This window comes from Shewanella sp. 125m-1 (assembly GCF_052977065.1).
On sequence record NZ_JBRILT010000001.1, the window covers coordinates 230,687 to 271,710 of the forward strand.

Below are 41,024 nucleotides of genomic sequence, written 5' to 3' on the forward strand. Positions count from 1 at the left end.
GGTGAAACGACCTTAGTGGATTTGAAGGCCGGCGACAACGTTAATATTGAAGTGGACTTGATAGCCCGTCATTTAGAAAGGCTTATGAGTTACGGCACCCAAGAGCAAGAGAGCAGCCCCAAGTCAGAAGTGACTATGGAATTGTTAGCTCGCTCAGGTTTTTTACGATAAAGACTGGCTTAAGGCGGATTTGACGATTAAATTTGTCTTAATCAAGTCTATATACAATCAAGAATAATCATTACATTAGATACTGGTTTAAGTTCATCGTTATTGACGCATGTAACTTAGAATACAGTGAGAAAAATAAAGGTCTGAACATGGCGTTACATAGTATAGAAGAGATCATCGAAGATATTCGTCTAGGTAAGATGGTGATCTTGATGGATGACGAAGACAGAGAAAATGAAGGCGATCTGATCATGGCTGCCGACATGGTGACGCCTGAAGCTGTGAATTTCATGGCGACATTTGGCCGTGGCCTTATCTGCCAAACATTGACTAAAGCGCGCTGTCAGCAGCTTAACTTACCTTTGATGGTCACTAACAACAATGCCCAGTTTTCGACTAACTTTACCGTTTCAATCGAAGCGGCCGAGGGCGTAACCACGGGCATTTCGGCGCAAGACCGTGCAGTAACCGTGCTTGCGGCGGTGGGTAAAGATGCAAAGCCATCGGATATCGTGCAGCCTGGCCACATCTTCCCGCTAATGGCGCAAGAAGGTGGCGTACTTATTCGTGCTGGCCACACTGAAGCGGGCTGTGATTTAGCGCGCCTAGCAGGTTTTGAAGCATCATCGGTCATTGTTGAAATTCTTAATGATGACGGCACCATGGCCCGTCGCCCTGATCTTGAAATCTTCGCGAAAAAGCATGGCTTGAAGATGGGCACGATTGCCGACCTTATCGAATACCGTAACACCAAAGAAACCAGTGTTGTTCGTGAAGCGAAATGTAAGTTGCCAACTCGTTTTGGCGAGTTTGAAATGCTGACTTACCGCGATACAATCGATAACCAGTTGCATCATGTATTAGTTAAAGGCGACGTTACCGAAAACACATTAGTACGTGTGCATCTACAAAACACCTTCAATGATTTATTGCATTCAGAGCGTGATCAGCAGCGTAGCTGGCCATTAGAGAAAGCGATGGAGCGCATTAGCAATGAGGGTGGCGTGTTGGTGTTATTGGGTAATCATGAGCACAGCAGCGATATTCTAGCCAAAGTTAAAGCTTTTGAAGCTGAAGATAACGGTAGCACACCTGTTGCTGCACAATGGCAAGGTACGTCTCGCCAAGTGGGTGTAGGCTCACAAATTCTTGCGGATGTGGGCGTAACAAAGATGCGTTTATTAAGCTCGCCAAAGCGCTATCATTCTCTTTCAGGCTTTGGTTTAGAAGTAACTGAATATATTGCAGAATAAATGCTGGCCTCAGGTTGATTGTCAGTCTGAGGCTTAAATTCACACTTTTCTTATTAATTGCATAGCGATCAGTGCGGAGTGCTGTGGTATCATACCGCCTCTTCCGTCCCTATGCTGGGTAATTAAGCTAATTTAGGTAAGATAAATGAACGTAGTTCAAGGTAATATCGAATCGAAAAACGCCAAAGTTGCGATCGTAGTTTCACGTTTTAACAGTTTTCTTGTTGATAGTTTACTCGATGGCGCGGTTGACACTCTTAAGCGTTTTGGCCAAGTTGCAGATGACAATATCACTGTAGTTAAAGTGCCTGGCGCTGTTGAACTGCCACTCGCTGCACGCCGCGTCGCGGCTAGCGGAAAATTTGACGGTATCATCGCACTAGGTGCGGTTATCCGTGGTGGTACACCTCATTTCGATTTTGTTGCAGGTGAATGTAATAAAGGTTTGGCTCAAGTAGCACTTGAGTTTGATATTCCCGTTGCATTTGGCGTTTTAACCACTGATACCATTGAACAAGCTATTGAGCGTTCGGGTACTAAAGCAGGTAACAAAGGCGGCGAAGCTGCACTTGGTCTGCTAGAAATGGTTAACGTTCTGCAAGCACTTGAAGAACAGCTGTAATTTAGGACAATTTAATGAAGCCTTCAGAGCGCCGTAAGGCCCGCCGTTTAGCCGTTCAGGCCATTTACTCATGGCAGCTAAGTGGTAACAATATTGCTGATGTTGAGCATGAGTTTCTAACAGAACAAGTTATTGATGGCGTCGATATCGCTTACTTTCGTGAGCTATTAGGTGGCGTTGCAACAAAGAAGAGTCAATTGGATGAGTTAATCACTCCATTCTTGACTCGTCCACTTGATGAAGTGGACCCAGTTGAAAAAGCGATTGTACGTCTAGCAACTTATGAACTGACATTCCGCAAGGATGTGCCTTATAAGGTAGCGATTAACGAAGCTATCGAGCTTGCAAAAGCATTCGGCGCAGAAGATGGACATAAGTTTGTTAACGGCATTCTCGATAAGCTGGTAGCACGCAATAGATAGTTAATAGAAACGGCATCCTAGGATGCCGTTTTTGTTAGATCTGACAGTGGGATAAGAACAGTCCATGCATTTTCCACCTGAGCAAAGCGCAGTAATTCCTAATCTTTGCTAGCGTGACGGCCTGATTTACACTTACCTTATTTATCCCTGAATCCTTCCTCTAATTTGTGATTGGTATTGTGAAAGAATTTCAATTAATCGAAAGTTTTTTTACTGGGCGCGCTCAGTCTCGCAAAGACGTTGTTATTGGTATTGGCGATGATTGCGCCATAGTTAAGCCAGCAGAAAATAAGTCTATTGCCATCTCGTGTGACACTTTAGTTGAAAATGTACACTTTTTCCCTGATATGCCAGCTAAAGAGCTTGGCTATAAGTCGCTTGCAGTAAACTTATCTGATTTGGCGTCAATGGGCGCAGAACCTGCTTGGATGACCTTAGCACTGACCTTACCCGAGGTTGATGAGGCTTGGCTCGCTGACTTTAGTGCGGGCTTGTTTGAGATAGCAGAATATTATGGTGTCGCACTTATCGGTGGCGACACCACACGCGGTCCACGCTCTATCACCATCACTATTAATGGTCAGGTACCTAGAGGCTGCGGGCTGACTCGTAGTGGTGCTAAAAATGGTGATTGGATTTATGTAACAGGAAATCTAGGGGACTCAGCACTAGGCTTAGAGCTTCTGCGTAATAAAGCTGAGGCAAACATCGATGACAGAGCGTATCTGATAAACCGTCATTACAGGCCTACTCCGCGGGTACTAGCTGGGCAATCACTGCGCACACTTGCCTCAAGCGCCATTGATATCTCTGATGGACTCATATCAGATATTCAACATGTGCTTAAAAGCTCACAAGTTGGCGCTATCATTAATGTCGATAATATCCCAATGTCTGCACAGCTTAAACGTAATACGTCAGCTGAGATGGCACTAAGCTATGCATTAACCGGTGGTGAAGATTATGAGCTATTATTCACCGTTCCAGAAGCTCAAAAAGGTGCGCTAGAGATATCACTCGTTGAATCGGGTGTGAAATTTACCCAGATTGGACAAGTATGTACTGGCGGGCAATTACAATTGCTTAGTGGAAATCAGCCATTTGAACCTATTAATTTGGGCTTTGAGCACTTTAACTAATGAATTTACTCTCTAAAGATCCTGTACTAGCTAAGCTTTCATTAAAAAATCCTATCCACTTTTTGGCTTTAGGATTTGGCTCTGGGCTCGCGGCAAAAGCGCCGGGTACTTTTGGCACTATCGCTGCCATTCCACTTTATTTACTCATGGCACCTTTGAGTTTGCCTTGGTATATCGGATTGACTGTTATCTGTATGCTTGCGGGTTTTTACATCTGTGATAAAGCATCAAAAGATATGGGCGTGCATGACCATGGTGCGATTGTTTGGGATGAGGTAGTCGGATTGTTGATCACCATGATTGCCGCACCAGCAGGGTGGCAGTGGTTGGCTATTGGTTTTCTCCTGTTTCGTTTATTCGATATCTTAAAGCCATGGCCCATTCGTTGGCTTGATGCTAAGGTTCATGGCGGTTTTGGTATTATGATTGACGATGTGCTTGCGGGTATTTTTTCGCTACTTTGTTTACAAGGTTTCGCTTACTACTTTGCTTGATAGCTGTTTAAAGAATAAAAAATGCAGAGCTTAGCTCTGCATTTTTGTTTTACTCGCTAAAAAAGAGATTAGCTAAGCAGGAGTTCCTTTGCGTTCGCCAGAGTATTGCTGGTGATGGTGTCGCCACCTAATAGACGTGCGAGCTCTTCAATGCGCTGAGTTTTATCGAGCGTCACCATTGAGGTCTCCGTTTTGCCGGCCTTACTGCTCTTATTAACGAACATATGTTGATGGCCATTACCTGCAACCTGAGGCAAATGAGTCACACAAAATACCTGTGTTGATCCACCAAGACTTCTAAGCATACGACCAACAACAGCAGCTGTCGGCCCTGAAATACCGACGTCGACCTCATCAAAAATCAAGGTTGGAGTTGAGACCTTCTTAGCGGTGATCACCTGAATACCTAAACCAATACGTGACAGTTCACCACCCGATGCCACTTTGGCAATTGGCTGCAGAGGCTGACCAGGGTTAGTTGAAACTAAAAACTCAATATTGTCACAACCCGTTGGCGTAACAACAGCCTCGTTAAAATTCACCGCAATAGTAAACTTGCCCTTAGGCATGTTGAGCTCATGGATAGACTGAGTCACTTGCTTATCAAGCTCTTTAGCGTAGCGGCTGCGGCTTTGACTGAGTTTTTTAGCATGCTGTAAATAGGCTGCCTGGCTTGCTCTTAGTTGCTCACGTATATCGTCAAGTTTGTCGTCATCAGAGCCTAAATCCATGAGTTCATCTAATAGACTTTGGTGATGTTTATAGAGTTCGTTACCTGATACTTGATGTTTACGCGCAAGTTGCATAGCTTTTGAGAGTCGCAGCTCTAAGTGAGCGAAGTATTCTGGATCGAGCTCTAAGCCATCTAAGTAGCGTTCAAGTTCACTGCTACTCTCCTGCACTTGGATCAGCGCATCGTTGAGCATAGCCACGACATTACCCAGTTCAGGATCGTAGCTTTCGAGATCTTGCCCTTGGCTGATACTGGTATTTAGCAGTGATTCAACACAGCCTTCATCACAGTCTTGCAGAATGTGTAGTTGGCTACGGCAAAGCTCGATAAGCGCGGTGCTGTTCGCCAGCTTCTTGTGCTCGGCTTCAATAGACTCAAATTCACCTTCATTAATGGCAAACTCGTTTAGCTCTTCAACCTGATATTGCAGCAACTGCTTTCGAGCTAAGCGTTCTTGCTGGGACATTTCTAATAGGTGTAGCTGTTTTTCGATTGTCTTACATCTATGGTAGCTGGCGGTCACACCGTCGAGCAGCATCTTATGGTTAGCATAGCTATCTAATAGAGTGAGTTGATGTTCACTTTTTAACATGGCGTGGTGGGCATGTTGACCGTGAATACCAATTAATAGTTGTCCTAGCGACTTGATTTGCACTAAGGGAACGGGGTTACCGTTTATGTAGGCGCGTGAGCGGCCGTCACTGCTAATCGTGCGGCGTAAGATGCATTCATCATCAAGTTCAAGATCGTTATCTTCAAGCCAGCGTTTAGCGGCTGGAGTATCATCTAATAAAAAGCGGGCACTTACTTCGGCCTTAGTGGCACCAGGTCTAATGCTATTCGCGTCGGCTCGATTACCTAAACAAAGGCCAAGGGCATCGATAGCAATCGATTTCCCCGCGCCAGTCTCACCAGTAATACTGGTCATACCGGCTTTAAAGTCGAGTTCCAAAAAACGCACAATAGCAAAGTTGTTGATGCTGAGTTGGCAAAGCATAGTGATGTCCTTTTCAAAACACTGTATTGATAAACAGTATATACTGTTTTTATGTACAGTAAATACCTGGTTGGTAAATCAATCGATTTGATTGCATTTATGGGACGCTGTTTCAAATGGAATGAATCTGACAAATAGCCACTTTTAAGAGTTTAGAAATAAAGTATCTATTTTTCAATGTGGTAAGATGAGCTGCATCATAGCGATAGGCCATGTATGTCTGTTTTAGGTTGTACCCCAGTTATGGCTATCTATGGCATTTTAGACGGTATAAACAGTTTTCGATTGCAGTAAGTTGAATTTATTATGTGGATAGCGGCTTGTTAGAAGGTGCTAGGTGCTTCATTTTGTATGAAGGGGAATAACAGGAGTGTTCATGCTACACAGCCGCTATGTATGAGATAACAATTGTGAGCAACTATTCGCAGTTACTATTTGAGTAAATATGCGAGCAACTAACAGTAATCTGATAAGAATGAGCTATCAGTTAGCAAATATCATTTATAAACCATGAGTTATCAATCATCACGTATCGAATATAGCGATAGTTTAAGAGTAAGCAATGACAACATATAATGATGAGTATTATATTGCTTTTCGTCCTCGTGGTGATGAGCAGGTATACATTCGGCCTGATAGAGAAACAGCGCAAAGAAAATATCATTACACAAAGCTAGTTAGCGGTGAACAACCATTGATTTTTTCTAATGGTTTTAGAGACGAAACAAATCAGAAACGGCCTTTAACGGATCTGTTTGTTGATACTTCAGGTTTATTGATAAACGATGAACTGAAGGACAAATTTAGCCAATACAAGATCGAGGGGATGCAAATTTACCCCGTTGTATTTATAGATGATACTAGCGTTTGGCATGATAGTTATTGGTATTTTGGCTTCTATAAAGAGTTGGACTGTATTGATCTTGTTAACTCCGAAATTGAAATGTTTTATTTTGACGATGACGATGACGATGACGATGACGATGACGATGACGATGACGATCTGCTTGAGGTAAAGCGCTATTCTCTGAATAAGACTGTATTAGATAGTATTGATGAAGCTAATCGTCTGATTTTTAAAGTTGCCAACTGCTCTAAGAGTTATGTTTTTTTTCATAAAAGCATCGTTGAGTTCATCTCTCATAGAGCGTTTTCTGGTGTTCAATTTATTAAAGTGTCTGACTTTAGAGAGGGCGATCAGTTTTAAATCTTATTACTACATATCGCAGAGTCATTAATAAGGTTAATGACTCTGCGCACTAACAAGAAGCCCTTGTTCAAAGTAGAGGTGCTGCACTCATTTTAAAGTGGCTTAATGGTTAGCTTTTCACTCGCAAAAAGCAGTTACACAGCTTGGTTTGTACACTTATCGAGGGCTGATTGGTAATACTCTTGGTAATTGTTTGCTACGAGTTCTTCATCAACATACAGCTGCCTGATAACATTATCGCATCGAGCGATGATCTGCTGAACTTGCCCCGCGCCATATTGCCTAGGCCAAACATAAGACAATGACTTGATAATATTCAAGCACACGGTTTTTAGCAGTGGAGCCTTTTCATTTATTGCGAGGTAGGTTTCAAGCAGAGTTAATTTGTCTGCGCCGTTATTTTTTACGAAGGTGTATTGCTCTTTTAACCAGACTCGTTTTACTGCATTTCCCGTTTTCAAACTATCGAGCATCGCGACTTTACTCGAAAAAATAATCTGACTTGTCTCATAGCCTAAGGTTTCACTAGACCATTGGATTGCTAGATCAAATTCATTTTCAACACTCATAACATTCAGTAGCCAGGCATAATGAAATGCGGCGTAAAAGTGCTGAAAAGCCCCCTTAGAGTGTAAGCCCTTTAACATACTGATGGCACTGCGATAATAGCCTAACTCAATTGAGATATGAGCTTTAATAAGTGTGACTTCATTTTTAATTGACTCGTCTTTTGAGTCCATCAATAGCCGAAGGTGATGTTTCGCTTCTTCTATTAAGGTATTTCTTTTATGAGAAGTGCGGGCTGAATAGAGAATGGTACGGATCAAACTCAGTTTGGCGTATTCATTATTTCGGTAGGTATCTTTGTTGATCTCCAGATAAAGTCTAAAGCGCTCAAGTGCCTGATCATAGTCGTTAACTGAAAGGCAAAGGTTAACGATGATCTGCTCTCTTTCAGAATTACCCGGTACAAGTTGACTGGCTAGCTCTAGATGCGATATCGCCGTGGGAATATCGTTATTCTTAAGTTTTACATAGGCAGCTTCAGTTCTTACTCGCGTATCGTTGGGTAAAGAGATAAGCAATTGGTTGATAATACAATCGGCTTCCTCGGTTTGCCCTAGGTTTGCTAACGAATTGGCTAATCCTACTTTAGCCCAGTCCAGATCTTTTTTGGCGAGTGTAGACTGGTACACTATTTTAGCCTGTTCATGACGCTCCAGCATCGTTAAGAATACGCCTCTAAAGCGTTGGATGACAAAGTAGTATTCAGGGTGAAATGGTGCCATTTCGTCGCATAGTTGTAGCCCTTGGTGGGCATCTGATTTTCGCTCAGCAGTATAGAGACCTAATAATTTTTTTCTGCGCCTAATGGCGATAGATAAGCGATTTTTTAAGGTAATGGCATTGAAAGGCTTTAATAAATACTCGTCAGGTTTCAGTTCAAGAATAGGTCTGACAGTAGCGGACGAATTATCTCCCGTGACTAGTATAAAGACGGCTTCATCGCTCAGCAGGTTTAGGTGCTTGAACTCCTCAAACAATTGTTTCCCATTCATGCCTACACCAAAGTTGAAATCACAAATAATTACATCAAACTGCTTATTTGCAGCAAGAGCGAGTGCCATTTTGGCGCTTTTTGATGTCAGCACGTCGGTTTCAGAAAAACCTAGCTTTACCAACATACTCTTGATGGTAAATAGAAATGTGGGGGCATCATCGATGATAAGTACTTTTAGTGTTTGAAACGATTGCATAGCAAATATTGTCCAGAAAGAAATGTTGACTGCAGTGCTCAGTAATAAAATCCGCGTTAAAACTCTATAGCAATATCTGATAATGTTGCTATTTTTTGCTTAGTTGCTTAGTTGCTTAGTTGCTTAGTTAGCCGCTTAACGACCTCATGAGGTCGTTAAGTAAAGTGGACTTTCATTTAGCCACGTAATTACGGTTAACATTCTAAGGCTTATTGATACTGGCTAATTAACCATTGATTGATTGTATTTACAACGGCATCAATCTCCGCGCTCAGTTGCTTAATTGCATCCGGTGCACCGTCGCAGTTAACTGATTCACAGTTAGCTGCTGCAGTGGCTAATTGAGTTAGCCCTAGTGCATTTGCTGCGCCTTTAATGCGGTGGCCTAATGCTGATAATGGAATAGCTTGCTCTGTTAGCTCGGCTTTATCTGCCAGTAATGAATCTCTGACGATGGCAGAAAGTTCGAGTTGTTCTTCAGCACTATAGTCACTTAGCCACTCCAGCTGCTCTTGGTTATCGCCATTGGTTTTCTCGGCGCAGTAACGCCCTAAAACCTCACTAAGCAAGATAAAAGAGTAAGGCTTATATAGTACCTCACTCATACCTGCCTGATTTGCTTTTTCAGCTGCAAGACGTGAGTCTTCAGCTGTGCAGCCGACGATAGCTAAGTTTTTAAATTCAGGCTTGGATCTCAACTGGCGCACCAGGTCATAACCATTAAGATTTGGCATATGACAGTCTGTTATAAGCAGTGATACATTGTTTTTATTGGATGCTAAGTAAAGTAGCGCTTCTAGCCCATCGTTGACGGTTACCACTTCTAGCCCAAGTTTGCTAAGCTGCTTTTGAAATAAAAAGCGGTTAATCGGATCATCATCAGCAACTAAAACCTTGCCTTGGTATTGTTTGCTTTTAGCCGCGATCATCTCTTTGCTTTGGTGATTAGATCGTAAGACTTGTCTTAATAACAGATCCGGATATACATTGCTTGTTTCTGCTGGGGATTCGACCGTCAACACATTTGTGGCACTTTGCTGTAAGGTGATCCCCCATAGTGTAAGCCAACTTTTAATAGCCTCGTCTTGAGCGTACGCCTCGCTGACAAGTCCTAGATCTAAAACTGAAAACTTTGCAGGTAAACTTACCAATACTTTAGTGCCTAGATTAAGCTGACTGGTTACAGATATTTGCCCGCCCATTAGTTCAACGAGGTGCTGAACAATTGACATGCCTAGTCCCGAACCTCCATATTTACGGTTAATACTGGCATCTGCTTGCACAAAAGGCTGAAATAGCTTCTGTTGTTGTTCGGGAGTCATACCACAACCACTGTCTTCAATAACTAATGAGAGTGTATTGCTAGTATTGCTAACAGAGACTTTGACAAATCCTTGTTGGGTAAATTTGATTGAATTACTGACCAGATTGTTGACTATTTGGCTAAGGCGTAACCAATCTAATTCTGCGCGGCATAGCGTGGTGGGTTGCCAATCAAGCTTAAAGTTAACCTGTTTAACCTTTATGTTTGCAGCCTGCAGTCTCAGCGTCGCCCCAAGCTCTTCAAATAAGCAGCTGTTGTAACAATCAAGTTGCAACTGGTCCGCTTCCATTTTGGAAAAGTCTAAAATATCGTTCACTAAACCTTTTAATCGTTCAGCGGAAGCCTGAGCATTTTTCATTAACTCTTTATTCTTTGATGACTTGAGTTCAGGGCTAAGCAGTTCCATTAGGCCCATCATTGCTGCTAAGGGGGTTCTTAGCTCGTGACTGATAATGGCTAAAAATGACTCTCGGGTTTTTAAGGCTTCAATAGCTTGTCGTTTAGATGCTTTTAGCTCAGTAAAATCAGTAAAAACGGTGATGTGATACGCTTGGCCATCATTATGATGCACCACTTCTCGAGACACTCGATAATACTTGCCAGCAACAAAGCATTCGTTATTCGATGTTATTAGCCCTTCATTGGTCATATTTGACCGCTGTGCAGTTTCGCTATCGAGATAGGCACAAGGCACGGCGTTAGCTTTGTAGTCGTTATATGCTTGATTAGACAATAACGGTTTACCACTGGCGTCAGAAATAATCACCATGCCTGGAAAACTGTTCAATATGCTGGTTAACCACTGCATTTCATCATTAGACTTTTTGCCATTAGCGATAGCTTCTGATAAATATACTTTTAGCTTCTTATTCCATAAAAAACCGATAAAAACAGAAGCAATAGCAATTAATAACAATAAGATAATGGTATTTATTGTTTGCGCTTTATCATAGCCATAGAGTGTATGGATCTTTTGATGATTTTGAACGGCTAAGTGAATTTCATTTTTTGTGGTGACAGCGATTGCCACATCAAGCATATTTCTTAAGGCAAGTGATGTTGAGCTGAGTTTTATACACATGAGACTTTCTAGCGGCGGTTGTTCACCTATGACTAACTCGAAGTCTTCACCGGCACCATAGTACAGATATTGCTGCGCAGTGGTTTCAGGTATGTACGCGTGGGTGATAACACCATCTTTTATATCGTTTTTTAACGCTGTAAAATCTGAATAAATCGCAGGTGTACTGTCAAGGAAATCGAATGTATCTTGTATAGATATATGATTGGTGCGATCGAGTATTGCTATTTTAGTTTGGGTGTATGGCTTTTTGGTACGGATATACGACCACTTTACCGTATAAAAAGGCTGCGTCGAACTGGTATTGGGCTGAGCAATAAAGCGCCCGGGAATGAAGTCAACAATCGCTTGTTCAAGCATTGCATCAACATTCCTGCCATCTGGGTACACATATTCAAAATTCAAACCCGTTTTGCGAGCATAAATTTTCATGATGTCATGAATGTAGCCTGAGATCTCCCCAGTTTCTTTTTGAATGTACGACAGTGGATATAGGTTTTCTTCGATCGTATAGCGAATCGTATCTCTGTTGTATTGCTGATAGATAGCTTTGATGGCTAGCTTATTGTGCAACAAACTTAAATTTTTGAAATTAAAAGGCTGTATCGCGGGACTGCTTTGGTTTTGTTGCAGATATTGATTCAATATCTGCATTAAAGTCAGGTTGTTTTTAGCGACAATAAATGATGATTCGATCGGTTTTGCATCTTCATGAAATACAATGTCCCCTAGCCAGTCATGAGTTGTGACAGTTTGATAGTAATGGTGGACGGCACCAAAATGTATCACTGCAGCATCGGCCTTACCTGTCGATAACTGGTGTATTAAGCTTTTGATTGAATCGACTTTAATCAGTGATTTGTAGCCACGTTTTGCGCTAATGTCACAAGAAAATGAGCCTTTAATACATATCCAGTTTAACTTAGAGGGGGCGGTGTCGCGATAAGTTGAGTTACTTAACCAGTTTAATTGATAGTTTTTAAATACAGGTTGAGAGAACAGCAGCTTCTTTTCTCGCTCAGTCGTTGGTGAAAACCCAAGGGATAAGTCTGCTTCTCCAGATGCAACGGCCTCAATAAGCGTATCTAAGCTACTATATTCTTTAAATTCAATCTGGATGTCCAACTTCTGACCCAGTTCAGCGATGTAATCGGCATACCGCCCTTGATAGCCTGAAGCCATGTTCCAGTGAGTGCGAAGCCCTTCGCTAGGCTTAGCAACAACCAGTACTTTTTTATTTTGCAGAAAGGCTTTCTCTTGTGGTTCAAGTTCGAAAGATTGTGCGAACGCAGAGCTTAAAAGCGTTGTGAGTAACAAGAAAAAACCAGCAAACTTTGTCATTTTTTGAGCGGTGTATGAAAAAAGGTTGCGAATAGTAATCTACAAATCACTTTTTGACCAATCAATTTTTTACGAAAATCATGTTTTATAAAACCAGCATTCATGGCGTTAAAGCGAATGTAAAATCGCTTTGGTTAAAATGCACTTACTGGTTGGTTTTGCGTATTTTTTCGTTAATTTTTTGCTGGTGCGCGTTGCTGGAAATTTAATCGGTTGGTGGTTTTTACGTTGCTTATTAACAGCAAGGTTTTAGCTTTATACGTCATTTTACTATCTAGCTAATTAATGAGCTAGATATGTTTCCAGCATGGGCAAAGTCACAAAGGTAATTAAGGTGCCAAGTAAGATCCCTTGAGCACTGGTTATGACTTGGGTTTGATACCTTTGTGCCAACAGGTAGACACTGGCGGCAGTGGGGAGCGCAGCTAGTATGACTCCCATAGCAACTAGTTGTGGTTCTACATTCAATCCACGCATGATGATATAGGTCATTAGCGGCTGGAAAAATAATTTAGCAGAGTTAATTAAGCTTATTTCTAAGGCCTGTTTAAGGCTCATAAAATGTCGAGAGGTTTGATATTGGCTCGATTTTGCTAACACCATTCCGATGGCAAATAACGCACAAGGACTGGATGTCATACCTAATTGATGAACCATTAGCGCTAAACTGTCAGGTAGCTTAAGGTTAAGGGCTGAGAGACTAATACCTATTAAGCTGCCGATGACAATCGGATTCCTCATTAATGCTGTGATGATGATCTTAGCGGGTGAGGCTTTATTGGTTTGCTTGGTGATCTCCAGTGATACCAGCGCGATAGCAAAGACAAGCACTGATAATAAACTGGCTATTGCCGCCGCAGTGAGTGCGATTTGTTCATCAGGAAATAGCATCGCCATAAGTGGAATACCAATAAAAGCCGTGTTGCCAAACGTTGCATTTAGAGCGCGCATGGTAGCGATAGCACTGCTCTTAGGGTTAACAAATAGTGATAACAGATAACTTAAACCATAGCTTGCCAGCATGGCTAAGCTAAAGCCTAGGATGAAACCCCAATGCATAATGTCATTTATGGGGGTCTGCGCTAGAGTGATCAACATGATGGCAGGGAAAGCAATATAATAGACATATTGGTTTAAGACTTGGTCAGTCTCAACGGGCAAGAGTTTTAATTTTTGTATTAAGGTGCCCATCAGCATAATACCGAAAACAGCAAGTAGTGGTGTTAGTGTTGCTGACATATTGTTCTCTAATGTATCTAATTTAAGATAAGTAAAATGGGATAAAGTTGAGCCAGAACATTACCATAATTATGCATTAGTATAATATTGACCTTAGGTCGAATCTCGGCCTGCTATTGTGTTTTAAACTTCGGGAATGATATCGATGAGTACCAATTTTGGCTTGGAGCTACAGCTAATCTACCAATTTGTCCATCTGGTGAATGCGGGCAGTTTTTCGCAGGCAGCCAAAGAGCTCGATATGCCAATTGCTACAGTGAGCCGTAAACTGACGAAGTTAGAAACAGTGTTAGATAAACAGCTGCTGATGCGTAATACCCGCAAACTGAGGTTGACTGAAGAGGGCATTGCACTATTTCAGCAATATCAATCTATTATCTCACAGTTTGACGGTATCAGTGGCTCAACGGTAGATAAGCCTGAGGGTACGCTACGCATTGCTGCCCCCGTGTCGATAATCTCGATGATTTTTATTAAGACGCTGAATGACTTTTGTGAAGCTTATCCTGATATTCAATTGCATATTGCGCAAAACAATAACGTCATCGACTTAATTGATGAAGGCGTCGATGTGGCGATTGTCGGAGGGACTCAGCCTGATTCATCTTGGATCTCTAGTTCGCTCGGTGTGCTCAATTATGGCTTATTCGCATCACCACAATATATCAATAATGCGCCCACATTAACCCATCCAAGGGAGCTTGCTGAACACGCATTAATTAAAGTGTGGCCGCTATATAACTGGTCACTTAAGCACCCCAATGGTGACGCTTTTTATTATGATGGTAAGGCCAAACTGACATTAAGTGACTTGCATGGCGCTGTAGAGGCGACGGTTGATGATGGCGGTATTCTTTATGGACCAGAATTATTTGTAAAGCAACAGCTTAAATCTGGGACACTGCAGGCATTGCTACCCGAGTGGATTGGTGAGAAGAGGCGGATCTCTATCTTGTATCATCAGAGAAGCCATCAACCATTAAAGGTTAAACTGTTTATTGAATTTATGCAGTTGAAGGCGGATAGTCTATTTTCAATGCAGAGTTGAGGTCTAAGACCTAAGACTGCAGTATTTTTGGGCTTGATAACGTAGCCTTAGCTTGAAGTCTCTGTTTTAATTCAGGGTCTGAAAGCGGCGGCTTTTAATGTGAGTTGTAGGCTTGCGATGATAAACCGCCAATAAAAAAGCGCACGGGTGTGAACCTCTGTGCGCTTAGTTTAACGGGTATGTTTAGCTTATCGACTTGCTTCGATACCAATGTTAGAAACACCAATTTCAACAATTTCTCGGCGCAGTTCTTTAATAAACTCGGCCTTCATGTTTGGGTTCTCTTCAATGATCTCTAAAAGAGAGCTTTGCATCTCTTTTTCTTCTTGCATCACTTCATGGCTAAAGATGTAATCATCTAATGCATCTTCATTATCAAACTCTTGCTCACAAGTTGCTTCGATATAGTTAGCGACCGTGGCTGATGACAACTTGCTGATATTAACAATATCTTCTTCTACTTTGCTCTGTAGCGCACTGATCAGCGAAGTTAACGCAACGGCGGCATCCATTGCTGGATAAACACCATAAACATCAAAATCGGCAGGCTCTGGGGTATTGGCTTCAAGTCGCTCAAGGTAGATGTCGATATTGAGTTTTAGCTTGCTGTCGTACATCGACTGCCAAAGCAGGTTTAGTAAGGTATCGAGTACCTTAGGGTCGCCAAATTCGCATACTTCTGAAAACAGCTGATAGTTAGGCAGCATGCGTTGGCATAGGGCAACCGCAAAAAGCTTTTTTTGAGGTAACTCTAATGCTTTTAGGCGTTTAAAAAATCCCTGTTTGTTTGTCATCTTATATATCCACTGATAGCTGGGAGATCACTTGATTAGCGGCAGATTCTACCTTAGTTAACTCATCAAGTAACTCTAGTATTTCCGGTTCTACATCGTCTATTGTCACGCCGCGCTTTAATCCAGATTCTATTTCTCGACAAAGATTCTGCGTAGTTGGCACGCCGCAATAACAACAAGCTCCATGAAGCTTATGGATGCATGCGAGCATTTTATCATTGTCTGAACTTGAAAGGGCACCTTCTATCTGCTCAATTGTCTCTGGTAATGACTTTAACAGCATCTTTAACATGTCTAACGCTAAGTCTGGCTTATTATTGGCCTGGGTCAAACAAAGGTCCCAATTTAATGTGCGTTGATCAAAGTGCGTAAACTTAGGTTTGGTTTTCCACCGAGTGATAACCCCTTTTAACGCCGCCTCATCAATAGGCTTTGGTAAGTAGCCATCCATTCCACTAGACGAGATCCGTTCTCGTTCTTCGGCAATAGCGTGAGCGGTAACAGCAATAATTGGCGTGTTACGGTTAGAAGAGCTATGTCTGATCTGTTTGGTTGCGGTGATACCATCAGTCCCCGGCATCTGAATATCCATAAAGATAAGATCGTAACTGCGTTCCTTGGCGAGCTTGACGGCTAATTCACCATTATCTGCAACTTGAACTTGGGTGACTAATTCTTTTAATAACGTATCAATCAGTTTTAGGTTTGCGGGGTTATCGTCGACGGCAAGAACGCTTAAGTTTTCACGTTTTGCTGGCGTAAGTGCTGGCCCGATAGGAAGAAGCGTTTCGTTCATTAAGCTGGAATGCTGACCAAGTAGTGAGCTTGAAAGCAGCCTTTCTCCCACAGGCATAGAAAGTTGCTTATCGATATAAGATCGCATCTGGGAGAAAACCGCTTCTTGCTCGGCACAATCAGAGACGAGCAGTAAGTAATCGATTTTAGACTTTGCAAGTTTTAGTACCTCAGCGGGTTGTCCGGTAGCTGCCACTGCGCGGCAACTCAGCAGACCAAAATCAAAAACATGATTTGATTGCGTGGTAATAAACTCTAACTGTTTAATATTTTTAGCGATAGAGACCTTTAAGCCCCAGCGCTGTAACATTCGCTCTATGGCATGTCGTGAAAGGTTGCTAGGCTCAAATAGCAGGATGCTCTTACCCTCTAATGTCGTTAACGGTAAGGTGTCATTAATTGGATATTGACTAATATTTAATGGAAGAGAAAACCAGAAGGTAGAGCCTTGTTTCACTTCTGAATAGCAGCCAATTTGCCCTCCCATGCGGTTAACTAAGCGTTTAGTAATAACCAGCCCAAGACCTGTACCACCAAAGCGGCGCGATATTGATGAATCTGCCTGACCAAAGGCCTGAAATAGTGACGACTGCTGCTGCTCATCAATACCAATCCCCGTGTCTATCACCTCACAGCGCAGATGAACTTTTTGATCTTTTATCTCTTCAAGTTGTAGCTTTAACTGCACGCTGCCCTTATCGGTAAATTTAATTGCGTTACCGACTAAGTTGGTGATCACCTGGCTAAAGCGCATGGCATCACCGGTGACATCTTCTGGGATGCGAGCGTCGACATCGATAACTAACTCAAGCTCTTTTTCGCGCGCAGTGCTCGATAACATGGTAACGGTTTCTTCTAATGTTTCGCGAAGAGAGAAAGGAATATTCTCGAGTACCATTTTACCGGCCTCGAGTTTAGAAAAATCAAGAATATCGTTAATAATGCCGAGCAGGTTGGTTGCGCTGCGCTCTATGGTACGAATATAGTCTTGCTGACTTGAGTGCAGTGGGGTTTTTAATAACTGCTTAGCAAAACCAATCACTCCGTTAAGCGGCGTTCTTAGCTCGTGAGACATGTTAGCTAAGAACTCAGATTTGATGCGGCTAGCTTCTTGAGCCCGCTTCTTTGCCATGTCTAACTCGACGTTTTGGATCTCAATTTGCTCTAGTGTTTCACGCAAATCTGAGGTTGCCTGATCGATATTTTGCTGCATCTCATCGTGGTATTCAGAGAGCGAGCCTGCCATCGCATTAATACCGCGCTTAAGCAGATCAAGCTCGCCAATCAAGTTGCCGGTTAAACGAGTATCGAGTTTGCCTTCACGGATTTTAGCAACTACACGCACCATCTCTGTAATTGGCTGAGTGACGTTTTTAACCAGACGAAAAGTAAAGAACAGATTTAGCTGCACACCGATTAATACAATAATAAAGGCTGCTACGGCAGCGCGGTGTTGCTGTAGTAGTGCATTCTCTTTATTGATCAAGATGGCAATATAGCCAATTTTTATGATGTCTTGACCAATTTGCTGGTTTTTATCGAAGCCTTGAACGGGAGCATTACTGCTCTTAAAGATGGGGGCGCGCAAAATCATGCTGTCGCCGACTTGTTCAAGCTCAGTGCGTAGCACAGAGTCTAAAGGCTTATCAAAGCGCATGACTTCGTGATTTTTATAATGATGTGAGGTGACAACTACTCGGTTATTGTCGTCAAAGATGGCAATAAACTGCACCAATGAAGCTTTATTCAATTGCGCTGAGGTGATAAGTCTTTTGGTGGTTTCGAAATCTTTACTTTCAAGCCCAACTTCAGCGGCAATGGCCAGAGGCTCGATGATATTACTTGCTTGTTCTATGAGCGTATCTTCAAGTTCATAGAATCTATTTATGGTAAAATAGCTACCCAACAAGATCCCCACTAATATTGTAGGGGCTAACGCCAATACCAGAACCCACGAACGAAGGCTGTATTTGGTCATATTGTTGGCATTATTCATTCTTTGTAAAGGTTACCATTAAATAATAGTGTGGGTAACCGATAGACTGCCAGATATTAACCTGTGTTGGCCAGTTTTTTTATCTATTTAGAGAGCAAAATGGCACAATTTTTTAAAGCAAAACCAAATAGATCTAAGCAATTATCGTCAAAGTTATCGCTGAAAGTGACTCAACTTGATCATCTTGGTGCGGGTATAGCGCATCACGATGGCAAGATTGTGTTTATTAATGGCTCGCTGCCGGGTGAGACGGTATCGGTACAGTTGACTGAGCAAAAGAAGAAGTTTGCTCGAGCTAAGTTACTTAAAATAGAGCAAGCCTCGGCCGAACGCGTTGAGGCGGCATGTCCGCACTACCAACTGTGTGGTGGTTGTGACTTACAGCACCTTGATATCGCAGCACAGCGTAAACATAAAGCCAACACCTTAGTGGATTTGGTGCATAAGTTTTCTCAGGCTCAGGCTAGCGAACTTAGCGACACCATAAGTGATAACGCTTGGCATTATCGACGTCGTGCTCGCTTAGCGACCTGGTATGACAAAAATACCAAGCACATCAGTCTTGGATTTAGAGCGAGTAGCAGTAGTGATGTTGTCGAAATTCAGTCCTGTGCGGTGTTGGCAGAGCCTTTATCCGCTTTGATCCCAGACCTTGCGTTTCTGCTTAATCAGTTAAGCGGTAAAAAAGCACTGGGTCACGTCGAACTGACTCAGGCTGATAACGGTAATTTTGTTGTGCTTCGAGTCACTAAAATATTTTCGGATAAAGATAAGGCTCGCCTTGTCGAGTTTGCTGAAAAGCATGGCGTGATTGTTTTACTGCAAGGTGATGAGGGCGAATGCGAGCATCTCAATGGGCCTGGGCTACAAGCTTACTATGGTTTTACGTCAGAGGCAGATGATGCCGATATCAAGCTGAATTTTTCGGCGGGTAACTTTATTCAAGTTAATGGCGCAGTCAACCAGGCTATGATTAAGCAAGCGGTACAATGGTTATCACCTCAAGCGGGTGAGCGAGTATTAGATCTATTTTGCGGGATCGGTAATTTTAGCCTGCCACTAGCCAAAGGCGGCGCCGAGGTGATTGGTGTGGAAGGTGTGCCAGCGATGGTTGAGCAAGCACGAGTCAATGCCAAGCAAAGTGGTTTAGATAACGTTTCCTTCTATCATGCAGATTTGAGTGCTGACCTATCAAAAGAGCCTTGGCTTGGTAAGGTCGATAAGATGCTTATCGATCCGGCACGAGCAGGCGCTTATGAAAGTATGCAGTCGCTTAAGAAGCTCAAGCCAAAAGCATTAGTGTATGTTTCGTGTAATCCAGCGAGCCTTGCCCGTGATAGTGAAGTGATTTTAAAGCAAGGTTATAAGCTTAAAAAAATTGGCTTAATCGATATGTTCCCTCAAACCCATCACTTAGAGTCGATGGCGCTGTTTGAGTTAGGGAAATAAACAAAAAGACACAAAAAGATACATTTAATGAAACGTTTTGCTTAAATATAACCCATACAAATCAAACTCTGATGTTATAGCTGTTTTTAGTCGCAATTGTCAGCTTTTGTTCATTGACAATAATCGCTGAATGCTGAAGATAGAGCGTATAAATTAAAAAGATATAGTTAAGCGGTTGTTAACCTCTATCTGCGGTATGTAAAGGAATTAAATACGATGGTATCTGTTCGTGAAGCACATTTTAGCGCCCCTGATTTTCAACTCGAAGAGTGGGTGCAACGTTATATAAGTGATGCTTCGGAAGCTCAAACTCTTTTGGCCTTAATTGAACGGGTCGAACTGCTCGTGGGACAAAAGAAAGAGGCGAGCGTTACCGTATTAAATCGCGCGCGTGAGATGATAGAAATCCTCGCGCCATTGAATATGGATATTGAAACCCTACAGGCTGCCATTTTGTTTGTGGTATTTGATGCAGGGCTTATCACTCAAGAAGATATTGAAGAGCAGTTCGGCGCTAAACTCGCGATACTGGTTTCTAGCGTTGAGACCATGAATGCCATTGGCGCGTTAAAGATAGATAATCAAACCCGTAATGGCGAGCCGCAAATCGACAATATTCGCAAGATGTTGTTAGCGATGGTGGAAGATGTGCGCGCGGTAGTGATTAAACTTGCCGAGCGTATTTGCCTATTGCGAGAAATAAAGAATGCCGACGAAGAGGTTAAGGTGCTTATCGCACGTGAAATTGCCGATATCTATGCCCCACTGGCTAACCGACTCGGTATTGGTCAGCTTAAGTGGGAACTAGAAGATATTTCATTTCGCTACCTGCATCCGCAGACATATAAAGATATTGCTAAGCAACTAGATGGCAAGCGCCTCGATAGAGAAACCTTTATCGATGACTTTGTTAGTCAGCTGCAAGCCCGTTTAGATAAAGACCATATTCGTGCAAAAGTGTATGGTAGGCCAAAGCATATTTATAGCATTTGGAAAAAGATGAAAGGCAAGCAGCTTAAGTTTGATGAGCTGTTTGACGTACGTGCGGTGCGAATCGTCACGGACCGCTTGCAAGACTGTTATGGCGCCTTAGGTGTGGTGCATACGCTTTGGCATCATATTCCACGAGAATTTGATGATTACGTCGCTAACCCGAAACCAAACGGTTATCAGTCTATTCATACGGTTGTTGTCGGGCCAGAAGATAAAACGGTTGAGATCCAAATCCGCACCGAGCAGATGCATGAAGATGCTGAGCTTGGCGTTGCGGCGCATTGGAAATATAAAGAAGGTAGCGCAAGCGGAAAGCAAAGCGGTTATGAAGAGAAGATCAACTGGCTACGTAAGATCTTGCAATGGCAAGAAGATGTGGCTGAAAGCGGTAACTTAGTTGATGAAGTGCGTAGCCAGGTATTTGAAGACCGTGTTTATGTGTTTACCCCAAGTGGCGAAGTGGTTGACTTGCCGTTAGGTTCAACGGTGCTAGATTTTGCCTATTATATTCACTCCCATGTTGGGCATAAGTGTATTGGCGCTAAAGTTGACGGCCGTATTGTACAGTTTACTTATCAAGTGGAAACGGGCCAGCGTATAGAGATTATAACCTCTAAGCACCCAAATCCTAAGCGGGATTGGCTTAACCCTAACTTGGGGTATATCAGAACCTCGCGTGCACGATCGAAAATTCTGCACTGGTTTAAACAGCAAGATAGAGATAAAAATATTGTTGCTGGTCGCGAAATGCTTGAAGCTGAGCTGGCTAAGATCCACTTACTCATCAAAGATGCTCAGTCTGCAGTTGAACGCTTCAATTTAGTGAGCATGGATGATTTACTGGCGGGTATTGGCGGCGGCGATGTGCGCCTTAATCAGGTTGTTAATCATGTTCAAAGCCGTTTACGCACTAAAGATTTAAGTGATGAAGCCGCGGTTGAAGACTTAGTTAAAAAGAGTCAAAGCAAGTCGATTAAAAAAGGCAAAGGCCAAGTCGAAGTGAATGGTGTCGGCAACCTGATGAGCCATATTGCTAAGTGTTGTCAGCCGGTACCAGGTGATGAGATCTTTGGCTTTATCACAAAAGGCCGTGGCATTTCGGTCCATAGAGCGGATTGCGATCAAGTTAAAGAACTGGTTCGCGCATCACCTGAGCGTTCAGTTGAAGTGGTGTGGGGCGAAAACTATTCAGGCGGTTATAAAATCCGCTTGAGCATTGTAGCCAATGATCGCTCTGGTTTGCTCAGAGATTTAACCTCTGTGCTGGCGGCAGAAAAGACTCACGTAATGGCGTTGAGCTCAACATCTGATGTGAAAACTCAAACAGCGACTATTGAACTGGAGCTTGAGTTATATAACTTAGATGGTTTGTCTAAAGTACTCGCGAAAATAAATCAGGTCGATGGCGTAATGCAGGCCAGAAGAGTTTAATTGCTATAACGACAAACTTAACGGCAACTCAATAGTTGCCGTTTTTTATGGTTTACTCTTAACATCAATACTGGCCAAGGTATGCAGTCTTGTGGGCAATAAACACCAGGCGATATAAGAACAGGTTAATAGGAAAGTAAAATGACAAGCTTTGTTGGTGATACTCGCCCCCTACTCAATATTATGCACAAGCTGCGTGATCCTGATTCGGGTTGCCCTTGGGATAAGGCGCAGAGTTTTCAAACTATCGTCCCTTTTACTATCGAAGAGGCTTATGAAGTCGCCGATACCATTGAGCGTATGGCGCTTGATGAGTTGCCTGACGAGTTAGGTGATCTACTCTTTCAGGTGGTATTTTACTGCCAGTTGGGAAAAGAGCAGGGGCTTTTTGATTTCAATACCGTGGTTGAGCGGATATGCGATAAATTGACTCGCCGTCACCCCCATGTGTTTGAAGGATTAGCAACAATAAGTACTGATGAGATCAAGCAAAACTGGGAACAGTTAAAAGCTTTAGAGCGCAGCGAACGTGCACTCGATTCTGTACTCGATGATATTCCACTGAGTTTGCCTGCATTATCACGCTCAATGAAAATTCAAAAGCGTGTTGCCCGAGTGGGTTTTGACTGGGCAGAGTTACCGCCGGTGGTTGCAAAAATCCATGAAGAGATCGATGAAGTGCTTTTTGAAGTTGAGCAAGAAAAAATCGATGCTCAAAAAGTGCAAGACGAAATGGGTGACTTATTGTTTGCCGTTGTGAACCTTGCCCGGCACTTAGGGGTTGAGCCTGAAAAGGCATTAAGGCAAGCAAATCATAAGTTTGAAAGACGATTTAGAGGTGTTGAAGCCTATGCGCAAGCGGACGGTCGCAGCATGAATGAACACTCATTAACGGAGCTAGATGGCTACTGGGATAAAGTAAAACTGGATGAGAGAAATAAATAACTTAGCTTTTAAGTTAATTCTAGTTTGTCGAATCACTGTTGCTTTGGTATAATATTGCCCCGTCCTAGTGCTTTCTTACAAGCACATATTTCCAACTCATTTTCTCAGGTTCAGCATGACTACAAGGTATATCTTCGTTACTGGTGGCGTGGTTTCATCACTAGGTAAAGGCATTGCAGCAGCTTCTTTGGCTGCAATATTAGAGGCTCGCGGCCTAAACGTAACCATTATGAAGCTGGATCCATACATTAACGTAGATCCAGGTACCATGAGTCCAACACAACACGGTGAAGTGTTTGTGACAGAAGACGGCGCTGAAACTGATCTAGATTTAGGTCACTATGAGCGTTTCATCCGTACCAAGATGAACCGTCGTAACAACTTTACTACGGGTCGTATTTATGAAGAAGTACTTCGTAAAGAACGTCGTGGTGACTACTTAGGTGCAACCATTCAGGTTATTCCACACATTACTAACGCTATCAAGGAAAAAGTCCTTGCTGGTGGCGAAGGTCATGATGTGGCGATTGTTGAGATTGGTGGCACGGTAGGTGATATTGAATCATTACCATTCCTAGAGTCTATCCGTCAGCTAGGCGTTGAGCTTGGCCGTGATAGAACCCTATTTATGCATTTGACGCTTGTTCCTTTCTTAGGCGCGGCGGGCGAAGTTAAGACTAAGCCAACACAGCACTCTGTAAAAGAGCTACGTTCTATCGGTATCGCTCCAGATGTGTTGGTTTGTCGTGGTGATCGCGCTATTCCTGCAAACGAGAAAGCTAAGATTTCTCTATTCTGTAACGTTGAAGAACGTGCAGTTATCTCACTAAAAGACGTAGACAGTATCTATAAGATCCCTGCACTACTAAAAGCACAAGGTCTAGACCAACTTGTGACCAAGCGTTTCGGCATCGATTGTAAAGAAGCCGATTTGTCTGAGTGGGAACAGGTTGTTTACCAAGAAGCTAACCCTGTAGGTGAAGTGACGATTGGTATGGTAGGTAAGTACATTGAACTACCTGATGCATATAAGTCAGTTAACGAAGCCTTAAAGCATGCGGGTCTATTTAATCGCGTATCAGTGAACATCAAGTATATTGATTCACAAAACGTAGAAGCTAAGGGTGATGAAGTCCTACAAGGCTTAGACGGTATCTTGGTTCCTGGCGGATTCGGTGAGCGCGGTGTTGAAGGTAAGATCATGGCGGCTCAGTACGCTCGTGAAAATAACCTTCCATATTTTGGTATCTGTTTAGGTATGCAGGTTGCGTTGATTGAATTCGCACGCCATGTAGCGGGTCTTGAAGGCGCACACTCAACTGAGTTTGCACCAAATACGCCGCATCCAGTTGTTGGTTTGATCACTGAGTGGATCAATGAAGATGGCCAAGTTGAAGAGCGTCATGAAGAGTCTGATTTAGGCGGTACTATGCGTCTAGGTGCTCAGCTATGTCACCTTGAAGAAGGCACTAAAGCTGCAAAGGCTTATAAATCGACAACCTGTGTAGAGCGTCATCGTCACCGTTACGAAGTGAATAACAATTATAAAGAGCGCCTTGAAAAAGCAGGCTTGATCTTTAGTGGTCTTTCATCAGACCGCTCACTGGTTGAAATGATTGAGTTGCCAAACCACCCATGGTTCGTAGCCGGTCAATTCCACCCAGAGTTTACATCGACTCCTCGCGATGGTCAGCCGTTATTTGAAGGGTTTGTTGCTGCCGCAGCTGCCTACCAGAAACGTGATTTAGAAGACTAAACAAAACACAACCGCTTCCATGCTATGGGGGCGGTTTTTTTGTTTCTAGCGATGCAAGTTTAGATGAACAGAATTTCGTTTTACTTTTATCTTTAAATTTATCTTTAAAACTTAAATCGAGGGCATTATGGCTAAGATTATTAACATTATCGGTCGCGAAATCATGGATTCTCGCGGTAACCCAACTGTTGAAGCTGAAGTTCATTTAGAAGGCGGATTCATGGGGATGGCTGCTGCACCATCAGGCGCATCTACAGGTAGCCGTGAAGCATTAGAGCTTCGTGATGGCGATAAAGCACGTTACATGGGTAAAGGTGTATTAAAAGCTGTTGAAAACATCAACGGACTTATCCGTGATGCGTTGATGGGCAAAGATGCTACAGCGCAAGCTGAACTTGACCAAATCATGATCGACGTAGATGGCACAGAAAACAAAGATAAGCTAGGCGCTAACGCGATTCTTGCAGTTTCTTTGGCTGCTGCTAAAGCGGCTGCAGCATTTAAAGGCGTTCCTTTATATGCGCACATAGCTGATCTAAACGGCACCCCTGGCCAGTACTCTATGCCTGTTCCTATGATGAACATCTTAAACGGTGGTGAGCACGCTGATAACAACGTTGATATCCAAGAGTTCATGGTTCAACCTGTTGGTGCGAAAAGCTTCCGTGAAGCACTACGTATGGGCGCTGAAATCTTCCATAGCCTAAAGAGTGTGCTTAAGGCTAAAGGCCTAAGCACTTCAGTGGGTGATGAAGGTGGTTTCGCACCAGACCTAGCATCAAATGCTGACGCACTTGCCATCATCAAGGTTGCAGTAGAGCAAGCAGGTTACACGCTAGGTACTGACGTTACACTAGCACTAGATTGCGCTGCATCTGAGTTTTATAAAGATGGTCAATATGACCTATCTGGTGAAGGAAAAGTATTCTCTGCAAACGGTTTCTCTGACTTCCTTAAGTCGCTAACCGAGCAGTACCCAATTGCTTCAATCGAAGATGGCTTAGATGAGTCAGATTGGGATGGTTGGGCATACCAGACTCAAATCATGGGTGATAAGATCCAGCTTGTTGGTGACGATCTTTTCGTTACAAACACTAAAATCTTAAAGCGCGGTATCGACAATAATATTGCTAACTCAATCTTGATTAAGTTTAACCAAATCGGTTCACTAACTGAGACTCTTGCGGCAATTCGAATGGCGAAAGAAGCGGGTTACACTGTGGTGATCTCTCACCGTAGTGGTGAAACTGAAGATGCAACGATTGCCGATCTTGCTGTAGCGACTTCTGCAGGTCAAATCAAGACGGGTTCACTATGCCGTAGTGATCGTGTTGCTAAGTACAATCAGCTACTTCGTATCGAAGAGCAGTTAGGCGAAAAAGCTCCTTATAACGGTCTTAAAGAGATCAAAGGTCAAGCATAAATCGCTATAAACTTTAAAAAGGCCACCACTCGGTGGCCTTTTTTGTTGTACTATCTGTGTAATATTCTCAATTTCTATTGTTAATCATGAAACGCCTTCTTATTGTATTAATCGCTTTGCTTGCCATGCTTGAATATCGCCTTTGGTTTGGGGAGAAGAGCCTTGCTGAGTCTTTTCATTTGCAGGAGCAAATTAAGCTTCAGCAGCAAAGTAATGCGCAATTAGTTGCACGTAACCAAGTCTTAAGAGAAGAGATTAATGATCTTCGTAGTGGCACCGAGGCGTTAGAAGAGCGTGCTCGCAATGAGTTAGGCATGGTTAAAGAGGGAGAAACCTTCTTCCGTGTTGTCGGAGGCGAACGCGGCAATAAACCAAATGATTAACCAGCGTTGATTGTTTGTGTATTTAGTAAAGTCCTAGGTCGATGAGAGAAAGATGTCGTTAATATATGGAGCTCAATCATGAGCCAAACACCTAAGCAAATTATTGCAATTGTCCCAGCTGCCGGTATTGGTAGTCGTATGGGGGCAGAGATCCCAAAGCAGTACCTTCAGCTAAACCAGCAGAGCATCTTGAGCCATACCTTAGATTGTCTATTATCACATCCAAACATTGAGAAAGTGATTGTCGCGTTGAATCCGGCAGACGCCATCTTTGCCAGTTTGGAGCAAGCTAAACACCCAAAATTGCAATGTGTTAATGGCGGCCAAGAGCGGGCAGACTCGGTATTAGCTGCGTTAAAGGTTGCGAGTCTAGATGCTTGGGCATTAGTGCATGATGCTGCGCGTCCGTGTTTGACCCATCATGATATAGATAAGTTAATTGAGTCTGCTAGTACGTTCCCGCAGGGTGCCATTTTAGCGGCGCCAGTGCGTGATACGATGAAACGTAGCGATGCTAATGGCTTAATTAGTGAAACAGTCTGCCGAGAAAGACTATGGCATGCATTAACGCCGCAATACTTTCCTGTTTCAAGTTTGATGCATCACTTGAGCGATGCATTAGCTGCTGGTGCACTGATCACTGATGAGGCCTCTGCTATGGAGTGGGCTGGAATTATGCCGGGGATCGTCTCAGGACGTGCCGATAACATTAAAGTGACGCACCCAGATGATTTGCAACTTGCAGCGCTGTTTCTCAAAAATACACTATAACAAGCAGCCGTAGCATCCATTAGATAGATAAATAGGAACACCTATGAAAATTAGAATTGGTCACGGGTTTGATGTACACAAGTTTGGTGGCGAGCCACCACTTATTCTAGGCGGTGTCGAAGTACCTTACGATGTGGGCTTAATTGCACATTCTGATGGTGATGTCGTCCTGCATGCAATCTCTGATGCGATTCTTGGAGCGATGGCGCTAGGCGACATTGGCAAGCATTTCCCAGATACCGACCCCGAGTTCAAAGGCGCTGACAGCCGTGTCCTGTTAAGGCATTGCTATACGTTGGCGACCGATATGGGCTTTAGCCTATCTAACTTAGATGTCACGATTATTGCTCAGGCGCCGAAAATGGCTCCTCATATAGAAGCTATTCGAGCGTTGTTATCTGAAGATCTTGCAGCAGATATTAATGATATCAATGTTAAGGCGACAACAACGGAAAAGCTTGGCTTTACTGGCAGAAAAGAAGGCATAGCAGTTGAAGCCGTTGTGCTGATGATAAAAGCCTAGTTAATTGTGTAGGCTTGCTAGCTTAGCAAGCAGTAGTAACAATAGATTTTAAAGATAGTCAGATACTTTAGTGAGATCATTTAGCGATATGAGCGAATTACATTATTTATACGGCAAGCCAACTTCCACTGCCGATCTGCGTACCCATAATAGTGACTTTCAAGTGCAAGAGATTTTGCCTTTCGCACCGACAGGCGAGGGTGAGCATCATTTGCTCCACATCCGTAAAGACGGACTCAATACTCTTGAAATAGTCAAGAGGCTATCGATCTTTGCGCATGTACACCCAAAAGAGGTGACATATGCAGGTCAAAAAGATAAGCATGCAGTGACAGAACAGTGGTTTGGGGTGCGTATTCCTGGCAAAGAAACGCCAGACTGGCAGCAGCTAAATTGTGAGCAAGTTACAGTACTTAGCGCTGCAAGACACAGCAAAAAGCTACGGATTGGCGCACTAGCAGGCAATCGCTTTACCCTAATTTTACGTAATGTTAGCGATATTAATGATGTGATTAGACGTATTGACTTAGTTAGGGAACAAGGCGTACCGAACTATTTTGGTGAGCAACGTTTTGGGCATGATGGTAAAAATTTAGTGTTTGGTCGCCAGATGTTTACAGGCCGTAAAGTTAAAGACCGTAACAAGCGTAGTATGTATCTGTCTGCAGTACGCTCAAACGTGTTTAATGTTGCTGGTTCAGGTCGTTTAGCGCTGCACGGCACTAAACCCTTAGCGGGTGATTGTGTCATGCTTGCTGGCAGCAAAAGTTACTTTGTTGCAGAGCTGTGGGATGAAACATTAATAGAGCGCCTAAATAATAAAGATATTCAGCTTTCTGCACCATTATGGGGGCGTGGCTTACCGCTTGCTCAGGGAGAAGCCGCTCTGTGCGAGGCAGACGCTCTTGAGTCACTCGCAATTGATAAAGACGGTTTAGAGCATGCAGGTCTTAGCCAAGAGAGACGTGCTTTGTTACTTGAGCCACAACATCTGCAATATCAAGTAGATGAAGATACCATTACCCTTAAATTTGCATTACCATCAGGCTCTTATGCAACCTCGATACTGCGTGAGCTGTTTCAGTATCAAGATGTTCAAGAAGTCGCGCGTCAACAGATGCTCGCTGAACAAAGAAGCGCTGAGGCTGAGCAATGAAGATTTTGATCAGCAATGACGATGGTGTGAATGCTGAAGGTATTGCTGCGTTAACCGCAGCATTGAGCCAAATAGCAGAAACATTGACGGTTGGACCTGATAGAAACTGCTCTGGTGCGAGTAACTCGTTAACCTTGACCAATCCACTACGACTGAATACCTTAGATAATGGTTTTATTTCGGTGAGTGGCACGCCGACTGATTGTGTGCACTTAGCAATTAGAGAGCTGTATCAAGATGAACCCGATATGGTGGTATCTGGTATTAATGCGGGTGCGAATATGGGTGATGATACTCTGTATTCAGGTACCGTTGCCGCAGCAATGGAGGGGCGCTTCTTAGGCTTTCCAGCCATTGCTATCTCATTAGTGGGTCATGAGTTGAAACACTATGATACCGCGGCTCATTATGCGTTAAAAATAGTTAAAGCTTTGCAAGAGAGCCCAGTTGCACAAGATAAAATCTTGAATATTAATGTGCCAGATCTTCCTTTGGATGAAGTCAAAGGCATTAAGATAACCCGCCTTGGTGCACGGCATCGAGCCGAAGGGATGGTGAGAACCCAAGATCCTGCGGGCCGAGAGATTTTTTGGTTAGGCCCACCAGGTGATGAGCAAGATGCGAGTGAAGGAACTGACTTTTATGCCGTTGCCAACGGCTATGTGTCTATCACGCCGCTCACTGTTGATTTAACGGCATTTGAGCAAGTGAGTGCCTTAGAGAACTGGCTAACTCAGATCCACGATTAATTGGTGCACGACCTTGTTTACATGGGGCGTGCTGAAATTAATGAATTGCCCAATAACAGTATCATCACTGTTCGAATAAATGACATTTTGGACTATTGGAATAACAGAAATATGAACCCAGTCGCCTCAACATCAGCATTGAACCTTGCAAGAAGTTTGTTTGAGGCAGGGATCCGTAATGAAGCGGTACTACTGGCAGTGGCAAACACCCCGAGAGAGCAATTTCTCGATGCGGCTCTGGGTCACAAAGCTTATGAGAATACGGCGCTGCCTATAGGGCAAGGGCAAACGATTTCTCAGCCCTATATTGTTGCTAAAATGACAGAGATCATCTTGCAAACTAAGCCAACAAAGGTGTTAGAGATAGGAACTGGCTCAGGTTATCAAGCTGCCATTTTGGCAAAATTAGTACCGCAGCTGTTTACTGTGGAGCGGATCAAGAGCTTACAGATCCAAGCTAGGCAAAGATTAAAAAGGCTCGACTTACACAATATCGCTTTTAAATATGGTGATGGTTGGCAAGGATGGCCGAGTAAAGGCCTTTATGATGCAATCATGGTTACTGCTGCAGCAAGCTCAATTCCCGAGGCATTGGTCTCTCAGTTAGTTGACGGTGGCATCTTAGTGATCCCGGTTGGGGAAACCGCGCAGCAGTTATTAACAGTGACACGTCGTGGTGATAAATATTCGTCTGAAGTCGTTGAAGATGTTCGTTTCGTGCCACTTATTAATGGCGAACTTGCATAGTTTTTTTCCATAAGCATTAAACAGTGAAATAGGTTGATTTGGGGTGATGAGTTAATAATGAGGTTGGTATGTTTGTTAAGTGTCTGCCTATCACTGGTGCTATGTGGCTGTAGTTTTCAGGCTGATAGGCCCGCTCCTGTGGAGTCTTTGAATGGACCATCAACGCCGTCGATCAGTAAAGGATCGATAACGGCAAGCCGTTATGTGGTTAAAAAAGGCGATACTTTATATTCAATCGCATGGGGATCTAATAAAGATTTCGTTGATATTGCTAAGAGCAATCGTCTACCAAAGCCTTATACCATCTACCCTGGACAAGTTTTGAGCTTAAGCTCTAAAAAATATGTTACAAATAGCCAAAGTGTTAAAAAAACAACTAATTCAGCGCCTAAAAAACCAGTTAAGTCGAGTAAAGGCGATTCAAGTCAACAGGTTAGTGTTAAACCTGTATCTGTAAGTCCTCAGAATGAAAGGTCAAAAAAACAGCTTGATCCTAATCCTAAGCCTGCGTATTCTGTTACAAGCAATCAACAAGATGCTAACAGGGTTGTCCACAAGCCAGCCGAGCTTCCAAACAAAGTAAGCAAATGGTCATGGCCTGTAAAAGGAAAAGTGTTTGGTACTTTCTCTGCCAAAGAGCAGGGAAATAAAGGAATAAAGATCGCTGGAAATCGAGGTGATGCGATTAAAGCAGCTGCAAGCGGTAGAGTTGTTTATGCTGGTAGTGCACTTCGAGGGTACGGTAATTTGGTTATCATCAAACATAGTGATGATTATCTCAGTGCTTATGCTCATGCAGATAAGATCTTAGTTAAAGAAAAGCAGGCTGTCACGATTGGACAGACTGTAGCGACAATGGGTAATACTGGTACTAATCGGGTCATGCTACATTTTGAGATCCGCTACCATGGTAAGTCAGTAAACCCTTTAAAATTTTTGCCTAAACAATAGTTAATGTTTGTTAGGTTGCCAATTTGGCGGATCGGAGGATAGTAACGTGCAGTAATTTATTTAGAAATTCGGGAGAGATATTATGGGCAGAGTAAGTAATGCCGTTGTAGCAGATAACGCTAAAAGTCAATCTGCAGATCAGTTAACGAATAAAGATACTAAACAAGAGATCAAAGAAGCTGAACTTGAGCAGCAAGTACAAGATGATCTACAAAAAAATCTAGATGCGACTCAATTGTATCTAGGCGAAATTGGTTTTTCCCCCCTCCTCAGTGCTGAGGAAGAAGTCTATTTTTCACGAAAGTCCTTAAAAGGCTGTGAGAAATCTCGCAATCGTATGATTGAAAGTAACCTCAGGCTAGTCGTAAAAATTGCTCGTCGATACAATAATCGTGGCTTAGCGCTGCTAGATCTTATCGAAGAAGGTAATTTGGGCTTGATCCGTGCCGTAGAAAAATTTGACCCCGAGCGTGGTTTCAGATTCTCAACCTATGCAACATGGTGGATTAGACAGACGATTGAACGAGCAATCATGAATCAGACTCGTACTATTCGCTTACCTATTCATGTTGTCAAAGAGCTTAATGTTTATTTGCGTACAGCCAGAGAGCTCGCACATAAGCTGGATCACGAACCGACAGCAGAAGAGATCGCTGACCAACTCGATTTACCGAGTGCAGATGTTAGCCGTATGCTCAAGCTCAATGAAAGAATTACTTCTGTCGATACACCGCTAGGTGGCGAAAGTGATAAAGCCTTATTAGATGTACTTGCTGATGATGACAACGTAGGGCCAGATTATAAGGTTCAGGATGAAGATATGTCTAAGTCCGTTGTTAAGTGGTTAGATGAACTCAATACTAAGCAACGAGAAGTGCTAGCGCGCCGATTCGGTTTGTTAGGTTATGAGCCGTCAACTCTAGAAAATGTAGGCAAAGAGATTGGTTTGACTCGTGAAAGAGTACGTCAAATTCAGGTCGAGGCGCTTAAGCGCTTGAAGGACTTACTGGGGGCGCAAGGCCTTTCTGTAGAAGCAATCTTCAGAGCGTAATCTAGAATGTAATCTAGAGTATAAAAAGTAAGGGTATAAATAAAAGCGCAGCTGATTATCAACTGCGCTTTTTTAGTATCTCATGTTTGGCGTTTAGCGCACTTTAGCTCAGCGCACTTTAATTTAGCCATATTGAAGCAATATGGCGACTGAGCACTTCAAACAATTAAAGTGTCAACTTCTTAAGGTTGTATAGATAATCTAATGCTTGTCTTGGCGTTAATTCATCCGGGTTTAGCTTGGCTAATGCTTCCAAAGCGGGAGATGGCGCCGGTGCTGAAAAGCTCATGCTTTGCTGTAAAGGCTGCTGAGCATTATTGGATTGATTATCATGATCGCGGCTTTCTAACTGATGCAACTTATGCTTTGCGGCGCTAATCACACAATTAGGCACACCTGCAAGCGCAGCTACCTGTAGGCCATAACTGCGGCTCGCTGCACCTTCTTGAACAGCATGCATAAATACAATGTTATCGCCATGCTCGACGGCATCTAAATGCACATTCTCCACATTAGATAATTGCTCTGGCAGTTGAGTTAACTCAAAGTAATGGGTGGCAAATAGCGTCATTGCTTGTAAGTGTGTAGCCAAATACTCTGCAGCAGACCAAGCAAGTGAAAGACCATCGTAAGTTGAAGTTCCACGGCCAATTTCATCCATCAACACTAAGCTGTTAGGGGTCGCGTTATGTAAGATGTTGGCAGTTTCAGTCATCTCGACCATGAAAGTTGAACGGCCAGAGGCTAAATCATCAGATGCACCGATTCGGGTGAATATTCGATCTACAGGACCAATAACGGCATGCTCTGCTGGAACATAACAGCCAATATGTGCCATTAGGGTAATCAATGCGACTTGGCGCATATAGGTAGATTTACCGCCCATGTTTGGACCTGTCACAATTAACATCTTGCGTTGATTGTTTAAAGTCACAGGATTGGCAATAAATGGGCTTTGGCTGACTTGCTCTACCACTGGATGGCGACCCGCTTCTATTTGGATCCCTGAAATAGTTGATAGCTCTGGGCAGTGATAGTTCAGGCTCTCTGCACGCTCGGCAAAATTACATAGCACGTCTAATTCAGCAGAGGCTCTAGCAAAATCTTGTAACTCATGTAATTTAGGCAAGATAAGATCAAACAGTTGTTCCCAAAGCTGCTTTTCAAGCGCTAACGCTTTACCTTGGCTAGATAATACCTTTTCTTCGTGCTCTTTAAGCTCAGGGATAATATAGCGTTCAGTGTTCTTGAGTGTTTGTCTACGTTGGTAGCTTAGTGGTACCAAGTCAGACTCACGGCGACTGACTTCGATATAGTAGCCATGAACGCGATTGTAGCCGACCTTTAACGTAGAAATTCCTGTCTGGTGTTTTTCTCTAGCTTCAAGCTCATGAAGGTAATCGGTTGCGCCTTCACTGAGTTTACGCCATTGATCGAGCTCTTCGTTGTATCCTTCACGGATCACACCACCATCACGAATAAGCATCGGAGGATTATCGACTACGGCGCGTGATAGTAGCTCAAGTTCATCGGGGAACTCACCAATCACTTGCGATAGATATTTAAGGTGTGCAGCAGTAGCTTGAGTCAACGTTTGTTGCAACTGGGGTAGTAATGCGAGCGCTTGACGTAAGCGAGCAAAGTCTCGTGGACGGGCATTGCGTAGGGCAATACGTGCAGTAATTCGCTCAATATCACCAAGGGCTTTTAAATCTTCCGATAGCACTTCATAGTGACCATTACCCAGCAACTCTTCAATCGAGGCCTGTCTTGCACGAATAATATCATGGTCACGAAGTGGCTGATGTAACCAGCGCTGCAGCATACGACTGCCCATAGGCGTAACAGTGTTATCGAGCACGGAGGCGAGGGTGTTTTCTCGCCCACCTTGCAAGTTCACCGTTAGCTCTAAGTTACGACGCGTTGCAGCATCTAGCACTATGCTGTCAGATTGATTAAAACGCACAATCGAGTAGATATGTGGTAGTGCGGTACGTTGAGTATCTTTGACGTACTGCATTAAGCAGCCTGCAGCCTGGAGTGACAGTCTCGCGTCTTCGATGCCAAAGCCTTTTAAATCTTTAGTGCCGAACTGATTGAGCAGTAATCGATGGCAAGTGTCGTAGTCGAACTCCCATTCTGGTCGGCGTCGAGTGCCATTCATTGCAGCGATTAGACTCATTTCAGAGAAGTCTTCGCTATAGAGTAATTCAGCGGGGTTGGTCCGTTGTAACTCGGCTTCAAGCGCTTCAGTATTGGCAAGTTCAGTAATGACAAAACGACCTGAAGCAACATCTAAAGTTGCATAGCCGTAACCGGTTTTACCCTGGTAAAGCGCTGCAAGTAAGTTGTCTTGTCTTTCTTGCAGTAGGGCTTCATCGGTTAAGGTTCCAGGGGTAACGATACGTACTACTTTACGTTCAACCGGTCCCTTAGAGGTCGCAGGATCGCCAATTTGTTCGCAAATCGCTACCGAAACACGAAGTTGCACTAGCTTGGCCAGATAACCTTCAACCGCATGATAGGGCAGACCTGCCATCGGAATCGGGTCTCCACCACTTTTACCTCGTGCGGTTAATGAGATCCCTAGTAGCTCAGAGGCTCGTTTGGCATCCTCATAAAAGAGCTCATAGAAATCGCCCATACGATAAAAGAGCAACATGTCTGGATGTTGGGCTTTTAACGTCAAATATTGACGCATCATTGGGGTATGTTTTTCTAAGCTTTGCGGATCAATAGCGGTCATCGATTTGTTTTGCCTGTGATTTACTGTGGCGGCTAAAAGCGCCTGAAACAATATTGGCGCTAATCTTAACAATATTTTGTCTAGATTAGGCGGAATTCTTACAGTGTTTCAGCAATAAATTACTGTGCAAAAATGCTAGATGCTCCTAAATGATTGATTTTAAACTTTTTGTAAAATATTTTTACACAGCACTTGATACTGTATGATTGTACAGTATACTAGTTTCATATTGAGGCTCTAGCCAAGGCTAAAATGAGTCGTCACCAAATGAAAATTCAGTGCCAATACCGTGTAGCACTGTGATCCAGAGGATATCAGAATGAAGATAGATCCAAATAAAGAGAAAGCACTGAACGCCGTTTTAGGTCAGATTGAGAAGCAGTTTGGTAAAGGCTCAATCATGAAGTTAGGTGAAGACCGTTCAATGGACGTAGAAACGATTTCTACTGGCTCATTATCTTTGGATGTTGCTTTAGGTGCAGGCGGATTGCCTATGGGTCGTATCGTTGAAATCTACGGTCCAGAGTCATCAGGTAAAACAACACTGACCCTAGAAGTGATTGCAGCAGCTCAGAAGCAGGGAAAAACCTGTGCCTTTATCGATGCAGAGCATGCTCTAGACCCTATTTATGCTAAAAAGCTAGGTGTTGATATCGATAACCTACTTTGTTCTCAGCCTGATACAGGTGAGCAAGCACTAGAAATTTGTGACGCATTAACACGCAGTGGTGCTGTAGATGTTATCGTCGTTGACTCGGTAGCAGCATTGACACCAAAAGCTGAAATCGAAGGTGAAATTGGTGACTCTCACATGGGCCTTGCGGCGCGTATGATGAGCCAAGCGATGCGTAAGCTTGCTGGTAACCTTAAGCAGTCAAACACTTTGCTAATCTTCATTAACCAAATTCGTATGAAAATTGGTGTTATGTTTGGTAATCCAGAGACGACAACGGGTGGTAACGCTCTTAAGTTCTACGCTTCAGTTCGTCTAGATATTCGCCGTACTGGTGCGATTAAAGATAGAGAAGAAGTGATCGGAAACGAGACCCGTGTAAAAGTGGTTAAGAACAAGATTGCTGCGCCATTTAAACAAGCTGAATTTCAGATCCTTTATGGCCAAGGCATTAACAAAACTGGCGAGCTCGTTGACTTAGGTGTTATGCATAAGCTAATTGAAAAGTCAGGTGCCTGGTATGCCTATAAAGGCAATAAGATTGGTCAAGGCCGTGCAAACGCAGGTAAGTACTTAATCGAAAATCCTGCAGTGTCAGATGAAATCGAAACGACGCTACGCGCTATGCTGTTAGGCAAAGGTGAGAAGGTTACTGCTGAGGCTGCCGATACAGCCGGTGACAACGTTGACTTAGAGACTGGCGAAGTATTTTAAGCCCACTCTAAATGCATAGCTGAGCCTTTCAGCTATGCATTTCGCGGTTGCGCTATGAGTTTTATTCCACGATGAATAACTCTGTGCGCCGCGACCATTCTCGTAAGAGAGCTCGACTAGATCACCCATCCAAGATTTCTATTTTCTGCAACTAAAAACTCTTCGATAGCGACAAACTCATTGCGTCATGATATTCCCCATTGCGCAACTGTGTTTATGACGAACTACAAACGGCTACATTTGATGCGCTAGCAAGTATTTAGCAGATTCCGTTATCTTCTTATATTGACTCATTCAAGCTTCAGGGCGCTAATTTCTTAGCCACTACACAGTTTTGTATCAACAGGGCTGGTTGTTAGCCATGACTCTGCTTATAATGCTATCCATAAAAATTTATCACTCAGCTCTTTTGGAGCTATTTGCACAACCTAATTCAGGACGGTTTCATGTATCAAACCACTGCAGCACTGCGAAGTGCTTTTTTGGAATATTTCCGCACAAATGGTCACCAGGTCGTTGATAGTAGTTCGCTCGTTCCTGTGAACGATCCAACCCTACTATTTACTAATGCGGGTATGAACCAGTTTAAAGATGTGTTTTTGGGTGCTGATAAGCGTAGTTACTCTCGTGCAACTTCTTCACAGCGCTGTGTACGCGCGGGTGGTAAGCACAACGATTTAGATAACGTTGGCTATACAGCTCGTCACCATACATTCTTTGAAATGTTAGGTAACTTTAGCTTTGGTGATTACTTCAAAGAAGAAGCGATTAACTTTGCATGGACTTTCCTTACTGAAGAATTAAAGCTGCCAAAAGAGCGTCTTTGCGTCACCATTTATGAAACAGATGATGAAGCGTTTGAAATCTGGAATAAGAAAATTGGCGTTGCAGCAGAAAACATTATCCGCATCGGCGACAATAAAGGTGCAGCTTACGCATCAGATAACTTTTGGCAAATGGGCGACACAGGTCCTTGTGGACCTTGTTCTGAAATCTTCTATGATCATGGCGATCATATCTGGGGTGGACGTCCTGGTACACCTGAAGAAGATGGCGATCGCTTTATTGAGATCTGGAACATCGTATTTATGCAGTACAACCGTCAAGCTGACGGTGAGATGAAGCCACTGCCTAAGCCATCTGTTGATACTGGTATGGGTATTGAGCGTATCGCTGCCATTATGCAGGGTGTACATTCAAACTATGAGATTGATATTTTCCAAGCGTTAATCAAGAAAGCGGCCGCTATTCTTGGTGTAACAGATCTTGAAAACAAATCGCTACGTGTGATTGCTGACCATATTCGTTCATGTGCCTTCTTGATTGCGGATGGCGTTATGCCGTCAAATGAAGGCCGCGGCTATGTACTGCGTCGTATTATTCGTCGTGCAGTCCGTCATGGTAATAAGCTAGGTGCAACTGAAAGCTTCTTTTATAAGTTAGTACCAACACTCATCGAAGTGATGGGCGATGCAGCGAAAGGCTTGCAAGAGACTCAAGCTATTGTTGAGAAGTCGCTTAAAGCTGAAGAGGAGCAGTTTGCTCGTACATTAGAGCGTGGGCTAGGTATTTTGGATGCCGCGCTATCAGCATTAACAACTGATGTTTTAGATGGCGAAACAGCATTTAAGCTTTATGACACCTATGGCTTCCCTGTCGATTTAACTGCTGATGTTTGTCGTGAGCGTGAAATCACTGTCGATGAAGCTGGCTTTGAAGTGGCAATGGCGGAGCAGCGCAGTCGCGCACAGGCTGCGGGTCAGTTTGATACCGACTATAACGAAGGTTTAAAAATTGACGAACAAAGTCGTTTCACTGGTTATACCGAGCTTAATAACCAAGCGACAGTAACGGCTATCTTCACATCAGGTGAAGCAACAGACGCTATTGCGGCGGGTGATGAAGCGGTTATTGTACTCGACAACACACCATTTTATGGTGAGTCGGGCGGTCAAAGTGGCGATAAAGGTATATTGATTGCAGAGGGAGTTGAGTTCACTGTTACTGACACACAAAAGTATGGTCAAGCAATTGGACATATCGGGCGTGTTATCACTGGCGAGCTTAAAACCGGTCAGGCATTAACCGCTAATGTTGATAAGAAGCTACGTCATAGAACAGAGCTAAATCACTCAGTTACCCACCTTTTACACGCAGCGCTACGTCAAGTACTTGGTACTCACGTGACTCAAAAAGGTTCTTTGGTCGATCCAGACCGCTTACGTTTTGACTTCTCTCACTTTGAAGGTGTTAAAGCGCATGAGCTGAAAGAGGTTGAAGAGCTTGTTAATACACAAATTCGTCGTAACCACGAATTGACTGCTGAAGTCATGGATATCGAATCTGCCAAAGAAAAAGGTGCAATGGCACTGTTTGGTGAGAAATATGATTCTGAAGTACGTGTTGTGACCATGGGTGACTTCTCTATTGAGCTATGTGGTGGTACTCACGTTGGCCGTACTGGAGATATAGGTTTATTCAAGATCACCTCTGAAGGTGGTATTGCTGCAGGCGTGCGTCGTATCGAGGCTGTAACCGGTGCTGCTGCTATGGCCTATGTTGCTAAGCAACAAGCAGACCTAGAAGAAGCTGCTGCACTATTAAAGGGTGACAGTGCTTCAGTGGTGACTAAGCTTAAGGCGCAGCTTGATAAAACTAAGCAGCTTGAAAAGGAGCTATCTCAGTTGAAAGATAAGCTGGCTGCAGCGACAAGTGCCGATCTTGCTGGCGAAGCTGTTGATGTAAATGGCGTTAAGGTGTTAGTTAAGAAGCTTGAAGGTATCGATGCAGGCGCACTACGCGGCCTGCAAGATGAGCTTAAGCAAAAGCTACAATCTGGTATTGTGGTTCTTGCTATCGCAGGCGAAGATAAGGTTAACTTGATTGTTGGTGTGACTAAAGATTTGACTGGCAAAGTCAAAGCGGGTGAATTAGTCGCTTCTATCGCTGTTCAAGTTGGTGGTAAAGGTGGCGGACGTCCTGACATGGCTCAAGCTGGCGGTAGCCAGCCAGAGAACCTTGACGGCGCGTTAGAGCAAGTTATCCCTTGGATAACCGCTAAACTGTCTTAAATAGGCTAAAGCGATAGCTAACCTTAAATAAAAACGTCCGTTATGGACGTTTTTTTATGGAATAAATAAACTTATTTTGATTTATTAAAACCGTTTTTGCCTGCGAGTATATATCCGGTTGATAGTGATTTTTACTGATGTTTATGGGCAGGGAATTTAAGATGAATAGCCCTTATTTTAAAACTGAATTAGAGAGTTGTTTAGCCTAAGTTTGTATATTGTAGCCTTAGATTTGGGTAATCTTCTAATTCATGCTAGTTTAATGTTAACACCTGATAATGATATTTATTGGGTAAAAGTTATTCTCAATCTGGTTAAAAAGGTTTCAAACACTTAACTGTGATATTTTACTGAAAAAGGTGTAATTATTTGACGCTTTTCTCATAGAATACTGTTATTTTGTACTAAGCTAACCTTATAATACAGTTATAACGGAATTATGCCGTATAAAGCAGAATTAGGAACTAAAGGAGCAAAATAATGCTGATATTGACTCGTCGTGTTGGTGAAACACTGATGATTGGTGATGAAGTAACTGTCACTGTATTAGGCGTTAAAGGTAACCAAGTAAGAATTGGTGTAAATGCACCTAAAGAAGTCTCTGTGCATCGTGAAGAGATTTACCAGCGCATTCAGTCTGAAAAATCAGGTACGCCATCAGAAGGCGGTAACTTTTGATCTAATCCAGATCAATTTAAGAATTCTAGAAGCCAGTTAATAACTGGCTTTTTTATTTTATGTCTCTTGAATATGCTAATACTAATCGATGTGGGTAACTTTTGATCTTAATGAGATCAATTGAAGAATTCTAGTCGTCAGTTGATAGCTGACTTTTCAAATTTTCGAGTCTATAAGTTTCCATAAACAGTTAAAAAATCCAATTTGAAGGGGAAGTTAGACTGTTATACAAGCAAGGTGCTTAAAAACAGCTCAAACGGGAATGCTTTCTTAAAAAGGGTTTGACTTATTTTCGGCAGACAGTAATATGTGCGCCAAGAAACGGAGAGGTGGCCGAGTGGCCGAAGGCGCTCCCCTGCTAAGGGAGTATGGGCTTTAACTCCCATCGAGGGTTCGAA

At 43.2% G+C, this 41,024-nt stretch carries 31 protein-coding genes (1 of these 31 cut by a window edge); 24 read left to right on the plus strand and 7 right to left on the minus strand.

Features of this window, described 5'->3' with window-relative positions:
- From ACVBIK_RS00995 to ACVBIK_RS01020, 6 genes are all read left to right on the plus strand, one after another.
- Positions 1–171: the final stretch of a riboflavin synthase gene (locus ACVBIK_RS00995; protein ID WP_447161887.1), read on the plus strand. It extends 495 nt beyond the left edge of the window; only the last 171 of its 666 coding nucleotides appear in the window; the start codon falls outside the window, past its left edge; its stop codon occupies positions 169–171.
- 149 nt (positions 172–320) lie between these two features.
- Entirely contained in the window at positions 321–1,424 is a 1,104-nt protein-coding gene (gene ribBA / locus ACVBIK_RS01000; protein WP_447161886.1) for a bifunctional 3,4-dihydroxy-2-butanone-4-phosphate synthase/GTP cyclohydrolase II, read from the plus strand.
- Between the two features lie 145 nt (positions 1,425–1,569).
- Complete coding sequence (gene ribH / locus ACVBIK_RS01005; RefSeq protein ID WP_447161885.1) at positions 1,570–2,046, plus strand: 6,7-dimethyl-8-ribityllumazine synthase; 477 nt, start codon at positions 1,570–1,572, stop codon at positions 2,044–2,046.
- A 14-nt stretch (positions 2,047–2,060) separates the two neighbouring features.
- A complete protein-coding gene (gene nusB, locus ACVBIK_RS01010; protein ID WP_447161884.1) occupies positions 2,061–2,468 on the plus strand; it encodes a transcription antitermination factor NusB in 408 nt (135 codons plus the stop codon).
- Between the two features lie 179 nt (positions 2,469–2,647).
- The gene (gene thiL / locus ACVBIK_RS01015; protein ID WP_447168868.1) at positions 2,648–3,607 is read left to right on the plus strand and encodes a thiamine-phosphate kinase; all 960 of its coding nucleotides are present in this window, start codon (positions 2,648–2,650) and stop codon (positions 3,605–3,607) included.
- Complete coding sequence (locus ACVBIK_RS01020; protein WP_447168869.1) at positions 3,607–4,101, plus strand: phosphatidylglycerophosphatase A family protein; 495 nt, start codon at positions 3,607–3,609, stop codon at positions 4,099–4,101. The genes thiL and ACVBIK_RS01020 overlap by 1 nt, the downstream gene beginning before the upstream one ends.
- 68 nt (positions 4,102–4,169) lie before the next feature.
- Here ACVBIK_RS01020 and recN read toward each other — a convergent pair whose 3' ends face one another.
- Positions 4,170–5,831: a DNA repair protein RecN gene (gene recN / locus ACVBIK_RS01025; RefSeq protein ID WP_447161881.1), complete on the minus strand. Its 1,662-nt coding sequence runs from the start codon at positions 5,829–5,831 to the stop codon at positions 4,170–4,172.
- A 562-nt stretch (positions 5,832–6,393) separates the two neighbouring features.
- Between recN and ACVBIK_RS01030 the strand changes: the two genes are divergently transcribed.
- The gene (locus ACVBIK_RS01030; RefSeq protein ID WP_447168870.1) at positions 6,394–7,038 is read left to right on the plus strand and encodes an imm11 family protein; all 645 of its coding nucleotides are present in this window, start codon (positions 6,394–6,396) and stop codon (positions 7,036–7,038) included.
- Between the two features lie 137 nt (positions 7,039–7,175).
- On the opposite strand, the gene ACVBIK_RS01035 is transcribed toward ACVBIK_RS01030, so the two are convergent.
- The 3 genes from ACVBIK_RS01035 to ACVBIK_RS01045 all read right to left on the minus strand — a co-directional run bounded on the left by ACVBIK_RS01035 (position 7,176) and on the right by ACVBIK_RS01045 (position 13,783).
- Positions 7,176–8,798, minus strand: coding sequence for a response regulator (locus ACVBIK_RS01035; RefSeq protein ID WP_447168871.1), 1,623 nt, complete (start codon positions 8,796–8,798; stop codon positions 7,176–7,178).
- Positions 8,799–9,007: 209 nt separating this feature from the next.
- Positions 9,008–12,544, minus strand: a complete 3,537-nt coding sequence (locus ACVBIK_RS01040; protein WP_447168872.1) for an ATP-binding protein — start codon at positions 12,542–12,544, stop codon at positions 9,008–9,010.
- A 282-nt stretch (positions 12,545–12,826) separates the two neighbouring features.
- Positions 12,827–13,783: an AEC family transporter gene (locus ACVBIK_RS01045; protein WP_447161877.1), complete on the minus strand. Its 957-nt coding sequence runs from the start codon at positions 13,781–13,783 to the stop codon at positions 12,827–12,829.
- Positions 13,784–13,928: 145 nt separating this feature from the next.
- Here ACVBIK_RS01045 and ACVBIK_RS01050 point away from each other — a divergent pair, with 145 nt between their 5' ends.
- On the plus strand, positions 13,929–14,831 hold the full coding sequence (locus tag ACVBIK_RS01050; protein ID WP_447161876.1) for a LysR substrate-binding domain-containing protein: 903 nt from the start codon (positions 13,929–13,931) through the stop codon (positions 14,829–14,831).
- A gap of 188 nt (positions 14,832–15,019) precedes the next feature.
- Here ACVBIK_RS01050 and ACVBIK_RS01055 read toward each other — a convergent pair whose 3' ends face one another.
- Both ACVBIK_RS01055 and barA read right to left on the minus strand, forming a co-directional pair.
- Complete coding sequence (locus tag ACVBIK_RS01055) at positions 15,020–15,625, minus strand: YjaG family protein (RefSeq protein WP_447161875.1); 606 nt, start codon at positions 15,623–15,625, stop codon at positions 15,020–15,022.
- Between the two features lies 1 nt (position 15,626).
- The gene (gene barA / locus ACVBIK_RS01060; protein ID WP_447161874.1) at positions 15,627–18,398 is read right to left on the minus strand and encodes a two-component sensor histidine kinase BarA; all 2,772 of its coding nucleotides are present in this window, start codon (positions 18,396–18,398) and stop codon (positions 15,627–15,629) included.
- A gap of 117 nt (positions 18,399–18,515) precedes the next feature.
- Between barA and rlmD the strand changes: the two genes are divergently transcribed.
- The 13 genes from rlmD (at position 18,516) to rpoS (ending at position 32,744) form a co-directional block, all read left to right on the plus strand.
- Positions 18,516–19,865 (plus strand): 23S rRNA (uracil(1939)-C(5))-methyltransferase RlmD, encoded by a 1,350-nt coding sequence (gene rlmD, locus ACVBIK_RS01065; protein WP_447168873.1) that lies wholly within the window; start codon positions 18,516–18,518, stop codon positions 19,863–19,865.
- A 216-nt stretch (positions 19,866–20,081) separates the two neighbouring features.
- Complete coding sequence (gene relA / locus ACVBIK_RS01070) at positions 20,082–22,289, plus strand: GTP diphosphokinase (RefSeq protein WP_447161872.1); 2,208 nt, start codon at positions 20,082–20,084, stop codon at positions 22,287–22,289.
- Between the two features lie 141 nt (positions 22,290–22,430).
- On the plus strand, positions 22,431–23,234 hold the full coding sequence (mazG, locus tag ACVBIK_RS01075) for a nucleoside triphosphate pyrophosphohydrolase (protein WP_447168874.1): 804 nt from the start codon (positions 22,431–22,433) through the stop codon (positions 23,232–23,234).
- Between the two features lie 115 nt (positions 23,235–23,349).
- The gene (locus ACVBIK_RS01080) at positions 23,350–24,990 is read left to right on the plus strand and encodes a CTP synthase (protein WP_447161870.1); all 1,641 of its coding nucleotides are present in this window, start codon (positions 23,350–23,352) and stop codon (positions 24,988–24,990) included.
- Positions 24,991–25,117: 127 nt separating this feature from the next.
- Positions 25,118–26,413 (plus strand): phosphopyruvate hydratase, encoded by a 1,296-nt coding sequence (gene eno / locus ACVBIK_RS01085; protein WP_447161869.1) that lies wholly within the window; start codon positions 25,118–25,120, stop codon positions 26,411–26,413.
- 86 nt (positions 26,414–26,499) lie between these two features.
- The gene (gene ftsB, locus ACVBIK_RS01090) at positions 26,500–26,796 is read left to right on the plus strand and encodes a cell division protein FtsB (protein ID WP_447161868.1); all 297 of its coding nucleotides are present in this window, start codon (positions 26,500–26,502) and stop codon (positions 26,794–26,796) included.
- 78 nt (positions 26,797–26,874) lie between these two features.
- Positions 26,875–27,567: a 2-C-methyl-D-erythritol 4-phosphate cytidylyltransferase gene (gene ispD / locus ACVBIK_RS01095; protein ID WP_447161867.1), complete on the plus strand. Its 693-nt coding sequence runs from the start codon at positions 26,875–26,877 to the stop codon at positions 27,565–27,567.
- Between the two features lie 43 nt (positions 27,568–27,610).
- Positions 27,611–28,090 carry a 2-C-methyl-D-erythritol 2,4-cyclodiphosphate synthase gene (gene ispF / locus ACVBIK_RS01100; protein ID WP_447168875.1) on the plus strand — a complete coding sequence of 160 codons (480 nt, stop codon included), beginning with the start codon at positions 27,611–27,613 and terminating at the stop codon, positions 28,088–28,090.
- Positions 28,091–28,178: 88 nt separating this feature from the next.
- On the plus strand, positions 28,179–29,246 hold the full coding sequence (gene truD, locus ACVBIK_RS01105) for a tRNA pseudouridine(13) synthase TruD (RefSeq protein ID WP_447168876.1): 1,068 nt from the start codon (positions 28,179–28,181) through the stop codon (positions 29,244–29,246).
- On the plus strand, positions 29,243–29,995 hold the full coding sequence (gene surE / locus ACVBIK_RS01110; RefSeq protein ID WP_447163649.1) for a 5'/3'-nucleotidase SurE: 753 nt from the start codon (positions 29,243–29,245) through the stop codon (positions 29,993–29,995). The genes truD and surE overlap by 4 nt, the downstream gene beginning before the upstream one ends.
- Before the next feature lie 111 nt (positions 29,996–30,106).
- Positions 30,107–30,742 (plus strand): protein-L-isoaspartate(D-aspartate) O-methyltransferase, encoded by a 636-nt coding sequence (locus ACVBIK_RS01115; protein WP_447161863.1) that lies wholly within the window; start codon positions 30,107–30,109, stop codon positions 30,740–30,742.
- A gap of 57 nt (positions 30,743–30,799) precedes the next feature.
- Positions 30,800–31,693, plus strand: a complete 894-nt coding sequence (locus tag ACVBIK_RS01120) for a peptidoglycan DD-metalloendopeptidase family protein (protein ID WP_447168882.1) — start codon at positions 30,800–30,802, stop codon at positions 31,691–31,693.
- Between the two features lie 82 nt (positions 31,694–31,775).
- A complete protein-coding gene (gene rpoS / locus ACVBIK_RS01125; protein ID WP_447168877.1) occupies positions 31,776–32,744 on the plus strand; it encodes an RNA polymerase sigma factor RpoS in 969 nt (322 codons plus the stop codon).
- Positions 32,745–32,910: 166 nt separating this feature from the next.
- On the opposite strand, the gene mutS is transcribed toward rpoS, so the two are convergent.
- On the minus strand, positions 32,911–35,490 hold the full coding sequence (gene mutS / locus ACVBIK_RS01130) for a DNA mismatch repair protein MutS (protein ID WP_447168878.1): 2,580 nt from the start codon (positions 35,488–35,490) through the stop codon (positions 32,911–32,913).
- Between the two features lie 319 nt (positions 35,491–35,809).
- Here mutS and recA point away from each other — a divergent pair, with 319 nt between their 5' ends.
- From recA to csrA, 3 genes are all read left to right on the plus strand, one after another.
- The gene (gene recA / locus ACVBIK_RS01135; protein ID WP_447161860.1) at positions 35,810–36,877 is read left to right on the plus strand and encodes a recombinase RecA; all 1,068 of its coding nucleotides are present in this window, start codon (positions 35,810–35,812) and stop codon (positions 36,875–36,877) included.
- A gap of 446 nt (positions 36,878–37,323) precedes the next feature.
- A complete protein-coding gene (gene alaS / locus ACVBIK_RS01140; RefSeq protein ID WP_447161859.1) occupies positions 37,324–39,948 on the plus strand; it encodes an alanine--tRNA ligase in 2,625 nt (874 codons plus the stop codon).
- Between the two features lie 480 nt (positions 39,949–40,428).
- Complete coding sequence (gene csrA, locus ACVBIK_RS01145; protein WP_006082602.1) at positions 40,429–40,626, plus strand: carbon storage regulator CsrA; 198 nt, start codon at positions 40,429–40,431, stop codon at positions 40,624–40,626.
- The last annotated feature ends 398 nt before the right edge of the window (positions 40,627–41,024 follow it).

What these genes read in the sequence shown, in the direction of transcription:
- ribBA (WP_447161886.1), top strand. Translation starts at nt 321, where the DNA reads ATGGCGTTACATAGTATAGAAGAGATCATCGAAGATATTCGTCTAGGT.
- ribH (WP_447161885.1), top strand. Translation starts at nt 1,570, where the DNA reads ATGAACGTAGTTCAAGGTAATATCGAATCGAAAAACGCCAAAGTTGCG.
- nusB (WP_447161884.1), top strand. Translation starts at nt 2,061, where the DNA reads ATGAAGCCTTCAGAGCGCCGTAAGGCCCGCCGTTTAGCCGTTCAGGCC.
- ACVBIK_RS01020 (WP_447168869.1), top strand. Translation starts at nt 3,607, where the DNA reads ATGAATTTACTCTCTAAAGATCCTGTACTAGCTAAGCTTTCATTAAAA.
- recN (WP_447161881.1), bottom strand. Translation starts at nt 5,831, where the DNA reads ATGCTTTGCCAACTCAGCATCAACAACTTTGCTATTGTGCGTTTTTTG.
- ACVBIK_RS01030 (WP_447168870.1), top strand. Translation starts at nt 6,394, where the DNA reads ATGACAACATATAATGATGAGTATTATATTGCTTTTCGTCCTCGTGGT.
- ACVBIK_RS01035 (WP_447168871.1), bottom strand. Translation starts at nt 8,798, where the DNA reads ATGCAATCGTTTCAAACACTAAAAGTACTTATCATCGATGATGCCCCC.
- ACVBIK_RS01040 (WP_447168872.1), bottom strand. Translation starts at nt 12,544, where the DNA reads ATGACAAAGTTTGCTGGTTTTTTCTTGTTACTCACAACGCTTTTAAGC.
- ACVBIK_RS01045 (WP_447161877.1), bottom strand. Translation starts at nt 13,783, where the DNA reads ATGTCAGCAACACTAACACCACTACTTGCTGTTTTCGGTATTATGCTG.
- ACVBIK_RS01050 (WP_447161876.1), top strand. Translation starts at nt 13,929, where the DNA reads ATGAGTACCAATTTTGGCTTGGAGCTACAGCTAATCTACCAATTTGTC.
- ACVBIK_RS01055 (WP_447161875.1), bottom strand. Translation starts at nt 15,625, where the DNA reads ATGACAAACAAACAGGGATTTTTTAAACGCCTAAAAGCATTAGAGTTA.
- barA (WP_447161874.1), bottom strand. Translation starts at nt 18,398, where the DNA reads ATGACCAAATACAGCCTTCGTTCGTGGGTTCTGGTATTGGCGTTAGCC.
- rlmD (WP_447168873.1), top strand. Translation starts at nt 18,516, where the DNA reads ATGGCACAATTTTTTAAAGCAAAACCAAATAGATCTAAGCAATTATCG.
- relA (WP_447161872.1), top strand. Translation starts at nt 20,082, where the DNA reads ATGGTATCTGTTCGTGAAGCACATTTTAGCGCCCCTGATTTTCAACTC.
- mazG (WP_447168874.1), top strand. Translation starts at nt 22,431, where the DNA reads ATGACAAGCTTTGTTGGTGATACTCGCCCCCTACTCAATATTATGCAC.
- ACVBIK_RS01080 (WP_447161870.1), top strand. Translation starts at nt 23,350, where the DNA reads ATGACTACAAGGTATATCTTCGTTACTGGTGGCGTGGTTTCATCACTA.
- eno (WP_447161869.1), top strand. Translation starts at nt 25,118, where the DNA reads ATGGCTAAGATTATTAACATTATCGGTCGCGAAATCATGGATTCTCGC.
- ftsB (WP_447161868.1), top strand. Translation starts at nt 26,500, where the DNA reads ATGAAACGCCTTCTTATTGTATTAATCGCTTTGCTTGCCATGCTTGAA.
- ispD (WP_447161867.1), top strand. Translation starts at nt 26,875, where the DNA reads ATGAGCCAAACACCTAAGCAAATTATTGCAATTGTCCCAGCTGCCGGT.
- ispF (WP_447168875.1), top strand. Translation starts at nt 27,611, where the DNA reads ATGAAAATTAGAATTGGTCACGGGTTTGATGTACACAAGTTTGGTGGC.
- truD (WP_447168876.1), top strand. Translation starts at nt 28,179, where the DNA reads ATGAGCGAATTACATTATTTATACGGCAAGCCAACTTCCACTGCCGAT.
- surE (WP_447163649.1), top strand. Translation starts at nt 29,243, where the DNA reads ATGAAGATTTTGATCAGCAATGACGATGGTGTGAATGCTGAAGGTATT.
- ACVBIK_RS01115 (WP_447161863.1), top strand. Translation starts at nt 30,107, where the DNA reads ATGAACCCAGTCGCCTCAACATCAGCATTGAACCTTGCAAGAAGTTTG.
- ACVBIK_RS01120 (WP_447168882.1), top strand. Translation starts at nt 30,800, where the DNA reads ATGAGGTTGGTATGTTTGTTAAGTGTCTGCCTATCACTGGTGCTATGT.
- rpoS (WP_447168877.1), top strand. Translation starts at nt 31,776, where the DNA reads ATGGGCAGAGTAAGTAATGCCGTTGTAGCAGATAACGCTAAAAGTCAA.
- mutS (WP_447168878.1), bottom strand. Translation starts at nt 35,490, where the DNA reads ATGACCGCTATTGATCCGCAAAGCTTAGAAAAACATACCCCAATGATG.
- recA (WP_447161860.1), top strand. Translation starts at nt 35,810, where the DNA reads ATGAAGATAGATCCAAATAAAGAGAAAGCACTGAACGCCGTTTTAGGT.
- alaS (WP_447161859.1), top strand. Translation starts at nt 37,324, where the DNA reads ATGTATCAAACCACTGCAGCACTGCGAAGTGCTTTTTTGGAATATTTC.
- csrA (WP_006082602.1), top strand. Translation starts at nt 40,429, where the DNA reads ATGCTGATATTGACTCGTCGTGTTGGTGAAACACTGATGATTGGTGAT.